At 59.7% G+C, this 49,061-nt stretch carries 41 protein-coding genes and 1 rRNA gene; 26 read left to right on the top strand and 16 right to left on the bottom strand.

What is annotated here, in order from left to right; translation table 11 throughout:
• From ASR47_RS01955 to ASR47_RS01925, 7 genes are all read right to left on the bottom strand, one after another.
• A 16S ribosomal RNA gene (locus ASR47_RS01955) occupies positions 1-89 on the bottom strand; the annotation flags it as partial.
• A 400-nt stretch (positions 90-489) separates the two neighbouring features.
• Positions 490-1,245, bottom strand: a complete 756-nt coding sequence (locus ASR47_RS01950) for a YfaP family protein (RefSeq protein ID WP_150127637.1) — start codon at positions 1,243-1,245, stop codon at positions 490-492.
• Between the two features lies 1 nt (position 1,246).
• A complete protein-coding gene (locus ASR47_RS01945) occupies positions 1,247-2,032 on the bottom strand; it encodes a YfaP family protein (protein ID WP_065306084.1) in 786 nt (261 codons plus the stop codon).
• On the bottom strand, positions 2,029-3,711 hold the full coding sequence (locus ASR47_RS01940) for a DUF2300 domain-containing protein (RefSeq protein ID WP_082988663.1): 1,683 nt from the start codon (positions 3,709-3,711) through the stop codon (positions 2,029-2,031). Before ASR47_RS01940 ends, ASR47_RS01945 begins: the two co-directional genes overlap by 4 nt.
• Positions 3,711-8,258 (bottom strand): alpha-2-macroglobulin family protein, encoded by a 4,548-nt coding sequence (locus ASR47_RS01935; RefSeq protein ID WP_065306083.1) that lies wholly within the window; start codon positions 8,256-8,258, stop codon positions 3,711-3,713. Before ASR47_RS01935 ends, ASR47_RS01940 begins: the two co-directional genes overlap by 1 nt.
• On the bottom strand, positions 8,255-8,929 hold the full coding sequence (locus ASR47_RS01930) for a DUF1175 domain-containing protein (RefSeq protein WP_065306082.1): 675 nt from the start codon (positions 8,927-8,929) through the stop codon (positions 8,255-8,257). The genes ASR47_RS01935 and ASR47_RS01930 overlap by 4 nt, the downstream gene beginning before the upstream one ends.
• Positions 8,926-10,542, bottom strand: a complete 1,617-nt coding sequence (locus ASR47_RS01925) for a DUF2138 family protein (RefSeq protein ID WP_065306081.1) — start codon at positions 10,540-10,542, stop codon at positions 8,926-8,928. The genes ASR47_RS01930 and ASR47_RS01925 overlap by 4 nt, the downstream gene beginning before the upstream one ends.
• A gap of 136 nt (positions 10,543-10,678) precedes the next feature.
• Here ASR47_RS01925 and ASR47_RS01920 point away from each other — a divergent pair, with 136 nt between their 5' ends.
• From ASR47_RS01920 to ASR47_RS01875, 10 genes are all read left to right on the top strand, one after another.
• Positions 10,679-12,190: a B12-binding domain-containing radical SAM protein gene (locus ASR47_RS01920; RefSeq protein WP_065306080.1), complete on the top strand. Its 1,512-nt coding sequence runs from the start codon at positions 10,679-10,681 to the stop codon at positions 12,188-12,190.
• A 90-nt stretch (positions 12,191-12,280) separates the two neighbouring features.
• On the top strand, positions 12,281-13,414 hold the full coding sequence (locus ASR47_RS01915) for an MlaE family ABC transporter permease (protein ID WP_065306079.1): 1,134 nt from the start codon (positions 12,281-12,283) through the stop codon (positions 13,412-13,414).
• Entirely contained in the window at positions 13,414-14,316 is a 903-nt protein-coding gene (locus ASR47_RS01910) for an ABC transporter ATP-binding protein (RefSeq protein WP_065306078.1), read from the top strand. Before ASR47_RS01915 ends, ASR47_RS01910 begins: the two co-directional genes overlap by 1 nt.
• A complete protein-coding gene (locus tag ASR47_RS01905; protein ID WP_065306077.1) occupies positions 14,316-15,275 on the top strand; it encodes an MlaD family protein in 960 nt (319 codons plus the stop codon). Before ASR47_RS01910 ends, ASR47_RS01905 begins: the two co-directional genes overlap by 1 nt.
• An 11-nt stretch (positions 15,276-15,286) precedes the next feature.
• Positions 15,287-15,910: an ABC-type transport auxiliary lipoprotein family protein gene (locus ASR47_RS01900; RefSeq protein WP_065306076.1), complete on the top strand. Its 624-nt coding sequence runs from the start codon at positions 15,287-15,289 to the stop codon at positions 15,908-15,910.
• Positions 15,907-17,088, top strand: coding sequence for a VanZ family protein (locus ASR47_RS01895; protein ID WP_065306075.1), 1,182 nt, complete (start codon positions 15,907-15,909; stop codon positions 17,086-17,088). The genes ASR47_RS01900 and ASR47_RS01895 overlap by 4 nt, the downstream gene beginning before the upstream one ends.
• 39 nt (positions 17,089-17,127) lie before the next feature.
• Entirely contained in the window at positions 17,128-17,445 is a 318-nt protein-coding gene (locus ASR47_RS01890) for a (2Fe-2S) ferredoxin domain-containing protein (protein ID WP_065306074.1), read from the top strand.
• A gap of 35 nt (positions 17,446-17,480) precedes the next feature.
• Entirely contained in the window at positions 17,481-18,134 is a 654-nt protein-coding gene (locus tag ASR47_RS01885) for an alpha/beta hydrolase (RefSeq protein ID WP_065306088.1), read from the top strand.
• Between the two features lie 115 nt (positions 18,135-18,249).
• Positions 18,250-19,395, top strand: a complete 1,146-nt coding sequence (locus ASR47_RS01880) for a D-alanyl-D-alanine carboxypeptidase family protein (protein WP_065306073.1) — start codon at positions 18,250-18,252, stop codon at positions 19,393-19,395.
• A 106-nt stretch (positions 19,396-19,501) separates the two neighbouring features.
• Positions 19,502-20,428, top strand: a complete 927-nt coding sequence (locus ASR47_RS01875) for an aldo/keto reductase (protein ID WP_082988662.1) — start codon at positions 19,502-19,504, stop codon at positions 20,426-20,428.
• 3 nt (positions 20,429-20,431) lie between these two features.
• Here ASR47_RS01875 and pssA read toward each other — a convergent pair whose 3' ends face one another.
• Positions 20,432-21,202: a CDP-diacylglycerol--serine O-phosphatidyltransferase gene (gene pssA / locus ASR47_RS01870; protein ID WP_065306086.1), complete on the bottom strand. Its 771-nt coding sequence runs from the start codon at positions 21,200-21,202 to the stop codon at positions 20,432-20,434.
• Between the two features lie 236 nt (positions 21,203-21,438).
• On the opposite strand from pssA, the gene ASR47_RS01865 reads away from it, so the two are divergent.
• Positions 21,439-22,413: a CAP domain-containing protein gene (locus ASR47_RS01865; protein WP_065306072.1), complete on the top strand. Its 975-nt coding sequence runs from the start codon at positions 21,439-21,441 to the stop codon at positions 22,411-22,413.
• Positions 22,414-22,423: 10 nt separating this feature from the next.
• Positions 22,424-23,050 (top strand): Hpt domain-containing protein, encoded by a 627-nt coding sequence (locus ASR47_RS01860; protein WP_065306071.1) that lies wholly within the window; start codon positions 22,424-22,426, stop codon positions 23,048-23,050.
• Between the two features lie 6 nt (positions 23,051-23,056).
• On the opposite strand, the gene ASR47_RS01855 is transcribed toward ASR47_RS01860, so the two are convergent.
• The 7 genes from ASR47_RS01855 to rpmH form a co-directional block, all read right to left on the bottom strand.
• Positions 23,057-23,251 carry a hypothetical protein gene (locus ASR47_RS01855; protein ID WP_065306070.1) on the bottom strand — a complete coding sequence of 65 codons (195 nt, stop codon included), beginning with the start codon at positions 23,249-23,251 and terminating at the stop codon, positions 23,057-23,059.
• Positions 23,252-23,333: 82 nt separating this feature from the next.
• Complete coding sequence (locus ASR47_RS01850) at positions 23,334-23,645, bottom strand: hypothetical protein (RefSeq protein ID WP_082988661.1); 312 nt, start codon at positions 23,643-23,645, stop codon at positions 23,334-23,336.
• Between the two features lie 9 nt (positions 23,646-23,654).
• The gene (mnmE, locus tag ASR47_RS01845) at positions 23,655-25,034 is read right to left on the bottom strand and encodes a tRNA uridine-5-carboxymethylaminomethyl(34) synthesis GTPase MnmE (protein WP_065306068.1); all 1,380 of its coding nucleotides are present in this window, start codon (positions 25,032-25,034) and stop codon (positions 23,655-23,657) included.
• A 184-nt stretch (positions 25,035-25,218) separates the two neighbouring features.
• Complete coding sequence (yidC, locus tag ASR47_RS01840) at positions 25,219-26,943, bottom strand: membrane protein insertase YidC (RefSeq protein ID WP_065306067.1); 1,725 nt, start codon at positions 26,941-26,943, stop codon at positions 25,219-25,221.
• 11 nt (positions 26,944-26,954) lie between these two features.
• Positions 26,955-27,215: a membrane protein insertion efficiency factor YidD gene (yidD, locus tag ASR47_RS01835; RefSeq protein WP_065306066.1), complete on the bottom strand. Its 261-nt coding sequence runs from the start codon at positions 27,213-27,215 to the stop codon at positions 26,955-26,957.
• A complete protein-coding gene (rnpA, locus tag ASR47_RS01830) occupies positions 27,212-27,649 on the bottom strand; it encodes a ribonuclease P protein component (protein ID WP_150127635.1) in 438 nt (145 codons plus the stop codon). Before rnpA ends, yidD begins: the two co-directional genes overlap by 4 nt.
• 23 nt (positions 27,650-27,672) lie before the next feature.
• Positions 27,673-27,807, bottom strand: a complete 135-nt coding sequence (gene rpmH, locus ASR47_RS26320) for a 50S ribosomal protein L34 (protein WP_010401996.1) — start codon at positions 27,805-27,807, stop codon at positions 27,673-27,675.
• Between the two features lie 491 nt (positions 27,808-28,298).
• Here rpmH and dnaA point away from each other — a divergent pair, with 491 nt between their 5' ends.
• From dnaA to ASR47_RS28115, 9 genes are all read left to right on the top strand, one after another.
• On the top strand, positions 28,299-29,696 hold the full coding sequence (gene dnaA / locus ASR47_RS01825) for a chromosomal replication initiator protein DnaA (protein ID WP_065306064.1): 1,398 nt from the start codon (positions 28,299-28,301) through the stop codon (positions 29,694-29,696).
• Between the two features lie 154 nt (positions 29,697-29,850).
• Positions 29,851-30,957, top strand: coding sequence for a DNA polymerase III subunit beta (gene dnaN / locus ASR47_RS01820; RefSeq protein ID WP_065306063.1), 1,107 nt, complete (start codon positions 29,851-29,853; stop codon positions 30,955-30,957).
• Positions 30,958-31,117: 160 nt separating this feature from the next.
• Positions 31,118-33,616, top strand: coding sequence for a DNA topoisomerase (ATP-hydrolyzing) subunit B (gyrB, locus tag ASR47_RS01815; RefSeq protein ID WP_065306062.1), 2,499 nt, complete (start codon positions 31,118-31,120; stop codon positions 33,614-33,616).
• 321 nt (positions 33,617-33,937) lie between these two features.
• Positions 33,938-36,547 carry an RNA polymerase sigma factor RpoD/SigA gene (locus ASR47_RS01810; RefSeq protein ID WP_171898869.1) on the top strand — a complete coding sequence of 870 codons (2,610 nt, stop codon included), beginning with the start codon at positions 33,938-33,940 and terminating at the stop codon, positions 36,545-36,547.
• Positions 36,544-38,037: an ATP-binding protein gene (locus ASR47_RS26315; RefSeq protein ID WP_217270517.1), complete on the top strand. Its 1,494-nt coding sequence runs from the start codon at positions 36,544-36,546 to the stop codon at positions 38,035-38,037. Before ASR47_RS01810 ends, ASR47_RS26315 begins: the two co-directional genes overlap by 4 nt.
• Positions 38,034-40,925, top strand: a complete 2,892-nt coding sequence (locus tag ASR47_RS01805; protein WP_065306060.1) for a Z1 domain-containing protein — start codon at positions 38,034-38,036, stop codon at positions 40,923-40,925. The genes ASR47_RS26315 and ASR47_RS01805 overlap by 4 nt, the downstream gene beginning before the upstream one ends.
• Positions 40,909-41,925 carry a PD-(D/E)XK motif protein gene (locus tag ASR47_RS01800; RefSeq protein ID WP_065306059.1) on the top strand — a complete coding sequence of 339 codons (1,017 nt, stop codon included), beginning with the start codon at positions 40,909-40,911 and terminating at the stop codon, positions 41,923-41,925. The genes ASR47_RS01805 and ASR47_RS01800 overlap by 17 nt, the downstream gene beginning before the upstream one ends.
• On the top strand, positions 41,922-43,697 hold the full coding sequence (locus ASR47_RS01795) for an AIPR family protein (protein ID WP_065306058.1): 1,776 nt from the start codon (positions 41,922-41,924) through the stop codon (positions 43,695-43,697). Before ASR47_RS01800 ends, ASR47_RS01795 begins: the two co-directional genes overlap by 4 nt.
• A gap of 65 nt (positions 43,698-43,762) precedes the next feature.
• On the top strand, positions 43,763-43,879 hold the full coding sequence (locus ASR47_RS28115) for a hypothetical protein (RefSeq protein WP_082988659.1): 117 nt from the start codon (positions 43,763-43,765) through the stop codon (positions 43,877-43,879).
• A gap of 141 nt (positions 43,880-44,020) precedes the next feature.
• Here the strand turns inward: ASR47_RS28115 and ASR47_RS01790 are convergent, their stop codons facing one another.
• On the bottom strand, positions 44,021-44,431 hold the full coding sequence (locus ASR47_RS01790) for a very short patch repair endonuclease (protein WP_065306057.1): 411 nt from the start codon (positions 44,429-44,431) through the stop codon (positions 44,021-44,023).
• A 48-nt stretch (positions 44,432-44,479) separates the two neighbouring features.
• Here ASR47_RS01790 and ASR47_RS01785 point away from each other — a divergent pair, with 48 nt between their 5' ends.
• The 5 genes from ASR47_RS01785 to ASR47_RS01770 form a co-directional block, all read left to right on the top strand.
• The gene (locus tag ASR47_RS01785; protein WP_245714231.1) at positions 44,480-46,126 is read left to right on the top strand and encodes a DNA cytosine methyltransferase; all 1,647 of its coding nucleotides are present in this window, start codon (positions 44,480-44,482) and stop codon (positions 46,124-46,126) included.
• A 255-nt stretch (positions 46,127-46,381) separates the two neighbouring features.
• Positions 46,382-46,852: an antitoxin VbhA family protein gene (locus tag ASR47_RS01780; RefSeq protein ID WP_150127634.1), complete on the top strand. Its 471-nt coding sequence runs from the start codon at positions 46,382-46,384 to the stop codon at positions 46,850-46,852.
• A 142-nt stretch (positions 46,853-46,994) separates the two neighbouring features.
• The gene (locus ASR47_RS01775) at positions 46,995-48,005 is read left to right on the top strand and encodes a hypothetical protein (protein WP_150127633.1); all 1,011 of its coding nucleotides are present in this window, start codon (positions 46,995-46,997) and stop codon (positions 48,003-48,005) included.
• Between the two features lie 282 nt (positions 48,006-48,287).
• Positions 48,288-48,431: a hypothetical protein gene (locus ASR47_RS27315; protein ID WP_171898868.1), complete on the top strand. Its 144-nt coding sequence runs from the start codon at positions 48,288-48,290 to the stop codon at positions 48,429-48,431.
• Positions 48,432-48,658: 227 nt separating this feature from the next.
• Positions 48,659-49,061 (top strand): transposase (locus ASR47_RS01770; protein WP_150127632.1); only part of this gene is annotated, 403 nt, incomplete at its 3' end.

Raw genomic sequence — 49,061 nt, 5'->3', positions numbered from 1 at the left:
CCAGAGCAAGCTCCGTGCTGCCGTTCGACTTGCATGTGTAAGGCATGCCGCCAGCGTTCAATCTGAGCCAGGATCAAACTCTTCAGTTTAATCTCTGTTACTTTGCCATTTTATTGGCACCGTCATTGCTGACGGGTCGCTCACTCAAAAAACTGACAGGCCACTACTTTCGTAGCGTCCTATTTCATTATTTCTTGTGAACATTTGATATTTTAAGTTTTACGTCAATCCGAAGATCGACGCTGCACTTCATCAAATGCCCACACTTATCGACTGTTAATTGTTAAAGAACGGTATTCGGTGCTACGTTTCGCGCTATCGACAAAGCGTTGTGTTTGTCAGCTGCGAAGAAGGAAGATTATGAAGCGTTTCGGCTAATTCGTCAACCTTCTTTTTTACCCCGCTAACTCTGCAACACCTTGTTTTGTGTGCGTCGTTTTGCGAGGAGGCGAACTATAGCAAAGGCCAGGCCGGTCCGCAAGCGCCTTTTTATGGCAAGACGAACGATTTCACCAGGGTCAACTCGCCGGCGGCGCGCATCGGCACCTGGAAGCTCTGCAGTTTTTCACGCGGCGTGCCCTCGTTGGTAATGATCGACAATCTGGCCACCGTCAGCACCGAGGTATTCTCGCCGCTGCCGTAGTAGTTCACATAGACGTGGTAGTTGCCCTTCAGGGGAGCCGCGCTGGAGAAGATTTCCGGGCCATAGCCGGTGGTGACGTCCACGTCCAGCGCGCCGCCATCTTTCAGCACGCGGTTGCCATACCAGGCGTGGCCGCCGTCGGGCGTGACCACGTGCAGATCGAGGTCGGTGCCGGCGCTGTCCCAGGACAGCACGACGCGCAGGCGCGCCTGGGTCTTGCCCTGGTAGCTGTCGACAAACTGGGTGCGCGCGCGGCTCTTGCCGTCGGGCGAGCGCACTTCCACGCTATTGGAACCGCTACCGAAACCATAGGGGCGGCCGTAGCTGCCGTCCTCGCCCACTTCCATCGGCATGGCCACGCCGTTGACCACCAGGGTGGCGGGTTTACCCTTGACGGCGCCGGCGATGCGCCCGCGTATCTGCGCCGTCTCGGCCTGGCCCGGCTGCAGGTTGACCGACGCGGCCGGGTAATTGACCGCTTGCGTATATTGCTCTTGCGCACCGGCCGAATTGCGCCAGCCGCTTTTGGGGGCATCGATGGTGACCTGGGCCTGCGCCCACAGCGGCAGCAGCAATAAAGGAATCAACAGTGTTTTCATCATCTCAATACTTGAAAGTCTTGACCAGCGTCAGCTCGCCGATACCGCGCAAGGGCACGACAAACTCCTCGCGCCGCTCGCGCGCCGTGTTTTCGTTGAATACCAAAGTGATGCGGCTGGTAATGACGGGCCGCTGGCGCGTCTTCTCGTCGAAGTGATAGCCGTCGCCGCTGAAATTGCCCCAGTAATTGATCCACACCTGGTACAGCCCACGCATGGGCGAGGTCATCATGAAATTTTCCGGCCCCGGCCCGTCGACAGTGTCAACGTCAAGCCCACCGCCGTTGGTGAGAGTCGGATGCGACCAGAACGCATGCTGGCCATCGGGCGTGACCACATGCAGGTCGACCTCGGCCTGGCTGTCGTCCCATGCGGCGATAATGCGTATCATGGGCTGCGGCCGGCTGCGATCGGCCTCGTAGAACTGCACCCGCCTGACCGGCTTGCCGTCGGGCGAGCGGATCTCGATGCTGTTCGAGCCGGAACCGAAGGAATAGGCGCGCGCATAGCGGCCGTCATCGTCCGTGTACAGCGGGGTCGGATTGCCATTGACCACCAGCTTGTGCACAGGCCGGTTTTTGCCCGCCTTTTCCAGCTCGCCGCGTATCATGCGCCGGCCACTTTGCGCGCCACGATCGATCAGCGAGTAAGGATAGTTGACCGCCAGTTCATCGGATTTGTCGGTGAACCCTGCGCGGTTCCAGCCGCCGATGGGCGTGCTCATGCTCTTGTCGGCGGCCTGCACGCCAGGACCGGCCAGCGCCATCGCCATCAACATGCAGCGCTTCATATCGCCTCCAGGTTCAGGTCGACCAGCCGGCGCGCCAGCTGTTCCACATACTCTTCATCCTGGCCGCGCGGATGATTGCGCAGGCCCAGATGCAGGTATTCATGGGCCAGCGTGATGCGGTCCTCACGCGTGGCCAGGGGCCGCATGTAGATGCGGTTGCGCGACTGCTCGGAATACGGCGCGCCGCTTTGCAGGGCGCACACCAGCGGCGCCTGCGCCGGCGCCTCGTAGCCGGCCTCGCGCTGCAGCACGCGCCGCCAGCGCGGCATGGAACGCGCCAGCCAGTCCTCGTTTTGCGAAAGGCGCTGGCAGCGCGCGCCGGTATTGCCAAAGGTGCTCAGCGCGCCGCCGGGATAGGCCGCCGCCAGCAGTTCGTCATAGTGCTTGCCCTTTCTGGCCTGGCGCACCGCCTCGCTCCACGCCATCGTGCCCTCGGACGGCGTGGTGCTGTGATAGCGCACGGTGACGCCATCGACAATCAACTGGTCGGTCCAGCGCGCGATCGCCAGCGCCGCCGGCGTGGCCGGGCTGGGGCTGACGCGCTGGGTGGCGCTGCTGTCGGCGATCTGCTGGCAACCGGCCACCGTCACAGCGTTCTGCTGCAGATAGGTGCGCGCGGCAATCGCCAGCGCCTTGGCCGCCTCGGGCTCATTGGCATTGGCTTCGCGGTCCAGCACGCGCGCCACATATTCATTGACGCCGAAACGGCCGCGCAACTGCGGGCGCCCGCCCTTGTCCTGTACCAGCATCAGTTCGCCGTTGCTGCGCAAGGCCAGGTTCTGGCCATTTTCAAAGCGCACGTGGTAGCGGCCATTCAAAGGGCCAGGTGCGGCAATACCGCGCTCGCCGCGCACTGCGCGAATCGGATAGCGCTGGAAGTAATCGACCACCACACAGCCGCCATCGTCGGCCGCGCCGACCGGCGGCAGGCTGGCGGCCAATTTTGGCGCCCACTGTTCGAACACATTGCTGCTGCCGCCGGCGCCGCCAAACCAGACCGGCGTGCCGTCGGCCAGCCAGCCGGCCGCGCCGCCGATGCGCCCGCCAGCCTCGTGCCAGGAATACGTCTTGACGCGCAGCTGGCTGCCGAACCAGCGCGCCGTGTCGGCACCGCGCCCGGCGCGCCCGTCGAGCACCACCCGCAGCAGCGCCGCTTCGGCGTCCTGGCGGCTGGCGGCCGGAATGCTGGCCAGCGCGCGCAGCAGGCTGTCCAGCCGCACCCTGCGCGCTGGCGTCAGCAGCGCGGGATCGGCCAGCCAGGCAAAGTCGCCCGCCGGCGCGCCACCCAGGCGGCCGGTCCAGTATGTGCGCCACGGCGCGTTTGTAATCATCAGGCGTTTGGGCGAGAAAAACAGGCCACAGGACTGCGCCAGCGCCACGTCGTGGGTGATGCTCTGGCCGGCATCGCAGCAATACACTTCTTCCGGGTCGCGCCCGCCGCAGCGGTAATCGGGCATCGCCACCTTGTTGTCGCTGGCGTAGACATACACGAACAGCTTCCACAGGCTGGCCAGCGGCACCTGCCGCGCGCCGTCAAACGGTGGTGGCGGCGCGCCGCCCTGGCGCAGCTGGCGCACTTCCACCTTGCCGTCGCGCCACCAGGCCACGTCCAGAGAGGCCGCCCACGCAGGCGCGGCCAGCAAGGCGGCAAGCATCAAGGCTGGACGTGCGCAGGCCATCACTCGACCTTCAGCGCGCGCGTGCTCTTGCCGCCGCCCTCGAAGGCCTTTTGCTCCGGCTGGTACATGCGATAAAAACGCGCCGGCGGCAGCACATAACTGCCCTTCTGTGCGAAGCGGATCAGATGGCGCACGCTCACCTCGCCTTCCAAAGGCTCGACCGGCACCGCGTAGCCGTCGCGGCGCTCGGTATGGCGCGCGCGTTCCAGCGCGGCCGGCTTGTCGCCGGCCATGACCATGCCCCAGGTCGTCGATTCGACCATGGCACCCGGCGGCAGCGCCACTTCCAGCAAGCCAAAGCGGTTTTTCGTGCCCGCCGCCGCTTTCAGGGTGATTTCATCAAGGTACAGCGCATCGGTGCTGATGGTCTCGCCCGGCTTGACCAGCTCCGTCGTGTAGCCACCCTTGCCCGCGATCATGCGCAGGATGCGGCGTTCCACCGTGACTGGCAGCGTCTGCGCTTCGGCGGCATGGCTGTCGTACTGCACCATGGCCACCGTGCCGGCCGGCGCGGGAGTCGATGCCGCGAGGCGCAATGTATCAGGCACGGCCCTGGCATCCGTCCAGCGCCACAACGGCTGGCCGCTGCGGCTGTCGCGTTTTTGCCAGGCGCCTTCGAGCGCCACGGCCGGCGCCTTGCCGAATGCCGGACCGCCCAGTTTCTTCTGCACCCACAGCAAGGTCATCGCCCGGTCCAGGGTCGGCATCTCGGCGCGCACGCTGGCCAGCACCGCCTCGGCCTGGGTAGGCGGCACTTCGCCGGCCAGCATCAGCAGTGCCTGCGCCAGCGGCGCTTTCGATTCACGCAGCACCTGCCACGCACTGGCCACTTGCAGCTGCAGCGAGTGCGGCAAGGCCATGCCGTTCTGGGCGGCGACCAGCGCCACCAAGCCAAACGACATCGCCTGCGCCTCACGGTCAGTGCTGCCGCCCAGCAGCAGGCTGCCGCTGTCGCCAGGCACGCGCGGCTTGCCGCCCAAGGTGGCAATCGCGCTGTCGTCGACCAGGCCAGAAGCGAGCGTCTGCGTCGGCAGGCCCATCTCGCGCGCCATCCACAGCACCAGCGCGCGCTCGCCCATCGGGTCCTTCAAACCGCTTTCGCTGTAGACGGCCAGCAGCTTGTTCCAGTGCTCGGCCGGCAGTTCGATGCGCAGCGCGCGCGAAGCATACCAGTCGGCGTAATAGGCGTAGGCCGTCATCAGGGCGTTGCCGGCGGTGGCGTTGCCCCACCAGCCGAAGACGGCTTTCGGGCCGGCCATCGACACCAGGCGCAGACGCTGCGCGGTCAATGTGGCCTGCAAGCGTTCGTACGGCGCGCCGGCGTCCGGACCCAGGCTTTGGGTGGCCAGCGCCAGCGGAATCAGGCGGCTGGCCGTCTGCTCGACGCAGCCATACGGATAGTCGATCAGGTCGTCGGCGATGCGGGCAAACTGGCTGGCCGCCCCTTGCGCAAATGAGACACGGATATTGCGCGCGTCCGCCGGCAGCTTGAGCGCCAGCTCGCCGCTGGATCCATCGAGCGGCAGCACCAGCGAACGCGGGCTGCTCCAGGCGGCGGGCAAGGTGGTCATGGCGGTGTCCAGGGCATCAACTACCTTGCCGTTCTGTTTCACTTCCAGGCGCAGCGGTCCTGCAACGCCCGCAGCGAGCGGGAATTCGACATAGTTCACACCCGGCTTGGCCGACAGTTTTTCGGTTTTCGGCTGCGCTCCACCGGACAGCGTAACGTCCAGCGCCTGTTCCTTGCCGGTCTGGTTGAACACGGCCACCGAAGCGCGCGGCGCGTCGCCGGCGCGCATCCAGTCGGGCGCGGTCCACTTGGCATAGAAGTTTTTATCGGAACGCAGATAGCCGGTGCGCTGGCCCACGCGGCCCTGATCGTCCATCGCGCGGCCGGTGATGCGCCAGCGGGTCAGCGCGTCGGGCATGGTAAAGCTCACGCGCGCCATGCCATTGGCGTCGGTTTTCAGCGACGGCGCCCAGTAGGCGGTATCGATATTGTCGCGGCGCGGCCGTTCCAGCACTTTCACGCCACGCTCGTTGTAATTGTGGCGCGCCGGCGCACCGGCGGTGCGGCCCTGCGCCATGTCGTAGCTGATGAACGACAGGCTGGCCGTGGTGCGCACGTTGTTGCGGCGCGGGTGGTAGAAGAAGTCGCCGATATCGGGCGCGATTTCCGGCTGCAGCACATAGATCATTTCATCGACCACGCCCAGCGCCACCATGGTGCTCAGGGGCTTGCCGTCCAGCGTCGCCTTCACATCCAGCGTGACTTTGTCGCCGGGCTGGTAGACCTCCTTGTCGGCCTTGAACTGCAGCGCGATGCGCGGCTCGATCACCTGCAGGCCGGCGTTCTCGAACACGAAGTCGCCATTGCGCGTGTAGGCCACCGAGAAGGTCATGTTCGGGCCATGCTCTTCTTTTACGGGGATGCGCACTTTCCACTGGCGCGGCGACACGCGCTGCGCCTGGTACCAGTCGGCGCGGCCTGCCATCAACCCATATTGCTCCACCTTGTCGCGCTCGAGGGTGAACAGCGCCTGGTCGACCTTGTCGGAAAACGTGATCAGGGCTTCGGCGGTGTCGCCGGAGCGATAGCGGGCGCGGTCGAGCACGATCTCGATGCTGCCCGGCGTGGCCTGCACGCCGTCGCCCGAGACCCAGTGGCTGGCTGCCGCCAGCAGGTTGCCACGCTCGTCGCGCAGCGCCAGCTGGTACGAACCCGATGCCGGAAATGTCACGTCCCAGCCCTTGGCGTTCGGATCGAAAGCGCCGTCGGTCTTGCTCTGTTTTTCCAGCAGCACCATCTCCCAGCGCACCGGCCTGGCCGCGCCCTGGCCATCAGCCAGCAAATCAAAATGCACGGCCTGGCCCGGATCGGAAAACTGGCGCGCCGCCTTCAACTGGTAGCTGCTGGTCGAACGCTCGATCATCAGTTCGCGCGTCGCCTTGACGCGGTAGGCCGCGCCATCGGTCGCCAGCACGGTCAAAATATAACGCGACGGATCGGTGGCCGGCGGCAAGGTGAAATCCACATTGCCGCTGCCGTCGCTGCTCACCTCCTCGGTCTTCAGGGCCACCGGGAACAGGCCGCTGTAACGCAGCTCGCCTTCGACCATGGTGTTTTGCTGGCTGCGCAGCGACAGGGTCATCTTCGCATTTTTCACCGGTTTGCCGTCCGGGTAGCGCAGCGCGATGCTGCCCTTGACCGCTTCACCCGTCTTGAATTCCGGTTTCGCCGGCTGGACATTGATTTCAAAGTGCGGCTTGACATATTCGGCCACGCGGAAGGCCGCGCCATACACGCCGTCCTTGTAGTTGAAGCGCAGCTCATAGCCGCCGGCCGTCGCTTCGGCTGGCAAACGAAAGCGCGTGTCGGCGCCGGTGTCGCTCGATAACTGCAGCGTTTGCGTCAGCAGCGGCGTGCCGTTGGGATTGAGCACGGTGAGGCTGAGCGGTGCGGCAGCGGCGGCCTGGGAATTGCGCGCGGAGGTAAATTCGCGGCCCAGAAACTTCACGTTGACCTCGTCGCCGGGGCGGTACAAGGGCCGGTCGGTGACGGCATAGATCTTGGTATTGTAGATTTCGCTGTCATAGTAAAAATTTTCGGACACGAACACGCCGCCGGCGCGGTCCTGGCCCAGCACATACGTGTGTTCGGGGCTGCCGCGCTCGAGCGAAGCGACGCCGTCGGCACCGGTGGTGGCCGACTGCAGCACGCCGGTGCCGTCGGTCCACACCAGGCTGGCGCCGGCCACGGCGGCGCTGTTGTCGCGCCGCGCGGTCCAGACCAGCATCTGGCCTGACGAGACCTTGGTCACCGCCACCGTGTCAGACACAAACACCAAGGTGGTGGCGCGGTGCTCGCCGATGATCGCTTCGATCAGGTACAAGCCAGGCTTGCGCTTGCCCAGCGGGATCATCACATTGCCGGCGCCGGCGACGATAAATTCGCTGCTCGAGCCGTCCAGTTTCACGCCTTTGGGCGGTTCGATCGCTTTCGCCTGCCACAGCGGATAGCGGAAGCTGTCGACCAGTTCCATGCCCTTGATCGGCTTGTACTGCGGATGATTGGCGAACACGGTGCGCCGGCGGATCGCGTCACTGGTCGCCAGCTGCGGCTGTTCTTTCGTGACCGCCAGGCGCGCGTCGCCCGAAAACAGCTTGCGCCACGCCAGGCGCGACTGCTTCCACCAGCTGTCCCACAAAAAGCTCAGGGTATTGGCAATCCCCTCGCCCTGGTAATTGCCTTCGACCTGGATGCGGTGCAGATTGCGCTGCTTCTTCAAAAAATCCATCGGTTCGGGCACGCGGTAGACGACGATGTCGGCGCCCGAATACGCTTCCAGGTTCATGCGCCCCATGTCGCGGCCCGGCACTTCCAGGCGCACGCGCGCTTCGTCGACGCTGCCGTAGCTGGCGTCCGACAGCAGGAAGAACGGTTCGCCCTTGAAGCTAGCGTAGTTGCTCGGTTCGCGTTCCTGCGCCAAGGCGGCGCCTGCCACCAATAGCATCAGCGCCAGCATGCTGGTCAGGAATCGCTTCATGATAAAAACGCCAGCCGGAATACCCCGGCAAAATTCGGATTGTTGGGCACAGGTTGCCACCGGGTGTCCTTCCAGGTCGTGAGTTGTTGGATATCGACGGTCCGCAGACCATTGTCGTCGGGACTGACGGTGCCGGTGTGGTAGGCGATGCGCGCCCCCATCCAGACCATCAGATGCTGTTCGTCGCCCTGGTCGAAAAACAGCAGGTCGCCGGGCAGGGCCTGGCTGATTTCGCGCGCGACAAAGCGGCTGTTGTGCTGCACCAGCGCCAGCGCCGTGACAAAGTGGCCGACGGTGCCGCCCGTCTGCACCCAGCGGTTGCGCAAGGCCGCTTGCGCCGGCGTCAGTTCCAGCTCGGGCGGCAATCGCCGGTCGCTGGCGATGCCGTTCGCATGCAGCCATTTCGCGTCGTGCACGGTGAGCGCTTCGTTGACGGCAAAGCGCACCAGGCCGGCGCAGTCGCGGTGGGTCCAGCGCGGCGACGGCCCCCGTTCGATCTGGGCATTCACGATGCGCAGCATCCAGGCCTGGAAGGCGCGGCTTTGCGCCTGCGACAGCTGCACTTGCGTCTCGGCGACCGCGCGCAGGGCCCAGACCCGGGGTGCGGCAACGGAGGCGGCGCAGGCCGCCATCAACCGCAGGCAGGCACGCCGGCCAGGTAACTGCGTCATCGCGCCGCCTCCTGCCATTCCAGCGTTTGCCACGATGTGCCGCCGGCTGGCGGCTGCTTGAGCACCATGCGCAGCGGCGGGTATTTTTTCAGCGCGTCCAGGCGCGGCACCAGGTGTTCGTTGGCGGCCGCGCGCAGGACCGGCTCGTTATTGGCGGGCAGCGTGTCAAACGCTTCGAACTGGATCAATTTGGCCAGCGAGGCCGGCGCAATCAGGCCGACCGTGCGGGCGCCATCGGGCAGCAGGTCGCTGGCGGCCGGCGCCTGCTTGCGGCGCACCGCCAGCACCTGGTCGACCAGCTTGCCATCGGCGGAAAACACGACCGTATTGCCGGCCACCGCCAGCGCCGCGTTAGTCTTCCCCAGCGCCGTGGTGATGGTGCGTTCCCAGCGCAGGAACTCACCCCCGCCGTCCTTGCCGGTGCTCTTGCGCACCGCATCCTTGCCGCCGATGGCGGCCTCGAACAGGCTGCCATACAGCGCATCGTCGCCCGCCTGGGGCTTGCGCGTGGCGACAAACACCGGCGTATGCAGCCGCGAATTGCCATACCAGCAGGCGGCGGCCGGGCCTTGCAAGTGCTCGGCCAGCGGCGCCACCGGCTCGGAGGTCTTGCTGCCCAGGCGCTTGAGCACGGGGGCCAATGCACTCCAGTCCACCGGCACGCTGAAGCAGGCACTCGGGCTGTGCGGCAGCACCGGCCACAGGGCGCTGCTGTCGTAGGCATTGTTTTTCAGCTTGTCGCCATCGAGCAGCACCTTGGACTGCCAGGCGCCTTGTTGAAAATCAAAGCGCAGCGCCTGCAACGCGCCAAAAAAGGGCTGGTAGCCGAACGATAAAAAGTCCGCCTTGACGGCGATGCTGTGGCCATCCGGCGCGGCGTTATCGAGATGGAATTGCGGATGAAACACATTCTGCTTGTCCGCCTCCTTGCCCAGCAGGCTGATGACGGTTTTCTCGGCCGTGCCATCGCCCTTTTTACCCTCGGCGCCGCCATACAGCATGCCGGGATGGGACAGGATCACCAGCCGCTGGCCGTGGGCGGCGAACAGCAAGGTGCGCTGCCAGGCGTAATTGAGCGCATACACGGGCACGCTGTCGCCGTCGACGCGCAGGCTGCCGGCCACGCTCATCTGGGTATCCTTGAGCGCCACCTTGCCCGCTTCTTCCAGGATGCGCGTCAACTGGCTGCGCGACACGGCAATCGCAAAGTGCTTGAGCGAGCCGTCGGCGTCGCGCCACAGCGCCACTTCGGCCGGCTGGTCCAGCACCATGCGCAGCAGCTGGTCGCCCCAGTTCAACTGGTGTTCATAGGCGATGCGGCGCAGGCTACCCTTGAGGCCGAGCCGGTCTTCGCCTTGTTCGTAATAGAACAGGAATTCCTCGCGCAGCACGTCGCGCGCCAGCGGCACCGTCAGCAGGTCGCGCGGCAGGGTCGACAGGCTTTTGGTGCGCACCAGCGCATCGGGCCGCGACAGATCGAGCTTGAGGCTGTTGACCGGCCCCATCGCGCCCCAGCCAAACGCCCGGTAAGCGACCAGCGCGGCCGCCACCACCGCCACGCCGGCAAGCACGCCGAACAGGACTTTTTTATTGATACTTTTTTTCGCCAGCACCGTGTATCCCCTTGTTACCTTGCCGCAGCATTGCCAAGTTGGTAATTATTGACAAATGGTAACATGGCATTTATCCGCGCAGCGCACTGCTGACACGACAGCGTAAAATAGCGGTTTCGCCGTTTTTATCGCCGCCATGACCATCCTGCTTTCCACCCTGAACGCCCGCTATACCCACGCCTCGCTGGGCCTGCGCTACCTGCTGGCCAACATGGGGCCGCTGCAGGCGCAGACGCGGCTGCAGGAATTCGTGATCGGCGCGAAAACCACGGAACTGGTCGAGCGCATCCTCGTCAACAAGCCGCGCATCATCGGTTTTGGCGTGTATATCTGGAACGTCGAGGAAACCACCAAGCTGGTCGCCATGCTGAAAAAAGTGGCGCCCGAGGTCATCATCGTGCTCGGCGGCCCCGAGGTGTCGCACGAGGCGGGCGAGCAGGAAATCGTCAGGCTGGCCGACTATCTGATCACGGGCTGGGGCGACGTCACCTTCCCCAAGCTGTGTGGCGAGATCCTCAACGGCCCGAAACCGATCATGAAGATCCACGCCGGCGTGCAGGCGCCGCTGGCGGAACTGCAAACGCCCTACTCTCTATATACAGACGACGACATCCGCCACCGCACCCTGTACGTGGAAGCGTCGCGCGGCTGCCCGTTCAAGTGCGAGTTCTGCCTGTCCGCGCTGGACAAGACGGCCTGGCCGTTCGCGCTCGAGAATTTTCTGGCCGAGATGGAGGCCCTGCATGCGCGCGGCGCGCGGCTGTTCAAGTTCGTCGACCGCACCTTCAACCTGAACATCAAGACCAGCCTGAAGATCATGCAGTTTTTCCTCGACAAAATCGAGGCCAACCCGGACGACCCGATCTACGCCCACTTCGAGCTGGTGCCCGACCACCTGCCCGATGCGCTGAAAGAGGGCATCAGCAAATTCCCGCCCGGCGCGCTGCAGTTCGAAATCGGCATCCAGAGCTTCAACCCCGAGGTGCAAGCCCTGGTCAGCCGCCGGCAAGATAATCAAAAGGCGGCCGACAATATCCGCTGGCTGTGCGAGGAATCGAACGCCCATTTGCACGTCGACCTGATCGCCGGCCTGCCGGGCGAGGACGAGGCCAGTTTTGCGGCCGGCTTCAACAAACTGGTGGCGTTAAAACCGCACGAGATCCAGTTCGGCATTCTGAAGCGCCTGCGCGGCACGCCGATCATTCGCCACACCGAAGAATACGGCATGGTGTTCGATCCGCACCCGCCCTACACCATCCTGGCCAACAAGCACCTCGACTTCATGAGCATGCAGCGCCTGGTGCGCTTTGCCCGCTACTGGGACCTGGTGGCCAACTCGGGCCGCTTTGCCAACACGGTGCAATGGATGCTGGGCGAGGCGCCGTTCGAGAACTTCATGGATTTTTCCAACTGGCTGTATGCCAATACCGACGCCACCCACCGCATCGCCATGGAAAAGCTGGCCAAGCTGGTGGCGCAGTGGCTGCAGACGCGCGGCCTGAACGCCCAGCAGGCCAACGCCCTGGTGGCCAGCGACTATGCGGGCGGCGCCAAAGCGGCACAGCATGGCCACCCCGCCGAGCAGCCAAAGGCGCCTTTGGCGGCAGCCGCCCTGCCGCAGCGCCAGGCCCGCCATTTGGCTTCTTGACAGCCTGCCAGAGCGCGCCAGCCCACATAGCGGCGCCGCGAGAATGGAACATCTGTGGCGGTCAGGGCCATTCTCCCTTAAACTGGCGTGATGCCCACTCTACAATCGCCCCAACTGAAGCTGGACCAGGCCAACTCCCGGCAAGGGAGCGTGGTGAGCGCCAGCGGCACCTGGCAGGTGCACGCGCTGGCGCAGGACAATGCGATCAAGGCCATCAACGCCCAGCTCAAGCCGCTCAAGGATGACGCCAATGTCAGCTGGGATTTGTCGAACATCGACAGCATGGACCATATCGGCGCCCAGCTGTTCTGGAATGCCTGGGGCAAGCAGCGGCCGGCAAAACTGACCCTGGCGCCAAGCCAGGAAGAATTTTTCAAGCGCATCGAAGAGACCGGGCCGTTGAAAACAGCGCAGTCGCGCACCCATCGCCTGACCATGGTGATGAAGCTGGGCATGGCCATTCTGGTGTTTTTCGAGCATCTGAAGGGCTTTATCGCGCTGGTCGGCCAGGTCACGCAGGACGTGGGCCGCTTTGCCCGTCATCCGCTGCGCGGGCCGTGGCGCGAAATTTCCGCCAATATCTTCCATGCCGGCTTCCAGGCGCTGGGCATCACGGCGCTGGTGGGCTTTCTGATCGGCGTGGTGCTGTCCTACCTGTCGGCGCAGCAGCTGCGCGCCTTTGGCGGCGACATCTACCTGGTCAACCTCTTGGGCATGAGCGTGATCCGCGAACTGGGCCCGCTGCTGGCGGCGATCCTGGTGGCCGGCCGCTCCGGTTCGTCGATCACGGCGCAATTGGGCGTGATGCGCGTGACCGAAGAACTCGACGCCATGCTGGTGATGGGCATTTCGCACGGTTTCCGTTTGATCATGCCGAAAGTGCTGGCGCTCGCCATTTCCATGCCGCTGCTGGTGATCTGGACCGATACTGCCGCGCTGCTTGGCGGCATGGCGGCGGCCAAGGTCGAACTGAACTTGTCGGCCCGTTACTTTATCCAGAAGCTGCCGGACGCCGTACCGCTGGCCAACTACATGATAGGCCTGGGCAAGGGCGTGGTGTTCGGCATGCTGATCGCGCTGGTATCGTGCCACTTCGGCCTGCGCATCAAGGCCAATACCGAAAGCCTGGGGCGCGGCACCACCACCGCCGTGGTCACCGCCATTACGGTGGTGATCCTGGCCGACGCCGTGTTTGCCATCGTCTTTAATGGAGTGGGCTACTGATGAGCGAAGAAAACGCCAGCTGCGCCCTGAAGGAAAACAACGGCGACGGCGACAGCAAGCTGGACTTCCACGGTGACACGCCGGTGGTCGAGATCAGCAATCTGTGGACCAAGTTCGGCCGCACCGTGGTGCACCAGGACCTGAACCTGGAAATCGAACGCGGCGAAATCCTGTCCATCGTCGGCGGTTCCGGCACCGGCAAGACGGTGCTGCTGCGCCAGATGCTGGGCCTGGAACACCCGTCGCGCGGCTGCGTCAAGGTGTTTGGCGAAGACATCAACAAGGCCGACCGCGACCACCTGCAGCAGCTGCGCAACCACTGGGGCATGCTGTTCCAGCAAGGCGCGCTGTATTCGGCGCTGACCGTGTTCGACAACGTGGCCCAGCCGATGCGCGAACTGCGCGTGCTGCCCGAAGAGCTGATCCACGATGCGGTGCTGCTGAAAATGAATATGGTGGGGCTGGGGCCGGAACACGCCTTGAAAATGCCGTCGGACCTGTCGGGCGGCATGATCAAGCGCGTGGCCTTGGCGCGCGCCCTGGCGCTGGAACCGAAGCTATTATTTCTCGACGAGCCCACGGCCGGCCTGGACCCGGATCTGTCGGAAAGTTTCGTCACCCTGATCCAGTCGCTGCACCGCGAGCTGGGCCTGACGGTGGTGATGGTCACGCACGACCTCGACACCCTGTTCGCGCTGTCCACGCGCATCGCCGTGCTGGCGGAAAAACACGTGATCGCGCTTGGCACCACGCGCGAAGTCATCGCCGTCGATCACCCGTTCATCAAACAATTTTTCCTGGGCGACCGCGGCAAGCGCGCGCTGGCCGTCCTCGATGAAAAACAGGCTGCCGAGGCGCCGCCGGAGTCCACCCCCGGCACTGACAAGAAAGCGGAGAATTAATGGAAAACAGATCACACGCCCTGCTGACGGGCTTTTTCACGCTCACCCTGCTGATTGCCGCGATTTTGTTCGGCGTCTGGTTCAACCGCGACCGCGTCGAACGCGTGCCTTATCTGCTGGCCACCACCCTGTCGGTGCCGGGCCTGAACCCGCAGGCGGCCGTGCGCTACCGGGGCCTGGAAGTGGGCAAGGTCGACGCGATCGACTTCGATACACAAAAAGCCGGGCAAATCCTGGTGCATATCAGCGTCGCGCCCGATACCCCGGTCACCAACACCACCTTTGCCACCCTGGGCTACCAGGGCGTGACCGGTATCGCCTATATCCAGCTCGACGACGAACAGGTGGGCTCGAAACTGCTGGGCACCACCAAGGAAAAACCGTCCTTGATCCCGCTGCGCGCGGGTCTGCTGGACCAATTGGAAAAACGCGGCAAGCGCATCCTCGACCAGGCCGAACAGATCACGAACAAGGTCAACAACCTGCTCAGCACCGACAACCAGGCCGCCATGCTGGCCGCCTTTACGGAAGTGGGCAAGACGGCCAAGGCCTTTGGCGAGATTCCGAAGCAGCTGCAGCCGACCTTGCAGCAACTGCCGCAACTGACGGACGAAACGCGCAAGAGCATCGCCGCCATCAAGGATGCGGGGCAGAACGTGACGGAACTGTCGCAGACCTGGAAAAAACTCGGCACCGACCTGCAGGCGCCTGGCGGCATGCTCGACAACGTCAACGGCACGGTGGCGCGCGTGGGCCGCTCGGTGGAGACGGTGGCCAGTGGCGTGTCGCTGGAAGTGCTGCCGCAAGTGATCGAACTGAGCGGTGAGGCGCGCTCGTCGATGCGCGCGCTCAAGTCAACCATGAGCACCCTGAACGAACAACCGCAAAGCATCCTGTTCGGCGCCCCCGATATTGCGCCCGGCCCGGGCGAGCCAGGCTTCTCGGCGCCAGCAAAATAAGGAGAGTATCCATGCATTTTTCCCGTCCTTCGCGCCCAGGCGCCGGCGTCTTGACCCTGGCGGCGGCGCTGCTGCTGGGCGGCTGCGCCAGCCGCGGCCCCCTGCCCACCTTTTATGATTTCGGCCCGCCGGCAGCGCCCGTGGCGCAAACGGCCTCCGCGCCGCTGCCGGTGCTGGTGATTGCCGACGCCAACGGCCCGTCCTGGCTCGACAGCCAGCGCATGTATTACCGCCTGCTGTACGCCGACGCCCAGCAGTCGCGCCCTTACGCCTACAACCGCTGGAACACGCCGCCGCTGCAACTGCTGAGCCAGCGCCTGAAAAGCCGCGTCGCCCAGGGTGGCGTGAAAGTGCTGTCGACCACCGATGCGGCGGCCGGCATTCCGCTCTTGCGCGTCGATGTCGACGATTTCTCGCAAAACTTCGATACCGAGAAGAAAAGCAGCGGCCAGGTCACCGTGCGCGCCTCGCTGTTCCGTGGCCACCAGCTGCTGGACCAGAAAACCTTCAGCCGCAACAGCCCGGCCGCCAGCGCCGACGCACAGGGCGGCGCCCAGGCGCTGGCCCTGGCTTCGGACGCCGTCGCCGCCGACCTGCTGGCGTGGCTCGGCACGCTGAACATACCGAAAGAATGACGGCAGACGCCAATCACGCCAGTCAGGCGCCTAGCTCTCCGCGCGCTTCGCCCGTGTCACGCGCGGCGCTGCTGGCCTATGTGTTCCTGATCGTCTATGCCAGCTGGTTTCCGTTCACGGGCTGGCACAGCAATGGCCTGTCGCCGCTGCTGTTTCTTGAAAACACCAAGATGCCGCGCTACTGGACGGGCTTTGACGTCGGCGTCAATATTGTCGGCTACATGCCGCTGGGCGCCCTGCTCGTCTATTCGCTGTTTCCGCGCATCACCTGCTTTTTCGCCGTGGTGATCGCCACCCTGTGCGGCATGTTTATTTCTGGCAGCATGGAGGCGGTGCAAACGTATCTGCCCAGCCGCGTCTCGTCGAACCTCGATTTTTACACCAACTCGGCCGGCTGTTGCCTGGGCGCCATCGTTGGCGCCGTGTCGGCGCGCAAGCTGCTCGACCATAGCCGTCTGATGCGCGTGCGCCAGCGCTGGTTCGTGCAGCACGCCAGCCAGGGCCTGGTGCTGGTCGCGCTGTGGCCGCTGGCGCAGATCTATCCGCAAGGCTATCTGTTCGGCCTGGGCCAGCTGCTGCCTATCCTGTCGGACTGGCTGTCGACCCTGATGGGCATGGAAATCGACCTGGCGTCCTATCTGCGGCCCGACGCGGTGCTGACGGTCGAGCAATACTGGCTGTCCGAGACCATTATCACGGCCTGCGGCATGACCGGCGCCGTGCTGGCCCTGCTGTGTTTGATGCGGCGTTCCGCGCCGCGCGTGGTGATGGTGGTGATCCTGCTCGGCGCCGCGCTGGTGGTGCGCTCGATGGCCAGCGCGCTGCTGTTCTCGCCGCAAAACGCTTTCGTGTGGATCACGCCGGGTGCCCAGGGCGGCTTTTTGATCGCCCTGATCATGCTCGGCGGCCTGGCGTTTGCGCCCCACGTGGCGCAGCGCCGCATTGCGGTCGCCACCTTGCTGCTGAGCCTGGTGATGGTGAATACCACGCCGATCAACCCGTATTTCATGTCCACCCTGCAAGGCTGGGTGCAAGGCAAGTTCCTCAACTTCAACGGCGCGGCCCAGTTCCTGGCCCTGCTGTGGCCATTCATGGCGCTGTGGTTCCTGTGGCTGCCGTCGCACAAGCTGAACCGCCAGGAAGAACTGCAGCGACACCGGCGCGAAGACCCTCCATAAGCGCTATCATGGCGCATAGCACAACCGCAGGAGCACACAATGAGCGACGCCCCCTATTTTGAACGCCACGTTTTTTTCTGCATGAACAAACGTGAAGACGGCCGCAACAGCTGCGGCGACCATGGCGCCGAAAAAGCGCAAAAGCACTGCAAGCGCCGCATCAAGGACCTGAACATGAGTGGCGCGGGCAAGATCCGCATCAACCAGGCCGGCTGCCTGGACCGCTGCGAAGAAGGACCGGTGCTGGTCATTTACCCGGAAGGCACCTGGTACACCTATGTCGACAACAGCGATATCGATGACATCATCGACACCCATCTGGTGGGCGGCAAGGTCGTCGATCGCCTGAAGATTTAATCTCAATTTAAGAGACAAGCACCAACATGAGCCTGATGAACCGAAACTCCGAAAAATTCACCCTGGCCGGCCATGCGGGCAGCATGGAAGGCCTGCTGGACTTCCCGGCCGACACGCCGCGCGGCATCGCGCTGGTGGCCCATCCGCACCCGCTGTACGGCGGCACGATGGACAACAAGGTCACGCAAACGCTGGCGCGCGCCTTTGTCGCGCTCGGCTACGTGGTGGCGCGCATCAACTTTCGCGGCGTGGGCGCCTCGGAAGGCGTGCATGACCATGGCGCCGGCGAAACCGACGACATGCAATTGTTGTACGAACACATGCTTGGCCTGTATCCGGGCCTGCCGGTGGCCTTGTCGGGCTTTTCCTTCGGCACTTTCGTGCAGTCGAAACTCAATGAACGTTTGAGCGCCGCCGGCACGCCGGCCGAGCGCCTGGCGCTGATCGGCAGCGCGGCCGGCAAATGGGCGATGGCCGATATTCCGGCCGACACCATTCTGATCCACGGCGAACTGGACGACACGATACCGCTGTCGGCCGTGTTCGACTGGGCACGGCCGCAGGATATCCCCGTGATCGTGATCCCCGGCGCCGACCACTTTTTCCACCGCAAGCTCAATCACATCAAGCAACTCGTGATTGCGCTATGGCATGGTGACAAACCGGCAAGTACGCCCGACGATGCTTGAAAGTGTGGGCTTACTGTCTTATCCGCAGCTATAATTGATCCGTTTTTTCCACGCGGCCATGTCAGCATCAGCAACATGGCCCTCAGCCTTCACTTTTTTTCGCAGACCAGCCTCCATGAAAAAACTCCTAGCGGCACTGGCCTCCAGTGTACTTTTCCTATCCGCCGCCATGGCGCAGACCGTTCCGGCGCCGACCATCGCCGCCAAGTCCTGGCTTTTGCTCGACGCCACCAGTGGCCAGATCATTGCTTCGCAAGATCCGGACGCGCGCATCGAACCGGCGTCGCTGACCAAGATCATGACGGCTTACCTGACGTTTGCGGCCATACGCGAAAAGAAACTGGCGCTCGATCAAAAAGTGAATGTCTCCGTGCGCGCCTGGAAAGTGGACGCCAGCAGCTCGAAAATGTTTATCGACCCGGCCACTCCCGTATCGATCGACGACCTGCTGCATGGCCTGATGATTCAATCAGGTAACGACGCCGCCGTCGCGCTGGCCGAAGCCGTTGCCGGCGACGAAGGCACTTTCGTCGTGCTGATGAACCGCGAAGCGCAGCGCATGGGCATGAAAAACACCCGTTTTGCCAACCCGCATGGCCTGCCCAGCCCGGACAATTATTCCACCGCACAGGATCTGTCGGTGCTGGCCAAGCGCGTGATCGCCGACTACCCGGAATTTTACAAAATCGATTCCGTGAAGAGCTTTACCTACAACAAGATTACCCAGCCTAACCGCAACCGCCTGCTGTGGCTGGACCCGACCGTCGACGGCATGAAAACCGGCCACACGGAAGCGGCCGGCTATTGCATGATCGCCTCGGCGCGCCGCCCGGGCGGCTCCGGCGAGCGCCGCCTGATTTCCGTGGTGCTGGGCACGACCTCGGACCAGGCCCGTACGCAGGAAAGCCAGAAGCTCTTGAACTGGGGCTTCCAGAACTTCGACACCGTCAAGCTGTACTCGAAAGGCCAGGCCGTGGCCACGCCGGAAGTCTGGAAAGGCTCGAAGAGCACCGTGAAAATCGGCTTTGCCAACGACGTGCTGGTAACGGTACCGAAAGGCACGGCCGCCAAGATGAAACCGGTGCTGGAACGCAAGGACCCGCTGGTCGCGCCACTGCCGCAGAACGCGCCGGTCGGCAAGCTGAAAATGGTGGTCGACGGCAAGACCCTGCTGGAACTGCCGGTGGTGGCCCTGGAGCCGATCACCGAAGCGTCGATCTTTGGCCGCGCCTGGGATTCGATGCGCTTGTGGATGAAATAAGCGCGCCAGCATGACAACAGAGCCCGCAGCGATGCGGGCTTTTTTTTGCTTTCGGCAGGGCTATAATCCGTCAGATCAGCCCGCCGTCCATTCCAGAAAGCACGCCATGCATCATGTGTTCCCCGCCAGCCTGCAAGCCCCGCGCAGCCGCCTCTCGCCGCAGGGCCCCGAACTGTCGCGCATCGTCGCCGGCATGTGGCGTATCGGCGAATGGAACATGACGGCACAGCAGCGGCTGGCCTTTATCGAGCAGTGCATGGCCCTGGGCGTGACCAGCTTCGACCATGCCGATATCTATGGCGACTACAGCGCCGAAGGCCTGTTCGGCGAAGCGCTGGCCCTGCAGCCGGGCCTGCGCGACCAGATGGAACTGGTCAGCAAATGCGGCATCAAGCTGCTCTCGCCGCACCGCCCCGGCCATGCCATCCAGCACTATGACACCAGCGCCGCGCATATCGCCAGCTCGGTGGAACAATCACTGCGCCAGCTGCGCACCGACCGGCTCGACCTGCTGCTGATCCACCGCCCCGATCCGCTGATGGACTTCGACGAGATCGCCGGCGCGTTCACCGCGTTGAAAAACGCGGGCAAAGTGCTGCACTTTGGCGTCTCGAATTTCAGCCGCCACCAGTTCGAGTCCCTGAACCGGCGCTTTCCTCTGGCCACCAACCAGGTCGAATGCTCGCCGCTGCATACAAAGCCGATGTTCGACGAAACCTTTGATGGGCTGCAGGACCTGGGCGTGGCGCCGATGGCCTGGTCGCCGCTGGCGGGCGGCCGCCTGTTCCAGGGCGGCGACGCGAATGTGGAAAATTTGCGCAATGTGATCAAGGACATCGCCGACGAACTGCAGCGCCCGTTTGCCAGCGTAGTGTTCGCCTGGATCATGCAAGTGCCGTGCCAGCCGCTGCCGCTGACCGGCACCGGCCGCATCGAAGCGGTGGCCGTGGCGGTGGAAGGCACGCAATTTGCGCTCAGCCGCAGCGACTGGTTTGCCATCCTGCGCGCCGCCCGCGGGCACGAGGTGGCATAAGGTTCAATCGATCTCGTCGATGTCCGTAAATACTTGAGGCAGGGCAATCCCGCGCCAGCCCAGGTACCAGGCCAGGTTCAGCGCCAGGGTGGCGGCGATATATACGGCAAAGAAGAAGGCAAAGAAACTGGTTTCCAGCCACACCAGCAGGCCGACCGCGATGGCCACCACCAGCAGCAGGGCCAGGCTTTTCTTTTGCTTGGAGCTGGGAAAACGCAGGGTCGACACCATCAGGCTGCCCACGCCGACCAGCAGCAGCATCAGCAGATAGCTGTGCAGCTGGCTGTCGATGGGCGCCGGCCAGGCCACCACCACCGCCGCCACGCAGGCGGCGCCGGCGGTGATCGGCATGCCGACAAAATACATGGGGTCGGTCTTGCCCACGTTCACATTGAAGCGCGCCAGGCGCATGGCGCCGCAGGCCACGAAAAAGAAGCTGGCCATGCCGCCAAAGCGCAGCAGCAGCGGATCGTGCACGCCCATCTGCACGAAACCATAGCAATACAGCAGCACCGCCGGCGCGCAGCCGAAATTCATCACATCGGCGATCGAATCGAGCTGCATGCCGAAGTCCGAGCCGGTATTGGTCAGCCGCGCCACATAGCCGTCGAGCGCATCGAATACCCCCGCCAGCACCAGCAGCGCCGCCGCCAGCCGGTAGTCGGCCGGGTCGCCAGCACCCGCGTTATCAACCGAAATGACGATACTGGCAAAGCCGCATGCTATCGAAAGCAAAGTCACCATACTGGGCAAGGCGTACTTGGCGCGCTGCAAGCGCGACTTGGGCAAGGTGTTCAAATTATGGGCAATCCAAAAAATCCGGTGAAAAAACAGTGGCATAGCAAACAGGCATGGCGTCCATTCTACCCTGCTGGCGGCTGCGCACCCTAGCGGCTGCCAAGCGCACACGGCCATCACTTCCGTGTGCTACAAGCGCCTGAAATACCTTAGAATCGGTTCACAGGCGCCGCCTCGACAAAACAGCCGTTCTTTTTTTGACAGGAGTCAGCTTGATCGCCTCGTTCCAGCATAGCAAATCCTTGATTCCCGCCCTGTTGCTCGCGGCGCTGCTGGCCGCTTGCGGCGGTGGCGGCGGCGGCGGCGGCAACGGCAATACGACACCGGCATCGACCGCGACACCGGAGCCTCAGCTGGTGCAGGAGGCGGGCGCGCCGGCCATGAGCGGCAATATCGCCACCGACGGCTACAACTGGATCAATTACCGGCGCGGCCAGGTCGGCCTGGCCGCGCTGGGGCGCAACAGCCTGATCGACCTTGCCGCGCAAGGCCATTCCGACTACCTGAAAGCCAACAGCACCGTGTCACATGAGCAGGTGGCCGGCAAACCCGGCTTTACGGGCGCGACCCTGGCTGACCGTTTCCTCAAGGCAGGCTACATTCTGAACCGCGCCAACTCCTATGCCTATGGCGAAGTGATCGCGGGCGCGGCCAACAATTCCGGTTTTTACCTGGCCGAAGAATTGATCACCGCCATCTATCACCGCTTTGCCATCTTTGAACCGGTCTTCAAGGAAGCGGGCACCGGCGCGGCCACCGGCAATGGCGGCTATGCCTATTTCACCGCCGACTTTGCCGCCAACAATGGCTATGGCCCGGGCCTGGCCGCCGGGCAAGTGGTTACCTATCCCGTCAGCAACCAGACCAAAGTGGCCACCAGTTTTTCCAGCAATAACGAGGAACCCGATCCGGTGCCGAACCAGGACGTCGTCGGCTACCCCATCAGCGTGCACGCCAATATCAATGACGTGCTGGCCATCACCAGCTTTACGGTGCGCCAGCGCGGCGCGGCCAGCGACCTGACGGCCTTGCTGCTGCAGCGCGCCACCGATGCGCAAACACCGTTGTCCGCCGCCGCCATCATTCCACTGGCGCCGCTGGCGGCCAACACCACCTATGACGTCAGCTTCAATGGCCGCGTGAACGGCACGGCTGTCACGCGCAGCTGGTCGTTTACCACGCGCTGAAGGCAGCCACATGAGCACACACGCTACCGACGATGAGGTTGCCACTACAGCGGCAAAGCCCCAGGTGCTCGATGTCGACAGCGGGCTGGGCCGCATCATGGGCGACCGCCCGCTGTACCTGAAAATCCTGCGCCGCTTCCTGCACGACCACGGCACCACGCCGCGCCAGGTACGCATGGCCTTTGCCGCCGGCGACTATGCCGGCGCGCGCCTGCGCGTGCATACCTTGAAGGGGGCGGCCGGCATGATAGGCGCGGCCCAGGTGCATGGCTTGTCGAGCACGCTGGAAATGGCGCTACGCGCCCATGCGCCGGGCCTGGCGCAGCAGATCGAACAGCTGGAACTGGCGCAGGATCAATTGCTGGGCGCCGTCAGCGCCACCCTGGGCACCGTGGACGAACGCCGCACGGCGGCGCAGGACATGGCGCCCGACCCGTCCGCGCCCGCCATCCAGCTGCTGCTGGCACGCCTGGCCAGCCATCTGCGCGAAGGCGACGGCGCCGCCATCGACATCCTGGAAAATTCGGCCAGCCTGCTCGCCGCCAGCCTGGGCGTGCATGTGTACCAGGAAGTGGCGGCCGCCGCCCATGAATTCGATTTCGACAGCGCCCTGGAAGCGCTGCTGCGACGAAGATAAGTTCTATCAGCGATGGTATTGCGCCTCTTCCGCATAGGCCTCGCCACAACGCTTGCAGCAAAAGCGCCGCACCGCATCGAGCGGCTTGTCGCAATACCAGCAGGCGCCCTTGGGCGGCAGGCTTGCCGGCTGCAAAGGCGCGGCCACCACCGGCACACGCTGCCCCTTCGCGTGCACGCTTTCCCGTTGTTTGCTGTCCATGCCGGCATCCTTTCTTAACGGAAATAAAAGTCCGTTAAGCAAGATTACGTCAGCGCGGTATGGACCGCATGACAATTCTCAATCAGCCACGTTTGCCCTGGATCCGAAAACTCATGACCGCATCATTGGCATGCGCGGCTATCACTTTCTTGATCGCCGGCTGCCTGGCATATTTGACATGCAGACGTTTCAATTGCCGCTGCGCCGCACCGCACGATTGATCGATGGCCTGGATGATTTCACGCTGGCGCGCCTTGTCGTTATCATCCCACTCGCCGGCAAAGTGCTCGCACATCTCGGCGTTCTCGACATACTTTGCCACGTCGGCCGGCAATTTTTCCTGCGCGCCGGCCAGCAGCGGCAGGCCCAGCAACAAAGCGAGCACCAGTTTCATCACATCTCCTTATTTGCCGATACAGAATCGGCTGAAAATCACACCCAGCAGATCGTCGGGCGAGAATTCCCCGGTGATGCTCGACAGTTGCACCTGCGCCAGGCGCAGCTCTTCGGCGAACAGGTCCAGCGACTGGTCGTCCTGCGCCGCATGCTCGGCGGCGATATCGAGGTGCTTGCCGGCGGACTTCAGCGCGATCAGATGGCGTTCGCGCGCCAGGTACAGCGATTCGCCCGTCTGTTGCCAGCCGGCGATGCGCAGCAGCTCGGTGCGCAGCAGGTCGATGCCGATATGCTCGTGCGCCGACAGGTAGACGTGGGTGGCGTCAAGCAACATGTCGACGCCGGGTTTGTGGCCGGACAGGTCAATCTTGTTCCACACGCGCACCACCGGCACGCCTTCGGGGAAGGCGGCGACGATGGTTTCGTCGGCCAGGGTCGGGCCATGGTCGGCATCGAGCAAATGCAAAATTACGTCGGCCTTGCCGATTTCGCCCCAGGTGCGCTCGATGCCGATGCGCTCGACGGCGTCGATGGTGTCGCCGGCGCTGCGGATGCCGGCCGTATCGATGATATTGAGCGGAATGCCTTCGATCTGGATGGTTTCGCTGACCTTGTCGCGCGTGGTGCCGGCGATCGGCGTGACGATCGCCACGTCGGCGCCCGCCAGCGCGTTCAACAGCGACGACTTGCCGACGTTGGGCTGGCCGGCCAGCACCACATTCAAGCCTTCGCGCAGCAGCGCGCCCTGCGCCGCCTGGGCAAACACTTTATTGAGCGCGTCGATCACGGCCTTCAGCTGGCCGCGCGCGTTCGATTTTTCCAGGAAATCAATCTCTTCCTCCGGGAAATCCAGCGTCGCTTCGACCAGCATGCGAAGGCCCGTCACCTGCTCCACCAGCGCGTGGATGGTGTTGGAAAACGCGCCCGACAGCGACTGCGAAGCCGACTTGGCGGCCGCTTCCGTCGAGGCGTCGATCAGATCGGCCACGGCCTCGGCCTGCGCCAGGTCGAGCTTGTCGTTCAAAAAGGCGCGGCGCGTGAATTCGCCGGGCTCGGCCAGGCGCAAGCCGCTGTCGCGGCCCGCTTCCAATACGCGCGCGAGCAACAATTGCAGCACCACCGGGCCGCCATGGCCCTGCAGTTCCAGCACGTCTTCGCCGGTGTACGAATGCGGACCCTTGAAATGGATGGCGATGCCCTGGTCGATGATGGCGCCGTCGGCTTCGGTAAACGGCACATAGGTAGCGTGGCGCGGTTTCAGTGCCTGGCCGCCGAACAGCGCGGCCATCAAAGGCGCCAGGTTCTTGCCGGAGGCACGCACCACGCCGATGCCGCCGCGTCCGGGAGCGGTGGCGATGGCGGCGATAGGGGAGGAGTCGAGTTTCATGGAGATATTGTAATAGGTACGGCAAGGGAAGTGCAGCAACGTAGGTCGGCTTGGCGCGCAGCGCGTAAGCCGACGCAGCACACGCTGGCGATAGTGTCGGATTACGCGTGGCCTTGCCACGCTAATCCGACCTACAAAAATTAAAAAGCCCGCGCGAGGCGGGCTTTTACTTCGCTAACCCTGCTTACACAGTGGACGGCGCGTATTTCTTGGTGATCACCCATTGCTGGCCGATCGACAGGACGTTGTTGACGACCCAGTACAGTACCAGGCCCGACGGGAAGAAGAAGAACATCACCGAAAACGCCAGTGGCATGAACAGCATCATCTTCGCTTGCATCGGATCGGCAGGCGCCGGGTTCAGCTTGGTCGTGATGTACATCGAGATCGCGTACAGCACCGGCAGGATGCACCATGGGTCATGCTGGGCCAGGTCGGTGATCCAGCCTATCCATGGCGCGCCGCGAATTTCCACCGACGCGTTCAGCACCCAGTACAGGGCGATAAACACCGGCATCTGGATCAGAATCGGCAGGCAGCCGCCCAGCGGATTGATCTTCTCGGTCTTGTACAGCTCCATCGTGGCCTGGTTCATCTTTTGCGGATCGCCTTTGTAGCGCTCGCGGATGGCCTGCATCTTCGGCGTGACCAGTTTCATCTTGGCCATGCTGCGGTAGCCGGCGGCCGACAGCGGGAAGAAGGCCAGCTTGATCAGGATGGTGAAGGCGATAATCGTCCAGCCCCAGTTGCCCAGTACGCTATGGATCTGTTCCATGACCCAGAAGATCGGCTTGGCGATAATCGTCAGCCAGCCATAGTCCTTGACCAGTTCCAGGCCAGGCGACACCGGTTCGAGCAGATGCGCGATCTGCGGACCCGAGTACAGCTTGGCGTCGATCGCGGCCGAGGCGCCTGGCGCCAGCGCCGGCAGGGTCACCAGGTTGCCGATGGCGTAGGTGTTGGTGGCCAGTTTCTTGGTGAAGATATCGCGGGCGATATTGGCTGGCGGCACGAAAGCCGACACAAAGAAGTGTTGCGAGATGGCAAACCAGCCGCCATCGGCGCGCACCGGATGCAGGCTCTTCATGGCCGTATCCTTGCCGGTACGCTCATCTTCGGCAGCCGCTTTTTCGATCTTCTCGAACGTCATCTTCTGGTACTTGTCTTGCGGCGTGTACAGGGTCGGACCGGTGTAGCTGCTGTTGAAGAACGAGTCGCCGACCGGCTTGTTGCCGTCATGAACCAGTTGCATGTACAGCTGAGGCGTAACCGGCGCGGTGCCGACGTTCGATACGTCATGGCGCACATCGATCACATAGTCGCCGCGCTTGAAGGTAAACGTCTTGGTCAGCTTGACGCCGCCTTGCACCGCTTCCATCACCAGCTGGATCTGCTTGCCGTCGTTCAAAGTACGTACGCCAGGCTGGACCGTGAAACCGGTGTTGTGCGTCGGGAAAGGACCGCCGACCAGGCCGGTTTGCGCCAGGTAGGTATGGTTTGCGCCTTCGTCGAACAGCACTTCGTTTTGCTTGCCTGCATCAGGCTGGCACCACTGGAACAGGCCGAAGCAACCGCCAAACCAGCCCGGATTGCCCGCGCCCTTAAATTTCAGCAATTCCAGACGCTTGACCTGGCCACCCAATGTGTCGATATCGACCTTGATGACATCGGTGGTGATGGTGATGCGCTCGCTCTTGAAAGCGCCAGGATCGGCATTCACGCCAGGCAAGGATGCCGCGCCGGCGGCCGGCAGGGCGGTCGGTGCGGGAGTGGTCGGCGCCTTGGCGGTCTGGGCGGTATTGGCGGAAAACATCGACGGGCGGCCCGTCGAAATCATCCATTCGTTCCAGAGAATTACCAGCGAGACGGAGAACACGATCCACAGGATGGTACGTTTATTGATATCCATTAGGGTATTGGTCAGGAGTGGTTGCAACCGCAAGCGGTCGTTGAAGATTGTTTGCCGTCGGCCGGTGGCACCGGGTCAAAACCCCCGTCATTCCAGGGGTGGCAGCGGCACACGCGTCTGGCCGCCAGCAGGCTGCCTTTGGCGGCGCCGTGCACGCGCAACGCTTCCATCGCGTAATGCGAACAACTTGGATAGAAGCGGCAATTCTGTCCCAGCATGGGGCTGATCACCAGTTGATAAGCTCGCAACAGGAACAGCAGCAGGGTTTTCATGGCGCGCAAGGTGGTGACGCAGCAACAGAGCGCGCTTGCGCGGCCACTTGCGCCGCAAACAGCCGGCCGAGTTCATCGCGCAGCTCGGCTTTCAGCCTGGCCGTGGTGGCCGGGCCGTCCTTGCTGTTGACTGGGCGCGACAGGCGCACCACACAGTCGACCGGCGGCAGCGCGCTGTTGCGAAACAGCTCGCGCGTAACGCGCTTGATCGTGTTGCGGGTCGCCGCGCGGGGCGCGAAACGCTTGGCCACAACGACGCCCAGCCGCGCGTGCGGCAAGAGATTGTGTCGGGTATACAGCACAAAATGCGCTGTTTTTTGCGAAGGGCGCAAACGAAAAACGGATGAAAATTCATCCGTTTTAACGATACGCCGAAAGCGCGCGAAGTCGTGTGAACCTTCGCGTTGATTGCCGACTGGAGTACAGCTAGCCACGCGATCAGCTGTCAACGACAAGCCTAGACGGCCAGGCGTTTGCGGCCTTTTGCGCGACGTGCGTTGAGCACATCACGGCCACCACGGGTAGCCATACGAGCGCGGAAGCCGTGCGTACGCTTGCGGCGAACGACGGAAGGTTGGTAAGTACGTTTCATGTTGGTCTCGCTAAAAACAAAAAAAATGCAAAATCGGGTCTGACGTCCCGTCAGTTTTTGGTGCCAATGACAATCGCGCACTTATGCCAAGGCACAAGCTGGCCAATCTCATCGCCCGCTTAATCCACGCTTAGTCCATATTGTCGTTCCAAATGAATAAACACGGAATACGGGCGGGGAACCCTGAATTATTCAGCATATACCCCCCCGCTGTCAAGGATTGCCGTGATCGGGTGGAAATTTTCGCAGCCGTCCCCATCTGTCCTGAATGCCGCATTGCCGCTGCGTGGCAGAGGATAACTCCCGACTTGTGCACATGCCCGGCCAGCCCCCGGTCGCAAAAATAACAGTCGTGCCTGTGGATAACTTTGGCGGTCGGGAGTAGAATAGCGCGTTACGTGTGGCGAGCCCTCGCGCGACGCCGGCCTTGCAACACGGTGCACGCAGGGCTGATCGATACGCCCTCCCACACCTTTTCACATAGACGATTCATGGACAATTTCTGGCAGGCCTGTTCCGCGCAGTTGGAACTGGAGCTGACACCGCAACAATTCAGTGCGTGGATAAAACCGCTTATCCCTCTCGACTACGAAGAGGGCAAGTTGCGCATTGCTGCGCCCAATCGATTCAAGCTCGATTGGGTCAAGACCCAGTTCGCCAGCCGCATCACCGCTCTCGCAATCCAGTACTTCGAAGCGCCGACCGAGGTGCAGTTCGTGCTCGACCCGCGCCTGGCCCTGCCGAAAAAGCCGGCCGCCGCCGCCAGCACCCCGGCCAGCGATCCGAACGGCGGCGCGCCCAGCGCCCGCCCGGCCGAACCGCAGCCCAGCGTGCCGGAACTGAGCATCGGCGCGGCGCCGCGGCGCGAGCAGAGCCGCATCAATACCGACCTGACCTTCGACAGCTTCGTGACCGGCAAGGCCAACCAGCTGGCGCGCGCCGCCGCGATCCAGGTGGCGAACAACCCGGGCGTGTCGTACAACCCGCTGTTTTTCTACGGCGGCGTGGGCCTCGGTAAAACCCACTTGATCCATGCGATCGGCAACCAGGTGATGGCCGACAATCCGGGCGCGAAGATCCGCTACATTCACGCCGAACAGTATGTGCGCGACGTAGTGACCGCTTACCAGCGCAAGGGTTTCGACGACTTCAAGCACTACTATCACTCGCTCGACATGCTGCTGATCGATGATATTCAGTTCTTTGGCGGCAAGAGCCGGACGCAAGAGGAATTTTTCTATGCGTTCGAAGCCCTGATCGCGGCCAAGAAACAGATCATCATCACCTCGGATACCTATCCGAAGGAAATCACCGGCATGGACGACCGCCTGATTTCGCGCTTCGATTCCGGCCTGACGGTGGCGATCGAGCCGCCGGAGCTGGAAATGCGCGTGGCAATTCTGCTGAAAAAAGCCAAGCAGGAAGGCGTGACGTTTTCGGACGACGTGGCCTTCTTTGTCGCCAAGCACCTGCGCTCGAACGTGCGCGAGCTCGAAGGCGCGCTGCGCAAAATTTTGGCCTACTCGCGTTTCCACGGCAAGGACATCACGATCGATATCGTCAAGGAAGCCCTGAAGGACTTGCTGTCGGTACAGAATCGCCAGATTTCCGTGGAAAACATCCAGAAGACCGTGGCCGACTTCTTCAATATCAAGGTCGCCGACATGTACTCGAAGCGCCGTCCCGCCAATATCGCGCGGCCACGCCAGATCGCCATGTACCTGGCCAAGGAATTGACGCAGAAGAGCTTGCCGGAAATCGGCGAACTGTTCGGCGGGCGCGACCACACGACCGTGCTGCACGCCGTGCGCAAGATCGCCCTGGACCGCACCAAAAACCCGGAATGCAACCATGAGTTGCATGTACTGGAGCAAACATTGAAGGGCTAAACACGGCATCTTGGCAAAGCTGGCTCAAAACGTGCTTTGGCCTTATGATCTGATAGGGCGCCCGCGGCAGCGATCAGCGGGCCTTGCCGGTGCCCCCTTGCAATGATTGTGAATTATTACCTTCTTCAACTTCATACCCAACCTGAGGATAACTATGCAATTGGTCAAAACCACCCGAGATACGCTTCTCCGGCCACTGCAGATCGTGAGCGGTATTGTCGAGCGTCGGCACACTATGCCGATTCTGGCCAATATCCTCATCCGCAAAGACGGTGAAAATGTCTCTTTCCTGTCGACCGACACCGAAGTGCAGATCACCACGCACGCCCAGATCGGTTCCGGCGCAGACGTGACCGGCACCACCGTGGCCGCGCGCAAGCTGCTGGACATCCTGCGCGCGCTGCCCGAATCGGGCGACGTCACCATGACCCTGCTCAACAAGCGCCTGACGGTACAAACCGGCAAGTCGCGCTTCGCCCTGCAGACCCTGGCCGCCGAAGAATTTCCGACCGTGCAACAGGCCGAAAGCTACAACGCGTCCGTCACCCTGCCCCAGAAAACCCTGAAACACCTGTTCAACATGGTGCATTTCTCGATGGCGCAGCAAGACATCCGCTACTACCTGAACGGCCTGCTGCTGGTGTTGGATGGCAATAACGTCATCGCCGTGGCCACCGACGGCCACCGCCTGGCCTTCTGCCAGGTCGCCACCGAGCAGACCTTCGCGCGCCAGGAAGTGATTATTCCGCGCAAGACGATTATTGAACTGCAGCGCCTGCTGGAAGAAAACGACGAGCCGGTGCAACTGGACATCGCCGCCAACCAGGTGAAACTGACCTTTGCCGACATCGAGCTGATCTCGAAGCTGGTGGAAGGCAAGTTCCCCGACTATACGCGCGTGATTCCGAAGGGCTACAAAAACGACTTCACGATCGGCCGCGATGAGCTGCTGCGCTCGCTGCAACGCGCCGCCATCATGACCAGCGACAAGTTCAAGGGCGTGCGCTGCATCATCACCCCGGGCAGCATGAAGATCAGCTCGACCAACGCCGACCAGGAAGAAGCGGTCGAAGAGCTGGAAATCGACTACGGCGGCGACTCGGTCGACATCGGCTTCAACGTCACCTACCTGCTCGACGTGCTGAACAACCTGAAGTGCGAACACGTCAACATCGCGCTGGGCGACTCGAACTCGTCCGCGCTGATCTCCATCCCGGACAACGCCGACTTCAAGTACGTTGTCATGCCGATGCGGATCTAGAGACAACAGCAGTGACGTAGGTCGGATTAGCGCAGCGTAATCCGACGCACCCGGCGGCCATGTCGGGTTACGCCGTTCCGGCTAACCCGACCTACCCGACCTGCGTTCATCCGCCAGCAGCCCCGAATCAATCAGTAATCGCTATTTGAGAAAGCAGTCCATGTCCGAGAATCCACAAGACACCCCGATCCAGGCCAAAACGGAAGAATACGGCGCCTCCTCCATCCAGATCCTGGAAGGCCTGGAAGCCGTACGCAAACGCCCGGGCATGTATATTGGCGACACCTCGGACGGCACCGGCTTGCACCACCTGGTGTTCGAAGTGCTGGACAACTCCATCGATGAATCGCTGGCCGGCCATTGCACCGAGATCCACGTCACCATCCACAGCGACAACTCGATTTCGATCACCGACAACGGCCGCGGCGTGCCGACCGGCCTGAAAATGGACGACAAGCACGACCCGAAACGCTCGGCCGCCGAAATCGTCATGACCGAACTGCATGCCGGCGGCAAGTTCGACCAGAACTCGTACAAAGTCTCGGGCGGCCTGCACGGCGTGGGCGTATCGTGCGTCAACGGCCTGTCGAAACTGCTGAAACTGACCATCCGCCGCAACGGCAAAGTCCATTACATGGAATTCGTGCGCGGCGTGCCGCAAAACCGCATCATCGAAATGGTCGATGGCGTGGCCACCTCGCCTATCGCCGTGATCGGCGACACCGACAAGCGCGGCACCGACGTGCACTTCTGGGCCGACGAAGAGATTTTCACGCACGTGGAATTCCACTACGAAATCCTGGCCAAGCGCATCCGCGAACTGTCGTTCCTGAACAATGGCGTGAACATCAAATTGTCCGACCAGCGCACCGGCAAGGAAGAAGTGTTCGCCTTTGAAGGCGGCACGCGCGGCTTCGTCGAATACATCAACAAGGCCAAGTCGGTGTTGCACCCGACCATTTTCCAGGCCACCGGCGAGCGCATGTCGGACCAGAACACGAATATCTCGGTCGACGTGTCGATGCAGTGGAACGACGCCTACAACGAGCAGGTGCTGTGCTTTACCAACAACATCCCGCAACGCGACGGCGGCACCCACCTGACGGGCCTGCGCGCGGCGATGACGCGCGTGATCAACAAATACATCGATGAACACGAGTTCGCCAAGAAGGCGAAAGTGGAAATCAACGGCGACGACATGCGCGAAGGCCTGACCTGCGTGCTGTCGGTCAAAGTGCCGGAACCGAAATTCTCGTCGCAGACCAAAGACAAGCTGGTATCGAGTGAGGTGCGCGGCCCGGTCGAAGAGATCGTCGCCAAGACCCTGGCCGACTACCTGCAGGAAAAACCGAACGACGCCAAGATTATTTGCGGCAAGATCGTCGAAGCGGCGCGCGCGCGCGAAGCGGCCCGCAAGGCCCGCGACCTGACCCGCCGCAAAGGCATCATGGACGGCCTGGGCCTGTCGGCCAAGCTGGCCGACTGCCAGGAAAAAGACCCCGCCCTGTGCGAACTGTACATCGTCGAGGGTGACTCGGCAGGTGGCTCGGCCAAGCAAGGCCGCGACCGCAAGTTCCAGGCCATTTTGCCGCTGCGCGGCAAGGTGCTGAACGTGGAAAAAGCACGCTTCGAAAAAATGCTGTCCTCGGAGCAGATCACCACCCTGATCGCCACCCTGGGCACCTCGATCGGCCCGGACGAATTCAACGCCGACAAGCTGCGCTACCACCGCATCATCATCATGACCGATGCGGACGTCGACGGCGCCCACATCCGCACCCTGCTGCTGACCCTGTTCTACCGCCAGATGCCGCAACTGGTCGAACGCGGCCACATCTACATCGCGCAACCGCCGCTGTACAAGGTGAAAGCCGGCCGCGACGAGCGCTACCTGAAAGATGACGCCGAAGAAGCCACCTATATGATGACGGTGGCCCTGAACACGGCCGTGCTGGTGCCGCGCGAAGGCGCCGACGGCATCTCGGGCGACACCCTGGCCGAACTGGTGCGCAAGTTCAACCTGTCGAACACCATCATGACCCGTCTGACCCGCGTGATCGACCGCGCCGCCCTGACCGCCATCATGACCGGCGTGCAGCTCGACCTGTCGACCCTGGAGCTGGCCGACACCTCGGCCCTGGCCCTGCAAGCGGCCATCAACGACACGGCTGTCAAAGTGGTGGTGCGCTCGGACGATTTGTCCGAAAAACACATGCTGCGCATCGAACGCATGCACCACGGTAACGTGAAAGTGAGCTCCATCGACGCCGACTTCGTGCAAGGCCCCGACTACGCCGTGCTGAGCACCGGCGCCGCCACCTTCGAAGGCCTGATGGGCGAAGGCGCGTTTGTCCGCCGTGGCGAAGGCGAGCGCATGAAGGAAATTGCCGTCACCGACTTCCACCAGGCCATGCAATGGCTGCGCGACGAAGCCGAACGCACAGTCTCCAAGCAGCGCTACAAAGGACTGGGCGAGATGAACCCGGACCAGCTGTGGGAAACCACCATGGACCCAACCGTGCGCCGCTTGCTGAAAGTGCAGATCGAGGACGCGATTGCCGCGGACCAGATCTTTACCACGCTGATGGGCGATGATGTGGAGCCGCGCAGGGCGTTTATTGAGAATAATGCGTTGAGGGCAGGAAATATTGACGTATAAACATCTTGCACTTTAGAATCCGAAAGTACATGAACTAAATCCCATTATTTAAAGTATCGGCGGCCATGCAAAATGGCTGCCTTTTTTTATCCAAATCCAAAAATTCAAGATAACCCTCAAATAAATTCCAAGGCTGGCCAAAGATACGCCGTATATCTCCAAGATTAAATCATCACCCTTCACTATTTCATGCTTTACTGAAGGCAATTACTGTAGAATTGATAAAATATGATTATTATTTATAATATATTTTAGCCTACATGAATGCAGGGAATCAGGACGCTGGCAAGTCACGCTCACCACGATATGGGCGCAGATAGCATGCCTCCTCTCAATCAATTTTTTAAGATGGCCGTCATGGCTGGCGTGGAAAGTTCCATCCAGCTCCATATCGATCGCGGCGATGATATCAATGCCAGCGACTCAAACGGGTTAACTTTACTCATGCTGGCGGCAGCAAAGAATAAAGCTGCGATGTGCCGATTATTACTGAACGCCGGAGCTGACAGTGCTTTGCTTGACCCGACAGGTCGAACCGCTCATGCGATCGCGATTGCGGCGGGTGCTCAACAAGCAGTCGAGGTACTGGAGTCCCCCACTGTGGCTCCTGACCTGTTTACGATACCGGCACAGGCACCGGCGATAGATGACGCCCTCGTTCTCCTCACTGACGACGCAAGCGTCGCGGAGCAAGCTTTAGATGTGGCCTCGGCCGAAGAAAGCCCGCAAACGACCATTGCTGCACCTATGCCTCACCTCATTTTAGAAAATGATGAGGAAGGATTTTGTCTGTTCGACTGGGAGCCCGAAGAGGAGCATCGTCCGCCTGAGCTGGACCCATTATTGGTGGCCGAAGCCAGTGCAGCTCAAGCCGCCATCTCGGCACACGAACCGATCGACTCCTCGGCAGACTGGGATGATGTCGATGCATTCCTGCCTGACCAATCCGTTCCGTTCATACGCAAAGACGACGTTGAAGCCAGGGAATATCTACGACTACTGCTTTTGAGAGCGTATCGAGAAGGCAGCGTGCCGAGCATGGACATCGAATCCTTGTCGAGGAATGCGGACGGCAGTGCCAACCCAGAATTTGAGGCTTTGCTGACTTTGGTTGTGAACGATTTGGGGGCAGAGGTCGATGAGCGATTTGAGTATGCGGCACCCGACGAAGATTTCACTATTTTCGTCTCACCTCAAGAGAGTGAGGACGAAGAAGAACGCATCGACAACGCCATGCACTTTATCGACAGTGCAGCATCCCGGCGAGCCGAACCTTTACGCATCTATCTCAGGGACTTCCAAAAGATCAAGTTGATCTCTGGCACCGAAGAGGTTGCGCTCGCTCAGCGAATGGAACAACAACACAAGCGGGCCTTGGATGCCTTGGCTCTCTGGCCCTATGGAATCGAGGAAGTATTGGCTGCCGGTCGATTGGTTCAGGCCAAAAAGCGAACGCTGTTCTCTATGTCGATGGGACCGCTTGAGGCACAACCTGAATTAGACGATACAGGCGACGAACCTATCATTGTCGCCTCAGCGGAGAGCAGTAGTGATGAGAGCGATGAGGAAGCCGAAGAGTCTGCTGTTACCTCGGACAACGCAGCCAGTCTTTTCTTCGATGCCCTGCTTCGATTAAGCAAGTCGGTGACAAATCCGCAATCACCCAGTAGCACTGACGAAATCAGAGAGCACCTTGATTCGCTGAGACTTAATACGTCATTCCTGTTCGGACTAGCCAAGGCTACAGCTACGGACACTCATGAATCGGCTAACTCATTTGTAGCCGCAATGACCGGCTACCTGCAAGCTCGTGAGCAGATGGCTACCGCTAACTTGAAACTGGCGTTCCATATCGCCAAAAAATATTTGTATAGCGGCGAGCCTCTTGACGACTTGGCCCAAGAAGCAAATATCGGTCTGATGAAAGCGGTCGAACGTTTTGATTGGCGACGCGGTTACAAGTTCTCGACTTATGCAACCTGGTGGATACGCCAGCAGGTAGGCCGTGCTGTTGCAGACACTGTCCGTACAATACGAATACCTGTTCATGTTCACGAAAAGCTTCAAAAACTCTCAAAAGAAACGCGAGCCTTTGAATCGGAAACTAGGCGCCCGCCGGAACCAGCAGAAATCGCAGAGCGTCTGGGTATCAGCTTACGGATTCTCGGAGCGCTTGAGCGCATTCCGCAAGAGCCGACATCCATTGATGATGAATTTGATGACGAGCTGATAGATGCGAGTGCTTATGACAGCCTGGTGTCGCCAGATCCGTTCGAGTCCTGTGCAGAATCACAGTTCTGCCGGATAGTGGACTCTGTAATTTTGACGCTCAAACGGAAAGAAGAAAAGGTGACTCGCCTCCGCTTTGGTATCGGAGTGAATAACTCGTTCACTCTCGAAGAGGTTGGTGTGGCTTACGGTGTTACAAGGGAACGCATCCGTCAGATCGAAGCCAAATCTCTTCAAAAGCTACGCAATCCTATTCATTCAGATCGCCTGTTATTAGCGTTCTCTGGAAGTCTGCCTGTAAGAGGAAAAAAAGCGCCAAGTGTCGACGTATCAGCAGATGAAGCTGATGAGGCAGACGGTGCCATCGTGGAGGAGATCATCACGGACGCCGACCAAACGTCCAAGATAGATCCTTCCAGCGAAATCAATGAAAGCCCAATCACCTGTGTGGAAACGTCTTCACCCAATGAAGCTCATGAATCTAGTGCGTTCATCCAATTGACAGCGACATCAAAGTCTTTAGATCGGCTGTTGTCTCAAATGGAGGAAGCAGGTGTTCGTGTGTTAGATGATCGCCAAGGGACGTCAGGAAAAATTTGGGCATACGTGGCGCACACCAGCGACGGACAGCATCGCAAACTCGTTCGCAAGCTATTGGCCGTCGGTTTTGAATTTTCGCCAGGAAAAGGCTACTGGAAATGACTTTGAAAACACGTAATGCACCACCTCACGCAATGGCGATGCTTGAGGCTCTCAGGGGTTTAGGCTATTCAACGTCTGCGGCACTGGCTGACATCATCGACAACAGCATCTCCGCCGGAGCAAAGGAAGTCCGCGTTGATTTCATTTGGGATGGCACTGCGAGTCGGATTTCCATTTTGGATAACGGCCGAGGCATGGCCGATGCCGAGCTGGAAAGTGCGATGCGACTGGGTGACAAAAATCCACTTGATGTTCGTGCTTCGCATGATCTTGGCCGCTTTGGGATGGGGCTAAAAACAGCGTCGTTTTCGCAATGCCGTCGCCTAACTGTAAAAACCGTAAAAAACGAAACCGAAAGCTGCTTGCGTTGGGACTTGGACGAGTTGGCGGCAAACCCGGAGCGTGGATGGCTTTTATTTGAGGGCCCGGCTTCTGGTTCGGCCGTCTATCTCAACGCACTCGCTGCCGAGAAATCTGGCACTCTGGTACTCTGGGAACTAATGGATCGAATCGTTACGGATAGCTATACAGCCGATAACTTTAATGACCTGATCGATACAGTTGAATCGCATTTGGCAATGATTTTTCATCGCCTGCTTCAAGGTCCGCGTGCCAAGCTCAAAATACAACTCAACGGCAGAGCTGTCGCTCCTTGGGACCCATTTATGTCGGGGCATGCGGCCAAGCCATGGACCTCGCCAGTGACGAACCACTCGACCAGTTACGGGAATGTCGCAATTCAATGCCATGTGCTACCGCACCGTGACAAGCTAACGTCTGCTGAATTTGATGAGAATGCAGGTCCTGAAGGCTGGACTGCACAGCAAGGCTTTTACGTGTATCGAAATGAGCGTCTTCTCGTTGCGGGGGGATGGCTAGGACTGGGTAACGCTCGTGCCTGGAACCGCGAGGAAGCTCATCGCCTTGCCCGAATTCGACTCGACATCCCCAACACCGCAGACGCCGATTGGAAAATTGACGTTCGAAAATCCACTGCACGCCCTCCCGTATCACTGCGTCCCTGGTTGATGTCGCTCGCAGAAAATACTCGCGAACGAGCACGGCGGGTATTTGCATATCGAGGGACACCCGCTCCGGCACAGGGCAACGTGCCCGTCGAACAAGCTTGGCGTGTGGACCGCCTCAAAGCAGGCATCCGCTATCGAATCGATCAAAATCACCCATCCATTGCGGCAGTTCTAGCGAATGCAGGAGAGCTCCAACCACTCATTCAGTCCATGCTGCGGGTCATTGAAGAAACAGTGCCGGTGCAACGTATCTGGCTGGATACCGCAGAGAATAAAGAGACTCCTCGAACCAACTTTGATGGAGAGCCAAACGCAGCCATCGTCGAAGTTGCGGCTGTTCTTTTTGACGACCTCATTGAACGCAAAGGTCTCAGTGTGGGGGAGGCACGCAAGTCCATGCTACGCACTGAACCATTCCAAAAATATCCAACACTTGTTGCAAAACTGGGAGCTAAAACATGACTGTAGCTGAAGAGATCGCAGCACAGAACGAGTTAGTCGAAAACGTCATCGCTACTGCACAGCGACTGATTCGAGCCGAGAAAGATAAATCCAAAATTACACCGGCATACATCGCGGCCAAAGTGCAGAAGGCCGTGGACATGTTCACAGACGATGAGCCGATTGTCATCGACCAGCAGGAAATCATCTCGACGCTGATCCAGCGTTTTAGTCACTGGATGGGCAAGTCCACCACCATGAAGGACAACACCAATCATAAAGATTGGTTGAACGCCGCACGCAAGAACGACTGGCAATACTGGCGTCGTTATCGCGACTTCCAAGAATCAAAGTTGTCCGACACCGTTGTGGATGGTCTGGATGAAGCTACAGACAGCATTCTTGAATTGCTTGAAGATCCGCAAAGGACTGATCCGTGGGATCGTCGTGGCCTGGTTGTTGGGCATGTTCAGTCTGGCAAAACCAGCAACTATTCCGGTTTGATCTGTAAAGCAGCAGATGCAGGCTACAAAATTATCATTGTGCTTGCAGGGCTTCACAACAATCTTCGCTCACAAACTCAGGTTCGGCTGGAAGAAAGCTTCTTAGGCTATGAGACCACCTTGGATCGAGATCCAGGATTGCCTATTGGAGTTGCTGAATTTGGTGAGGATCTGAAAACAAATTCCGCAACTACACGTGCGGATAACGGTGACTTTAGCAAAGCGATTGCTAAGCACTTCCACGGCATCTCTCCAGAAGAGCGTCCTTGGCTGTTCGTGGTCAAAAAACAGAAGACGGTGCTGACAGCACTGCTTAACTGGATTCAAACTCGTGTGGCCGATGCTACCGATTCGGAAGATGGTCGAAAGCTTGTGACCAAGCTTCCACTACTCGTTATCGATGACGAAGCTGACAACGCATCCGTAGATACCGGAGAACAGGCATTCGACGAAAATGACGAGCCTGATGAAGAGCATCGTCCGAAAGCAATCAACAGCCTTATTCGTCAGGTGTTACACGCTTTCACTCGCAAAGCCTACGTGGGTTACACCGCTACGCCGTTCGCCAACATCTTTATCCATCAGAAAGGTACAACGACTAAAGAGGGGCCGGACCTTTTCCCGAAGGCATTCATCATCAACCTGTCGGCCCCTTCAAACTATGTTGGTCCCGCTCGCATGTTTGGGAAAGTCACCAAGGATGGTCGTCAAGGCGTGCTGCCGCTGTCGCGAGATATCGAGGATACCTACGACGAGGAGACGAAGTCAGGATGGATGCCGCCTAAGCATAAGAAGACTCATGAGCCGCTTTACGAAGGACAGGAGACTGTCCCGCCATCATTATATGAAGCGATCCATGCGTTTGTTCTAGCCTGTGCTGTGCGTGAACTTCGCGGACAGGGAAAACAACATAGCTCCATGCTGGTTCACGTCACTCGATATGTCGATGTGCAGAACCATGTGAAAGCTCAGGTTGAAGAAGTTATTCGTCGCATGAGACAGCGGATTTTTAGAGGCACGGACAGCGATGCCCTGCTAGTTCAACTGTATGATCTTTGGGAAAACGACTTCATTCCAACCCGCGATGAAGTTACAGCTCTATCGACCAAAGAGGAGCAGCCGCCTGTTTTACCACTGTGGGATGAGGTGGTAGCAGCACTCTCCAACGTTTTGGCCGATATTCAGGTTCGCTCTATCAACGGCACTGCCAAGGACGCTCTTGACTATGCTACCCCAGGAGCGGCGTTGAAAGTCATCGCTGTGGGTGGTGACAAGCTTGCACGAGGCCTGACTCTCGAAGGCTTATGCGTTAGTTACTTTGTGCGAACCACAAAAATGTATGACACGCTCATGCAGATGGGCCGCTGGTTTGGATACCGTCCTGGCTATCTGGATTTGTGTCGCCTCTACACATCACCCGATCTCATTAAGTGGTTTGAACACATCGCTGATGCTTCCGAAGAGTTACGTGAAGAATTTGATTTCATGGCACAGACCGGCCTGACGCCGGAACAGTATGGTTTGAGGGTCAAGTCGCATGAAGTCTTGACGGTGACATCGCCGATGAAGATGCGGAATTCTCAGACGCTATCTCTGAGCTACAGTGGCACCCGGCCTCAGACGATTCTTTTCCATCGAGACAAAAAGATTCAAGAAGCGAATCTGTCGGCCGCCGAATTGCTTATGAGCAGCTTGGGCTCCTACGCAAACTTCAACTTTAAATACGAACGCAATGGAGAGGCACATAGTTGGTCGAACGGTGGCCTCTGGAAGGATGTCGATGCGAGCAAGATCCTTAAGTTCCTTGAAGATTACACGACACATCCAAATGCGACGAGTGCCAAGGCTAGTGTACTTGCGGACTTCATTAGCAAGATGCTCCAGATCGGTCAGCTAAAAAAATGGAACGTTGGCCTGATTGGGAGCGGCAGCATCGAGGGAACTCCTCATAAATTTGGGGGGATTGAAGTTAAAACCTTCCCGATGCGTAAATTCGATGCGTCTGAAAACAAGTTTTCCATCAAAGTTCTGACTGATCCGAAGGACGAAGGGATGGACCTTGAAGACAACCACTGGCTTAAAGCACTGGATCTGACCTTGGCGGCCTGGAAGCCAGATCCAGCGCGTTCTCCGCCACGGACTGAGCCTCCAACTGAGCCAAGCGGAAAAGGCATCCGGGAAGCACGCAAACTAATCGGAGGGGACGCTGATAGAGGTCTGCTTTTGCTATATCCATTGGCACCTTATCTCATTGACGAGAACAAGAGTAAAAGTCTTGTCATTCAGGATTGGGAAAAACCTATCGTGGCATTTTCCATTGCCTTCCCATCGAGTGACAACACGATTACCGTATCTTACGAAGTCAATCTTTTATATTGGATGCAGGAATATGGCCCGGCAGAGTGACGAGTTTTTGATGGCGTGGTCATCACTATCTGGTCTCGGTGAGAAGGCAGGCTGGCAAGCCATTCCTATTGCTTCGACACTGCCGCTTGAGCTCCAGGCGGGCCGTCGCTCGCCAGATAACGCAGAAGCTGTGTTGGTCGGGTTTCCGTCCATACGCCTGTCCGCATCCGACAAGCTGCCGGAAGGCCAAGGCTTCGCGATTGAACGCGTGAATCCACAAGACGATACTAAGCTATGGCTTGCGTTGACAAGAAAGTCCACCGGTAGTGAAGATCTCTTTGCCAGTATGGCGTCCGATGTAGTTGGAGCACTCGATGACGCCGTGGCTGCTGGAGCGAATGAGCAAAAACTATTGCGTGGGTTTCTGAGCCGCGTTGGAGCTTGGCAAGAGTTTATGAGGAAAGGGTTTCAGGCCCTCAGTGCTGAAGCAGAAATTGGATTGGTAGGTGAGCTCTCCGTGCTTCGGTTAATCATCGACGCGGGCGTGCCAGCATCACTTGCCGTCGAATCGTGGCTTGGTCCACTGGACGCACTCCAAGATTTTGAGCTGGGAACAGGAGCATTGGAAGTGAAGTCTACGCTGTCGGCCATTGGATTCTTGGCGAAGATAGGCTCTTTAGAACAGCTTGAAGACTCCGTTCGGCAACCGTTGTTTGTGGTTAGTGTTCGTCTCAAACAAACCACCACGGGAAAGACTTTACCAGAGATAGTCGATGAGATGCAGTGCATCGTCAAAGGGGATACAGAAGCTGAACGCCTTCTCGCGGAACGACTGCTCGCCGCAGGGTTTATCGAGCAACATGCTGACCGCTATGTCAGGCGTTTCACAGAAGCTGGTACTCGCATCACCGAGGTAGACAAAAATTTCCCACGCCTCACTCTCGGAAGTGTTCCCTTGGGAATTACGAAGGCGAGCTATGAGATCGATCTGGACAAGGCCGCCGGTATGGTCGTTGAGATCGATGAAGTACTGAAAAAATTAGGGGCAATGAAAATATGAATTTAACTGATTTTCTGCGTGAAACGCAGGCTAGTGTCCGCTCGCAAATGCGAGAAGGTGCACTTTATGAGGAGCTGGTTTTTTCAGGTATTGTGATGGATCACATGGCGGAAATCGGCATGACATTCGAACCGGTTGAATGCCACTTTGAAGGTAAGTTTGGCTCAGCAAATTTGCGTCTTAGCGGCTACGCGATTTCGGAGGACTTGGATCAATTAGATTTATTCGTCAGCCTCTATGCCGGCGTTGATGATCCCACACCGATCCCGGACTCCGAAACCAAAACCGCAGTCGAACAATGCCTACGCTTTCTGACGCTTTGTGCCGAAGGAAAGATGGCCCCTAAGCTAGATCCATCGACCGACGTTCGTTCTCTCGCAGAGACTCTACAAGCGATCTATAACGACTTGGAGCAGATCCGAGTCTATGTGATCACAGACAAGGTAGCGAAATCCAAGAGCTTCAAGACTCGAGAAGTCGGCGGCAAGTCCGTTCGCCTCGAAGTCATGGACATCGAAAGACTGCATCGCCACTGGTCCGAAGGGAAGCCACGGGATGAACTGGTCGTAGACTTTAACGAGGTATCGGGTGCACCTCTACCCTGTGTGTTTGTGCCCGGTGAAAATGATGACTACGATTATGCTCTCACTGCCGTGCCTGGTGAAGCCTTGCGTCTTCTCTATGAACGGTTTGGTGCACGGCTGCTCGAAGCAAACGTGCGTTCCTTCCTGAGTGTAAAAGGCAAAGGGGTGAACGCGGGGATACAAAGCACACTGCGATCAGCACCTGAGCGATTTATGGCCTATAACAACGGTATTGTTGTTGTAGCCGACGAGATGATACTTGGCAAAGCGAATGACGGTTCCTCCGGCATCGCATGGCTCAAAGGCCTGCAAATCGTCAACGGCGGCCAGACTACGGCCTCCCTCTACTTCACCAAAAAGAAATATCCTTCGACGGACTTGAGCCATGTGCGGGTTCCAGCCAAGATTATTGTCATGAAGACGACGGATGCCTCGAAGGAGGAGGCTCTCGTCTCGGACATCTCTCGATTTGCCAACAGCCAAAATGCGGTGAAACAATCGGACTTATCCGCGAACAAGCCGTTCCATGTCGAGATTGAAAAACTGTCTCGTTCAATCTATTGCCCAGATGGCGTTGGCCAGTGGTTCTATGAGCGAGCGTCGGGTAGCTACAACACCCTGCTCACCCGCGAGGGCGCCACTCCAGCAAAACTCAAAGCACTTAAAGATGCAATCCCTACTGCTCGTCGTATTACGAAAACCGATTTGGCGAAATATTTGACCGCGTGGGACCGTCAGCCAGATATCGTAAGCCTGGGATCACAAAAGAATTTCGATCGCTTTATGGCGAGTCTAACGCCTGCTGAAGGCCAAGAAATGCCACTGCCAAATGTTCAGGACTTCAAAGCGATGATCGCCAAGGCAAAGATCTACCGCGATGCCCAAAAGCACCTGCGGCCTATGTTCCCGGCGTTCCAAGCCAATGTCACGGCTTACACCGTAGCGCTCATGTCCGAGAAACTTGGAAGCCGCATCGACTTGGAACGTATCTGGACCAAGCAAGCCGTATCGCCTGAGTTTCTCGCTCAACTAGCTGTGTGGGCCAAGGAGGTGAATGAAGTGCTACATAATTCTGCCGGTGGGCGTATGGTATCGGAATGGGCCAAGAAGCCCGAGTGCAAAGACGAGGTCATGAGTGCCAGTTATTCGGCACCAGCTGCTGACATACCAGAACTCAAGGTAGTGTAGAAATCAATTCGGCGGGAATAAGGAGCTTAGTAACAGACATCGTTAAACCACATGTTTGAAGCTGGATGATGTCTGGCATTAAAAGAAACAACTCCAAACCGGAAGTTTTGGTAAGACGCTTACTATTTGCGGCGGGCTTACCTTTCCGATTTCACCGCCGTGATCTATCGGGCCGCTCCTGACATTATTCTATTGGCAGGAAGATCGCTATTTTTGTCCATGGTGGCTGTTTCCGGCACGCTCACATCGAATGCCATTACTTAAATGTTCCATCAAACAGACCAGTCTGAAAGCAATTTGATGAATTAGAGCTGATCGATGGTTTATTGCGTGATCTCGCGAGCGAGCCGCTGAAGTCTGTCCAAGGGTTCCCCCTTGAGTTCACACTCCCAAACCACTAACACGCGCCATCCTGTTGCCTGCAACGCAGCTACATTCTTGGTATCCCGTTCCACGTTGCTCTGGAACTTCGTTTCCCATCGCTCGATATTGGAGGCAGGCTGAGTCGCAAAACGACAGCTCGCGTGTCGATGCCAGAAACAGCCGTGTACGAAAATCACTACGCGGTATTTTGGCAATACAAGATCGGGCGACCCGGGTAGCTCACGCGTGTGCAGCCGATAACGAAAGCCCTGCGCATGAAGGTATCTGCGTACGAGCATCTCGGGTTTTGTATTTTTCGACTGAATCCCTGACATCATTCTCGACCGGGTGGCTGAATCGACTATGTCCATTTTTCCTGGTATCCTACGGACCTACACGAGTTTTTATCTAAGGCAAAGTTGCTCATCAAACAGAAATCAAGTTTTACGGGAAATATTCCTATCGTTGACCTCTTTGCTGGCCCGGGAGGCCTTGGTGAAGGATTTTCGTCGTTAGAAAGTGACCCTTTCAGAATAATTGTATCGGCAGAAATGAGTTCCTCTGCGCACAGTACACTTCGTCTGAGGGCTTTCTACCGTCTACTCAAACGTCGAGGTGGAGATTCCACTGATTCCTATTATCGTTTTTGCAACGGCGAGTCAGAATGCCCGTACGACGAAACCAACCATGATGCATGGGTGGAGGCAGGTGAAGAAGCGCTACAACTGGAACTGGGGAAGCCTCGTGATAACGATGAGCTTGATCGGAGAATTTCCGCTCACAAACTTGGTTCGGATACGCCATGGGTGCTGATCGGCGGCCCCCCATGTCAGGCGTACTCAGTCGTGGGACGGGCTCGCAACCGAAGCAACGTAGAATACCGTCCTGAAGAGGATCATCGTCATTTCCTCTATAAGGAATACCTGCGAATTATTCAGAAATACCGTCCCGCAGTGTTCGTAATGGAAAACGTAAAGGGTATCCTCACAGCAACTGTTGGTGGGAAAAAGATCTTCGAGACAATCCTTGAAGATCTTTCGGATCCTGACAAGGCAATGAAAATGCCGGCTTCCGGAACTGGGTATCGCATCCATTCGCTTACGTGCGCAACCAACTATTCCGCGAAGGACTCCCCACGCAACATCGATGTGCACGATTTCGTCATCAAGGCAGAACAGCATGGAATACCACAGGCACGGCATCGTGTGATTCTCATCGGCGTGCGCGAAGGCATCGGTTTGGGTACTCCCGGGCAGATCGAAAAATTGCGGCAGGTTACAGTCGAGCAGGTTATTGGTTCTCTTCCCAAACTGCGCAGCCGGCTCAGCAAAGAGCCTGATTCGGATGAAGGCTGGGGCGACGTGGTTGCAAACCATTTCAGCGAGATGGCACGTGAGGTGAGGGACGGCCATGGCGATGCTGGATTGCAGGAAGTGCTCAAGGAGGCATCTTTTTCGATCAAACGAGGCCTCGGCACAGGCAACAAGCAGCTTGGTATCCTGACGCAGGATGTGGAGAGCCCAAGATTACTCGATGGCTGGTATCACGATCCAAAGCTTACGGTCTGGCTGAACCATGACGCACGAGGACATATGCGCACAGATCTGCGGCGCTATGCGTACGCGGCGGCGTTCGCCGAGGCGTTTGGCTGGTCGCCGAAAGGACATGGCGAATTCTCACTGCAGGGATTGAGACCCAATCATGATAATTGGGAAACGGGCAAGTTCTCTGATCGCTTCCGTGTCCAGTTGCGCGGGCGGCCAGCGACGACGATTACCAGTCACATATCCAAGGATGGTCACTATTTCATCCATTACGATCCAAAGCAGTGCAGAAGTCTGACCGTCCGGGAAGCAGCAAGACTGCAAACCTTCCCGGACAACTATTTTTTCCAAGGGAATAGAACCGAACAGTTCCACCAGGTAGGAAATGCTGTTCCACCTCTTCTCGCAAAAAAAATTGGTGACATTGTGTACGCATTGTTATGCGGCGCAGATGCCGGCATCTCAACTCCTGCGCAACAAGATATGTGGATGCAAAGCACTCAACAAGCCGCCGAAGTTTGATCTCAATGAGCGACGTCAATTCCACAGATTGATCAGGGTAAATTAGAGAGTCAGATGCGCGGCAATACCAGCGCGGAATTATAAAACTGCTGCATATGCTTGCTGATGATCAGCTTCAAACTGGACCAGCAGCGATGTTGAGGTTGGTGACGTTTACAGAAAAAGTGGCGTTCCACAGCATCTCGCGCACTGATTGCAATGATGAAATATGTAGCCAATGATCGAAACGTCGACGCTTACATTTGAAGAGAAATAATGACCAATACCAAAGAAGAACGCGCTCTTCATGCCTCTCAAATGCGAGCCCACCTTGCCCAAGAAGGCGGTGTTATCGACCCCGAAAAGGAAACACTGCTGCAGCGTTATGTCGAAGGCTCGGCCTCCCTGGCCGACCTCTTCGATCATGCTCGCGAGTACGTCACCACCGCGCAGGAGCGCGAAGACCTGCACCTGGCCAAGCAAAGCGACGCCGCCGCCTTCCAGCGCATGCGTGAACAATATGATGCCAGCCTCCCCGCTTACGAGGAAAAGAAGCAGCAGCGCAACCTCGAACGGGCAGGCATGAGCGAAGAGCAACGCAAGCGCCATGAGGCGTTGGATTTCGCGAGGGCCAATGTTGAGCTGTCAGGTGGCAAGATCAGCGAAGAAGCTGCACAGCGCGGCCTGCGCTGGGCAAATGGCGAGATCACCATGGATGAATACCTGGACGTTTCGCCGCCGCCATGAAGCCGTGACGGTCCGGGCCGGCATAGCTTCCCGGTGATTCAATAGCCAAGCTTGGCAAAAGAAAATTGTTCCTGAAATGATAAGATGCTCCCCCGCGCATGCCGGCATAGGGTCCGGCATGGCCTCACGAACAGGAGCATCATTGAACTTTCACGCAAAAACCACTGTCCTCATGCTGTCGCTGTGCGCGGCCCTGTCCGCACCCATGTTGGCGGTGGCGCAAGATGCGCCGTTGGATGATGCCGCTTTCGTGGCCGCGACCAAGACGCTGGAGTCGCCGCCGGGGCGCCTGAGCGAGCATCCGGTGTTGCGCGCCGAGATGATCAGGATGGTGGGCTATGCGCGCGGCAATTACACGGCGGGCGGCACGCTGATCGCGCGCCAGGTGTTCGACAGCCTGCGCTCGCAGTTCGATATCACGCGCACCATGTTGCCGGACGGGCGCATGGTGCTCGCTTCCATCAATCCGGACCAGCGCGGTGCGCAGCGCGCCGCCGTGCTGTTCGATGCGCAGCGCAAGATCCAGGCGGTGGGCCTGGTCAACGGGCATTGCCAGCCGGCCGTGGGCGATGCGGCGCCGGTGTGCCTGCCCGATACCCAAGCGGTGCTGACGGTGTTCCTGCCTGCCGGCGTGCAGCAGGGCGTGGCCGCGCCGCTGCTGGTGTGGGCGCGGCAGCTGCCGTCGCCGCTGGACCTGGCAGAACCCGAAGAGCGGCAAAAGATTGCAACGGTGGAATACTTCGTGGGCGAACCAGGCAAGCCGGGCTGGCAAGTGCGGGATGTGCCGCCGCGTTTTCCTGCCATCCTGAAGCCATTCCTGTTGCCGGAAAGCGAATTTAACGGCAGTTCCAGCGGCGGCAAGATCATCGCGCCGGCGGGCCTGGCGGGCATGCCGGTGCGCACGGCCTCGGAAACGGCCGCGGCTGGCGGCGCGCCCGTGCCGGACGCCGACATGACGCTGCGCAGCTACGCCACCTTGGCGTCCCTGGTGGCGACCTATACCGAACTGGCCAAGGGCGCGCAGGTCGAGGAACAAGGCAACAAGGTGATCTTCAGCGGCAACTATGCCGGCGGGCGCTACAAGGTGACCCTGCGCGAACAGGGCAAGGAAGACGGCGTGTTTATCAATATCGCCAGCTGGCGCGCCAAATAAGCGCTCAAGCCGGCGGCCGGCGACGCCATCGCGCGGCCCATACGGCTGCCGCGATGGCCAGGCCCTGCCACCCCGCACGGAAAACCTCGGCGGCATGGGGCGGCCGGTCCCGTTGTGGCGCGCTTCGCACAACGCGCCCTGTTTCCTTCCTTTCGCACCCCATTTTCCTTTATAAGCCAGTACACTCATTTCAGAACGCAACTTCCTGATGCGCATGCCATGCTGCCGGGGTACACGGGCAGCACCTTGCCGCAAGGCCTGTAATCTGTGTGGATGTCTGCCATGCCCAGCTCGCGCGACATGTCGACCGCGTTTTACTATTTGTTCTCTTTCGGCGAGGCGGAACAGCAGCGGCGCTTTTTCAAGGAACTGCACTTTATTTCAATCGCCATCCTGGTGGGTATTTCGGTCCATCGTGCCCACTGATTCCGGTCCATCGTGCCCAGCGATTCCGGTCCATCGCGCCCACCCATTCCGGTCCATCGTGCCCAGTTTGATGGGGTGACCGGAATCACTGGTCACGATACCGGAATCAGTGGGCACGATACCGGAATGGCCGGTCACGATACCGGAACGGTGTCGTAGCACGCCGAGATGATGTTACGCATATAGCAACCGAGAGGGTACGCTTCCAGCTTTTTTCTGGAGATAGCGTGCCCGCACCGAGGATCAATATGCGTAAGATAAAAGATGTCCTGCGTCTGAAGCTCGACGCCCAGTTGTCTCACCGGCAGATCGCCGCTGCACTGGGCATGTCGAAGGCTGCCGTGACCAAGTACCTTGGCCTGGCCGCAGCGGCGGGCCTGGATTGGGCGACGGTCCAGGGGATTGATGAGGCGGCGCTGGAGAGGCGCCTGCTCGTTGCGCCGGAACGCCCGCGAGAGCACGTGCAGCCCGACTACGGCTACCTGCACCAGGAACTGCGCCGCAAGGGCATGACGTTGATGCTGCTGTGGGAGGAGCACCGCGCCGACTATGCCGATCGCCAGACCTACGGCTACACGCAGTTCTGCGAAAACTACCGCCGCTTCGCCAGGCAGCTCAAGCGCTCGATGC

It is taken from the genome of Janthinobacterium psychrotolerans, from assembly GCF_001677885.1.
GTDB classification, from domain to species: Bacteria; Pseudomonadota; Gammaproteobacteria; order Burkholderiales; family Burkholderiaceae_D; genus Janthinobacterium; species Janthinobacterium psychrotolerans.
Note: the sequence above shows the minus strand (reverse complement) of the source record. Positions and strands in the feature narration are given on the sequence as shown.

What these genes read in the sequence shown, in the direction of transcription:
- ASR47_RS01880 (WP_065306073.1), top strand. Translation starts at nt 18,250, where the DNA reads ATGAAAAAACTCCTAGCGGCACTGGCCTCCAGTGTACTTTTCCTATCC.
- gyrB (WP_065306062.1), top strand. Translation starts at nt 31,118, where the DNA reads ATGTCCGAGAATCCACAAGACACCCCGATCCAGGCCAAAACGGAAGAA.
- ASR47_RS01810 (WP_171898869.1), top strand. Translation starts at nt 33,938, where the DNA reads ATGCCTCCTCTCAATCAATTTTTTAAGATGGCCGTCATGGCTGGCGTG.
- ASR47_RS01900 (WP_065306076.1), top strand. Translation starts at nt 15,287, where the DNA reads ATGCATTTTTCCCGTCCTTCGCGCCCAGGCGCCGGCGTCTTGACCCTG.
- yidC (WP_065306067.1), bottom strand. Translation starts at nt 26,943, where the DNA reads ATGGATATCAATAAACGTACCATCCTGTGGATCGTGTTCTCCGTCTCG.
- ASR47_RS01850 (WP_082988661.1), bottom strand. Translation starts at nt 23,645, where the DNA reads ATGAAACTGGTGCTCGCTTTGTTGCTGGGCCTGCCGCTGCTGGCCGGC.
- ASR47_RS01930 (WP_065306082.1), bottom strand. Translation starts at nt 8,929, where the DNA reads ATGACGCAGTTACCTGGCCGGCGTGCCTGCCTGCGGTTGATGGCGGCC.
- mnmE (WP_065306068.1), bottom strand. Translation starts at nt 25,034, where the DNA reads ATGAAACTCGACTCCTCCCCTATCGCCGCCATCGCCACCGCTCCCGGA.
- ASR47_RS27315 (WP_171898868.1), top strand. Translation starts at nt 48,288, where the DNA reads ATGCCCAGCTCGCGCGACATGTCGACCGCGTTTTACTATTTGTTCTCT.
- ASR47_RS01805 (WP_065306060.1), top strand. Translation starts at nt 38,034, where the DNA reads ATGACTGTAGCTGAAGAGATCGCAGCACAGAACGAGTTAGTCGAAAAC.
- ASR47_RS01800 (WP_065306059.1), top strand. Translation starts at nt 40,909, where the DNA reads ATGGCCCGGCAGAGTGACGAGTTTTTGATGGCGTGGTCATCACTATCT.
- ASR47_RS01890 (WP_065306074.1), top strand. Translation starts at nt 17,128, where the DNA reads ATGAGCGACGCCCCCTATTTTGAACGCCACGTTTTTTTCTGCATGAAC.
- ASR47_RS01910 (WP_065306078.1), top strand. Translation starts at nt 13,414, where the DNA reads ATGAGCGAAGAAAACGCCAGCTGCGCCCTGAAGGAAAACAACGGCGAC.
- yidD (WP_065306066.1), bottom strand. Translation starts at nt 27,215, where the DNA reads ATGAAAACCCTGCTGCTGTTCCTGTTGCGAGCTTATCAACTGGTGATC.
- rpmH (WP_010401996.1), bottom strand. Translation starts at nt 27,807, where the DNA reads ATGAAACGTACTTACCAACCTTCCGTCGTTCGCCGCAAGCGTACGCAC.
- dnaA (WP_065306064.1), top strand. Translation starts at nt 28,299, where the DNA reads ATGGACAATTTCTGGCAGGCCTGTTCCGCGCAGTTGGAACTGGAGCTG.
- ASR47_RS26315 (WP_217270517.1), top strand. Translation starts at nt 36,544, where the DNA reads ATGACTTTGAAAACACGTAATGCACCACCTCACGCAATGGCGATGCTT.
- dnaN (WP_065306063.1), top strand. Translation starts at nt 29,851, where the DNA reads ATGCAATTGGTCAAAACCACCCGAGATACGCTTCTCCGGCCACTGCAG.
- ASR47_RS01895 (WP_065306075.1), top strand. Translation starts at nt 15,907, where the DNA reads ATGACGGCAGACGCCAATCACGCCAGTCAGGCGCCTAGCTCTCCGCGC.
- ASR47_RS01940 (WP_082988663.1), bottom strand. Translation starts at nt 3,711, where the DNA reads ATGGCCTGCGCACGTCCAGCCTTGATGCTTGCCGCCTTGCTGGCCGCG.
- ASR47_RS01905 (WP_065306077.1), top strand. Translation starts at nt 14,316, where the DNA reads ATGGAAAACAGATCACACGCCCTGCTGACGGGCTTTTTCACGCTCACC.
- ASR47_RS01935 (WP_065306083.1), bottom strand. Translation starts at nt 8,258, where the DNA reads ATGAAGCGATTCCTGACCAGCATGCTGGCGCTGATGCTATTGGTGGCA.
- ASR47_RS01885 (WP_065306088.1), top strand. Translation starts at nt 17,481, where the DNA reads ATGAACCGAAACTCCGAAAAATTCACCCTGGCCGGCCATGCGGGCAGC.
- ASR47_RS01790 (WP_065306057.1), bottom strand. Translation starts at nt 44,431, where the DNA reads ATGGACATAGTCGATTCAGCCACCCGGTCGAGAATGATGTCAGGGATT.
- ASR47_RS01855 (WP_065306070.1), bottom strand. Translation starts at nt 23,251, where the DNA reads ATGGACAGCAAACAACGGGAAAGCGTGCACGCGAAGGGGCAGCGTGTG.
- ASR47_RS01860 (WP_065306071.1), top strand. Translation starts at nt 22,424, where the DNA reads ATGAGCACACACGCTACCGACGATGAGGTTGCCACTACAGCGGCAAAG.
- ASR47_RS28115 (WP_082988659.1), top strand. Translation starts at nt 43,763, where the DNA reads ATGATGTCTGGCATTAAAAGAAACAACTCCAAACCGGAAGTTTTGGTA.
- ASR47_RS01795 (WP_065306058.1), top strand. Translation starts at nt 41,922, where the DNA reads ATGAATTTAACTGATTTTCTGCGTGAAACGCAGGCTAGTGTCCGCTCG.
- ASR47_RS01945 (WP_065306084.1), bottom strand. Translation starts at nt 2,032, where the DNA reads ATGAAGCGCTGCATGTTGATGGCGATGGCGCTGGCCGGTCCTGGCGTG.
- ASR47_RS01920 (WP_065306080.1), top strand. Translation starts at nt 10,679, where the DNA reads ATGACCATCCTGCTTTCCACCCTGAACGCCCGCTATACCCACGCCTCG.
- ASR47_RS01915 (WP_065306079.1), top strand. Translation starts at nt 12,281, where the DNA reads ATGCCCACTCTACAATCGCCCCAACTGAAGCTGGACCAGGCCAACTCC.
- ASR47_RS01780 (WP_150127634.1), top strand. Translation starts at nt 46,382, where the DNA reads ATGACCAATACCAAAGAAGAACGCGCTCTTCATGCCTCTCAAATGCGA.
- ASR47_RS01875 (WP_082988662.1), top strand. Translation starts at nt 19,502, where the DNA reads ATGCATCATGTGTTCCCCGCCAGCCTGCAAGCCCCGCGCAGCCGCCTC.
- ASR47_RS01950 (WP_150127637.1), bottom strand. Translation starts at nt 1,245, where the DNA reads ATGATGAAAACACTGTTGATTCCTTTATTGCTGCTGCCGCTGTGGGCG.